Below are 56295 nucleotides of genomic sequence, written 5' to 3' on the forward strand. Positions count from 1 at the left end.
CGAGCAGCGACCGCACAGCTCGCATGGCTATAAGCCGCCGGCCACCATCCGGCGAAACTGGTCCCAACCCGATATCATCCCCGCTGAACTCACTGCCTGATTGGACACAAAGTTCGTACGCAGGTCAGGCACGCGGTGAGCGGCGCTTTGGCGCCGGCCGAATGCCGCCGGCTTGGGCAATTACTCGGCGTATCGAGGAATGCCTACGGCCCAACCATCGGGCGATCTGGTGCAGCGACTCCCCTTGCTGCCATCGCTCCCACAACTGGGTCTTCTCGCTATCCGTAATGTGCCGCCGAAGTCTGGGTGCCATGCAACACTCCTTCCGCTCGCGCGTCTATAGTGTGTTGCGTTGACCGGCTGAAGTCGCAACCCGAAGCGGACGCCTTTGGGAAGTCAGGAAAGCATGGTCGAACTGGGGTGGTATCGGGCAGGATGCCAGGGCCGAACGGGGCGATAGGGGGCGACATGCGAACGATTGAGGTCGATCAATTCGAGTTTGATGATCCTTCTACGGAGGAACATCTGGAGATTGCTGTCGCGGAACGGGGCAATTTTCCATTCCCTGACGTTGAGCGTTTTATGTCAGCCCGCTTAGAGTCCGTCGCTGGTGAAAGACCGCTTCTAGGTGATGTCATGGCATTTGGCGATGAGCTCGGCTACGGCTTGGTCCGGGGCTACTTGAAGCGATTTGCTGGCGTTGCGTTGCCCGATAGTTGTTCGTGGCCCACCTATGTTCTGGAGGATGGGCCTGACCGCTGGGAGATCGTCTTGTGCGCCCCGGACTCGTTTGTTCACTACGTCTGGCACACAACGGCCTAGAAACAGGAGAAGTAAATGTCTGCCTTCGACCCGAAACGGACCACAATCTGGGTCGCAGAGGACCATTGCGAGCAGCATTCATCATGCACAAGGAGGGAGTTCATGAAGGGATCGAGTTACGGGCTAATGGTAGTTGCGCTGGGTTGCGCCGTTGCAGCGACCGTTACTGCCGTCAGGGGACCGAATCATTTTCAAGACCATGGTGTCTTTGCCGCACTAGCAGCAGTTGTTCTGTCAGGAAAGTTGCTACTGGATTGGCGGCATCGCCGGTAAGGTCGGCTTCCGACCCATTGCTGACCTTTCGGAGGTGTCCGGATCGGGCAACGGCAGCAGGGTGATCAACACCAGCGCATTGTTCAGACCCTGCCGGAACGCTGATCAGCCATCTCTAGCGCCCGCATCCTCTCCTCGGTCAGTCGCGACGCATGTCGCGCTAGCAAGAAGCATCGTGAAGCAGATCGCTCGGGCTAGCGACTCGCTCGGGCTAGCGACGCCATGGCGGTGGGCGAGGGTGTACTTGCGAGGCCGATGTGGAGTGCGCGTGCAAGCACGGCTACTTCGTTGGGCGATATCGGGCGGCTATTTGCGTCGCTGGAAATACCCATGCTCATGTCGGTGGTTGCGTCTGCTGCGGGGTGGAAAGGGGATGCTTCCATCATTCATGGCCCCGGCGACGGAGGGAAGGGGCCCTGGTTAGACGCCGCTCCCATTCCTGCTGGACCGCGATGAGGCTCGGATGGATAGCCAGTGGGTGGTGCCGAACGGCTCTGCGTCCAAAGGAAAATACCAATCAGCAAGCTACCGAAGATCGGAACCAGCCATACCACCAGGATTTGCCCAAATTTTTGGCGCGGCGACAAGCCTTGATTACGTGCGATCAGCAAGCTCACGACGCAGTTCACCATCCCGTGGGCAATCAGTGCGTCATTCAGCCATTCGTTTCCGTTCACTCTGCCTCCATAGGACATCGTCCGCTTTCGATGGAAGCGGGCCTTTCCAGAATATCGCCTGTGGGACCAGGCCGCAGCGGGGTGCGCGCGCCCCTGCGACTGGGGCGATGGTGATGGTTGAATGCATGCGGCCGATGGGTGTTCCCCTTGGGTGGGCTTTGTTAGGCTGTCCCGTTGAGCATGGGGGAACTGCGGTGATCAACGTTGCCAACTGCTGGCGATGCCTGTTCGTTTTGACGACAGCGTTCCTTTTGACGGCGGTGTCCTGTGCTTCCATCGCTGCCCCGCTAGACCGCCCCGTACCGGCGTCGATCAAGGATTATTGGCATACCTCCTTTCGGCAGCAGGACGGTGCGCCGGCCAACATTTGGGGCATTGCGCAAACGCCGGATGGTTGGCTGTGGCTTGCGACGCCTTCGGGCTTGTATCGCTTTGACGGCGTCAATTTCGAAGCGTTCGACCTGCTTCCGGCAGGCGACCCGTCACCTCGTTCGGTCACCGCGCTCTATGTCAGCGAAAAAGGCGATCTTTGGGTGGTCTACGCGTGTGGCGCCCTCGCGGTTTGGCGCAACGGAGCGCCGCAAGGAAAGGTGCTCAGCAAGGGGCTTCCGCCGGGGCTGGCCATCGATGACATCTTCGAGCTTCCTTCCGGGCCGATGGTTGTCGTCGAGGATGGCAAGTATTTCGCCCTGGATGACGATCACTGGGTGCCGCGCGAGGCGTCCTTCATTGGCCTGAGCCCCGATCCGGATTACGAATGGGCGAGCTTTGGCGGCCAGCTATGGGCGGCCGCGCCCGATGGTCTCTACGTCTGGTCGATGGAGCGCGGTCGTTTTGTCCTGGCGGAGTCGCGAAAGTGGGCGGGCACCAACCTGATCTTCAGTCCCCACGGCGATCTCTGGCGGCGGACGTCCAAAGAGGGGATTTCCGTGCTGCGCCGCGCCGCGGATCTCGGGTTGCATCGGTTCGCGCCGATGAACGCCAGCAAGGCGAGTTTTGTCGACCGCCAGAACACGATCTGGACGGTGACATGTGGCGACATCGATGCGATCTGCCGCCAGGCGGGCGGCCTGGATAGGCAAGGCCCGATCCATAAAGAGGACATGGTGGCCGATAGTTTTGGCCCTGGCGATGGATTGGCACCGCCGATGACCGGCATGGAGGATCGCGACGGCAACGTTTGGTTTGGTACCAAGGCGGGCCTGGAGCGTTTCACCCCGCGCCCATTCACGGCGGTTCACTTTCCATCGCCCGTGCTGTATTTCGCCATGCTGCCGGACTCGGCGGGCGGCCTTTGGATGGGCAGCGCTTCCAATGCCTACGTCGATCGATGGTGGCGTATTGGTGGGCGGGATGCGCTGCCGATGGGTGATTTCGCCCATCCGGTAACGGCCGTCTATCGCGATTTGGACGGCACCGCCCTGCTGGGTTCTCAGCAGGGACTTTGGCGGTTCGATGGCGCTGCGTTCCAGGCCCAAGACATCCCCGCCTCGGCGAAGGAGGAGAAGCTGCAGGCGCTGGTTCGCGACGGGCAAGGGCGATTGTGGGCTTCGTATCGCAACCATCCGGTGTATGCCCGCATCGGCGACAGGTGGGTGGACAAGGGCAACCTCGCTTCGTTGCCGGACCTGGCCCCGGCCATCGCCCAGGTCGACGAGCGTGGGCGCGTATGGTTTGGTTACTTCAATAATCTGCTGAGCTTGGTCGATGGCGATCAGGTGCGCACCTTTGGCAGCAAGGATGGGTTGGATATCGGTACGACGACGGCGTTGGTCACCACGCCTCCCGTACTTGTCGGTGGCGAGCGCGGGTTGGCATTTTTCGACGGGACATCGTTTCGGCGCATCCGCGCGGCGCAACCGGATGTGCTTTCCGGCATCACCGGCTTGCTTCGCATGGCCGATGGCTCCGTATGGATCAATGGCAATGCGGGCGCGGTGCACATTCAAGAGAGCGATATCGACCGTGCCATCAAAGACCCTGCGTATAAGGCCGCCGCCCGCGTGTTCAGCAACGATGATGGCGTTGCGGGTGGCGCGCAGCAGGTGCGGCCGCTGCCCTCCCTGGTGCAGGGCAGCGATGGCCGCCTGTGGTTTGCCAGCTCCACGGGCTTGAGCTGGGTCGACCCCAAGACGCTCGACACCCCCAAGGCGCCGCCCGCGCTGTATATCCGCTCGGTGGTGGCGGGGAATACGGTGTACTCCCCGTCGCTACCCGTGAAACTGCCCGCGCGTACCCGTGACCTGACCATCAACTACACGGTGCTGGGCACGTCATCGCCGCGCCGGCAGGCCTTCCGTTACAAGATGGCGGGGCTCAATCAATCCTGGCAGGACGTGGGCCCCCGGCGTGAAGCGGTCTATAGCAATCTTGGGCCCGGCCACTACGAATTCGTGTTGCAAGCCGCCAACGAAGACGGCGTGTGGAACCTGCAAGGTACGTCGCTGGCCTTTGATATCGCCCCGGCGTTCTACGAGGCGTGGTGGTTCAAGGTGATTATCGTGGCCTGCGTGCTGCTCGGCGGCTGGCTGGCCTACGTGGCACGGCTTCGCTACATCAAGCAAAGCATTCGCGATCGCCTGAGTGCGCGCCACGCCGAGCGTGACCGCATCGCCCGCGACCTGCACGACACCCTGCTTCAAGCCATGCAGGGGCTCTTGCTGCGACTGCAGGTGTGGGCGATCCATCCCACCCTTGATGAGGGCCAGCGCAAGGAGGTGGATAGCTTCGCCCGTTATGCCCGCGACATGCTGGTCGACGGACGCAATCGCATTCTGCAGCTCCGTCGGGAAAGTGATAGCGGCGAAGGGCTGGAAGACCTTTTGAACGGCGCCATCATGGAGAGCGCCAGCGAAACGAGTGCCGCGATACGTCTCGTCGTGGAGGGCCCCTTGCGGGAGGTCGATGCCGAGGTGCTCCCCGATGTGGTGGATATCGCGCGCGAGGCCATTCGAAACGCGGCGCGTCACGCCCGGGCCGGTTCCATCCACGTGCACGTGGTTTTCAGCCCGAAGGCGCTGAAGGTGGCGGTTAGGGACGATGGCTGCGGCATTGACGAGGCATGCCTGCGAAGCGGCGGGCGGCCGGAGCATTGGGGGCTGCGGGGCATGAGGGAGCGTGCCAAGCGCATCTCCTCGTCGATCTCGGTGGGTCCCGGTGCGCAGGGCGGCACCCTGGTCGAGCTTGCGGTGCCTGCACGGCTGGCCTATGCGGGGTAGGGACGCTGGGCTGAACGCCCGGGCATGGCATGGGCGCGGCTTGCGCTGGCCCGAAACGGGGCGAGGCGGGCGCACTCCGGGCGGGGCGGCCTGCGCCCCGGCGCTCAGGGGTCGCTGAGCAGTTGCACCAGTGCCGCGCGGCGGCGGGCATTGAAGCGGCGCATGGCGGTCACCACGGCGCGCTCCTCGTTGGTGAGCGTCTGGTAGGCGGCGCCGGGTTCGCGCACCTTGCCGCTGCTGGGCAGGCGGCCCATGATCAGCCAGTCCAGGCTGCACTCCAGCTCCTCGGCGATCTCCAGCAGGCGGGGCATCTCCGGATAGGACTGCCCGTTCAACCATTGCCGGGCCGATTCCGTCGACACGCCAAACCGGGTCGCGACCGCGGCGCGACGCCTGCGGCCATTCGGTATGTCAGCGGCGTCGCAGGCCTGTTGCAGGCGGTCGGCAAAGCCGGAGCAGGGGTTGGCTGTTTCTTTGGTAGGCAAGTTAAACCTGGATTTGGTCAGCCCAATTGCCAAGTCATTCTTGGAATTTTACCGGGTAATTTTGCAGGTTTGACTTGTTTTACAGGAATTGGTTGTTTTGTCCCTCGCGACGCATGACGCGTCGGGCGGTGGCGCATGCCGCGCCGCCGCCACCACGAGGGAGAGACCGATTCATGATGGTTGATGCAATGCAACGGCCGCGTTGGCTATGGAGCGTGCTGATGGCGAGCGGGGGTGCGCTGGCCGCGATGCCGGCCAGCGCCTGGGCCACTCCGCAGGAGGCGGTGGCGGGCGAAACCACCGAACCCACCGAAGGGCAGGCCAGCAGGCAAGGGGAGGCCCGGCGCCTGGAGGCGGTCACCGTAACGGGCTCGCTGATCCCCCAGACCCAGGTGGAAACCGCCGCGCCTTTGATGGTGATCGATGCTGCCACGCTGCAGGCGCGCGGCTTTGCCACGGTGGCCGATGCGCTCAAGCAATCGTCCTATGCCAGCGGCAGCGTGCAGGGTTCACAGACCTCCGCGTCGTTCACCCAGGGCGCGGAGACCCTGAGCTTGTTCGGCATGCCGCCGGGGTTTACCAAGTACCTCATCGATGGCCGCCCGATGGGCAACTTCCCGGCGCTCTACAACGGCCGCGATGTGTTCAACAACTTGTCCGGCATCCCCATGCAACTGGTGGATCGCATCGAGATCCTGCCGGGCGCGCAATCGTCGCTGTACGGTTCGGATGCGATTGCCGGCGTGGTCAACGTGATCCTGAAGAAGCGCGTGGAGTCACCCACGCTGGATGCGCGCTACGGCTTCTATCAGGAGGGCGGTGGCATCAGTCGGCGCTTGAGCTTCAGCGATGGCTTTCAGCGCGGTCGGTTCAGCCTGATGGGCGGCGTGCAGTACGAAAACGTGGACCCCATCTGGGGCTACCAGCGGGCGCTCACCACGCGCATGAATCAGGACGGCACCAGCCCGCCGGTGGCCAGCCGCGATTACCTGCTGGTGAGCGGAACCACCGGTCGCTACATCAACGTGGATAAGGTCGATAGCAGCGCGTGCAGTCGCGTTACGGGCCAGTTCGCGGGCACCACGGCCTTGCAGACGCGGCCCGGCAACGGCAGCTATTGCGGCTCGTTCTACTCGCCCGGCTACCGCACGCTTGCCAACGGCAGCGAGAACGCCCAGCTCTACACGCATGCCACCTTCGACCAGGGCGAGCAGCTGAAGTGGTACGGCGACCTGCTCTACAACTACAACGACACGCGTTACACCTCCGGTTCCAATTACACCTGGTGGGGCAGCAGCACCAAGTACGGCTATTTCTACGATCCCAACCTGCGGGACTACGTGCAGGTCCAGCGCGCGTTCTCGCCCGAGGATATGGGCGGCTACGAGAATGCCATGAGCCGTTACATCGAAAACAGCTACATGCTCACGCTCGGTGCGCAGGGCCGCCTGGGGCAAAGCACCTGGGATTACGACCTGGGCTTCACCCATTCCGATGACCATCTGTTGCAGCAAGGCTTCGCCCGCTGGGCCGATGCCATCAACGGCTACTTTGAAGAGCACGTGCTCGGTCCGGACCTGGGGCCGGACCCGCGTGGCCGTGGCTACCGCAGCTTCGCCCCGAACTACGCCGCGTTCTACACGCCCATGTCGGTGGCCGATTTCCAGAGTTTTACCGGGCACACCAACAGCCGCAGCAAGACCTGGGACAACCTGCTGCGCGGGCAGCTCACCCAGCCGGCGCTATTTGCCTTGCCCGGCGGTGACGCCGGATTGGCCGTGGTGCTGGAAGGTGGCAACCAGGGCTGGGATTACCGACCCGATGCACGCCTGCTCGACGGCGGCGTGTGGGGCTCCACCGCGGTGCAGGGCGCGGGGCATCGCTCCCGCTATGCGGGCACCGCCGAGTTGCGTGCGCCGGTGCTCCAAACGCTGACATTGGACGCCTCCGCGCGCTACGACAACTACAAGGTGGCAGGTACGCATGTGGACAAGGCCACCTGGAATCTCGGCGCGGAATATCGCCCGCTGGATACCCTGCTGCTGCGCGGCAAGATCGGCACGGCCTTCAAGGCGCCCACCTTGTCCGATCAGTTCCAGGGCCTGAGCGGCTCCTACAGTTCGGCGGTGGACTACTACAACTGCGCGGTGCTGGGCTATCGCGGCAGCAACATCGATCGTTGTCCCAGCCGCTACGGCAACGCGCAGTACTTCGGCCAGCAGGCAGGCAACCCGGACCTCAAACCGATCCAGGCCAAGGCGTGGAGTTATGGCGTGGTGTGGTCGCCCGTGGCGCGCATGGCACTGAGCGTGGACTACCTGCACTGGAACGTGCGCGGCGAGGTGCAGACCCAGAGTGCGGACGATCTGCTCAACGAGGAGATGCTGTGCCGTCTTGGCGAACGCGATATCACCTCGGCCGCATGCCAGGCCGCGCTGGCCCAGATCACACGCGGCGCCAGCGTAACGGAGGACGGCACGCTCGGCACCATCAGCACGATCTATCGCGGCAAGATCAACGTGTCGCGACGGGTCATCGACGCGCTGGTGGCGGATTTCCACTACGGCTTTGCCCTGGGCGCGCTGGGCGACCTCACCTTGACCGCGTCCTACAGCGACATGCTCAAGCATCGCTACCAGGCGTATGCCGGCGACCCGATGGTGGATCGCCTGCGTGATCCCACCTGGAGCAGCGAGTTCAAGACGCGCACCAATGCCTCGGCCAACTGGCGGCGGGGCGATTGGGCCGCCACGCTCTATGTGAACCGCTTTGGCGAAAGCCCCAACTACCTGGCCACCATGAATGGCTACGACTATCCCGGTGCCGGTCGCCTGGCCCCGTGGATTCGCTACAACGCCAGCGTGTCCTATCAGCCCACGCCGGCGTTGCAGCTGGGCTTGCAGGTGAACAACCTGTTCGATGCCATGCCGCCGCGCGATACCAGCTACCCGGGTACCTCGGGCGCGCCCTACAACGCCTCCAACTTCGACGTGTTTGGACGGGCGTATTACCTGCAGGCGACGTATCGATTCGGCGCGCGTTCTTCCTGAGTATCACCACGTAACCCCTCGAGCCCATCGAGGGCGTTCCACACCGCGGTAACCTCCCATCCCTGAGCCCGGTCGTGGAACGTGCGGAGGACTGGATCCGCTAGGGCGGTGCGCGCCAGGTTCGCCTGGCGCGCATCCAGTCGCCTGGAGGGACCATCAGGGAATAATCTGCAGGCGTCGGCACGCCTCCAGAATCGCCTGGATCGCCAGGCCCGCCTGCAACACCGAAAACACCCAGCCGATCACCTGCAAGATAGGCACGCCAATTACCCGCATGATCGCACTGGCGGCCAGCATGCCCAGAAGGTTGAGCAGCATGATGCCGCCGATGGTGGCGAGCACGGCCTGCCGAAAAGCGTCATCGCCGGCACTGCGTGCGATAAAGAAAATAATGGCGACCACGGCGGCCGGCGTCACGATGGTGGGAATCACCAACGGCGACAAGGTGGGCTTGCCTGTCCAAGGCGGCCTGGCGCCATCGGGCAGGGACGAGGTCGGGCGCTCGGGCAGGCTCACCAGTTCCAGGTCGGTGATGGAACGCAGGGCCGTGGTGAACAGGATCAGGCCACCGGCGATCATCACCGCGTCAATGCCCACATGCCATTTGCTGAGGTTCTCGCTTGCGCTGAAGGCGATGAACAACACCAGCGCAAACGACATCACGAACGAACGGATCGCCAGGTGCAGCCGATACGAACGGCTACTGCCATACGTCAGCGCGTGAAACACCGGGATGGTCTTCAGCGGGCCCAGGGTGAGAAAGAAGATGGCAAAGACGTAAGCGTAGTCATTATTCATGGCGTGCTCCTCAAGACCTTCCGCCAGGCGTGCTGCCATCGGACGTGCAATGGGGCGAGGCCACGCGCAAGGCCTCGCCGGTTTCTTGAGTGGTGATGAGGGCGCCGTCAGCCGGTCATTTCGCGTCCGCCATCGTTGGCGATAAGGAAATCCGGCATGGAATAAGGCTGCTTGCGATCGGGCGGCAGCGCCGACTGGAATGGCTTGCCCTCGGTGCGGCGCAGGAAATCCGCGCGTGCCGCCTCGCGCAGTGAGGCGTCGGTGAGTACATCCAGCGCGGCGGCGGCAAGAATGCGCGAGGTATTCACGCACGAGCGCAAACCGATGCTCATGCCGTGCACAGCGGTAGCGACCAAGGTGTGCAAGGAAATGCCCAAGGGCAGGGTGACCATGGTGACGCCCGAGGTTGGCGTTTGCCACGACACGTCGCCCACGTCGGTAAAGCCACCCATGCGCGGTTCTGGCGGAATCGGTTGCACTTGCGCGGAAAGGCCGGCGGGCTCGACGCCGAACGCGGTTTGCAGGTCGCGCGCAAATTGCTGTTCCTGCGCTGTCCAGTCGGGAATACCTACGCGTTGCAGGTGCGCATGCACGCATTCGCCCAGGGGCGAGTTGGGCATCAGATCGTAAAGGCCAAAATAGAGTTCGACGTTGGCTTTGGTCTGCGTCGCCATGGCGGCGCCTTCGGCGATCTGGCGAATCCATTGCGAGGTCTTGTTCACATGCTCGCGATCGCAATCGCGCGAGTACAGCCATATCTGCGCACAGTCAGGCACCACGTTAGGCGCCACGCCGGCCATTTCGTACACGTAATGCACGCGCGCGGTGGGCTCCAGGTGCTCGCGCATGGCGTTGATGCCGTGCGCGAACAGCTCCGCCGCATGCACCGCGCTGCGGCCCAGCCAGGGCGTGTTGCCGGCGTGCGCGGTGACCCCGCGGAACTCCACCCGCATCTGATCGGTGGCGGTGGTGCGGATGCTGGCCACCATGCCGGTGTTGAACGGATGGGTATGGAAGCAGGCGTCGAGATCCGCGAACATTTTTTCGCGCGCCATGTAGACCTTGGCGCCCTCGGTTTCCTCGGCGGCGCAGCCATAGACGCGCAACGTGCCCGGCAACTTCTGCGCGGCCATCACCTGCTTCAGTGCCAGGGCCGCACCGAGCGATGACGCGCCGATAAGGTTGTGGCCGCAGCCATGGCCGTTGACGTTGCCATCCGCGCGCGGCTTCTTTTCGGTCACCGCTTCGTTGCCAAGGTTGGGCAGTGCGTCGTATTCGAGCAACAGGCCGACCTTGGGCGAGCCGCTGCCGTATTCCGCCACGAACGCCGTGGGAATGCCGGCGGCCGCGCGCGAGGTGATGGTGAAACCGTTTTGCTCCAGCAGGTTCAGCAGCGTCGCGGAGGATTGGGATTCCTTCATCGGCAGTTCCGAGAGGTTCCAGATGTCCATGGCGGCCTTCTCGATCACCGTCCGGTGCGCTTCCACGGCCTGGTCGATGGCGTTGTACAGCGTGGCTTGGTTCGACATGAGGGTAGCTCTGGTGGCGTGTTTGGAACGCTACAGCAAGGGCCTGCGATAGCTAGCGGTGCGTTCGCCGCGGCCACGCAAGGGAATGGCGTGTCCCTGCGTCGATGTCTGCCGCGCATGGCATCGGCATGGAAAGAAAGAAGGGAGGGCGGTGTGCCGCCATGCGTCGAACGGAAGGGCGGCCCGTAACGCGTGCCGCGTGGCCGCAGCGTACGGGCGGAAGCGGGAGTATGACCATGCCGTGCGCGACATCACGAAGACGCTCTCAGGGAGAGACGAACGGATGCGCGTCTTTCATCCTGGGTGCCACCGGAGCACCCGCCGATCCGCGCCATCGACGGTCACGATATCTGTTGGTTTGCGCACAGCCTTGGCTTGTGCTCGTCAATGGTCCGTGAAAGCAACGGCAGTCATCGTGGCGAGCCGGCAAGCCACTTTTACTTGCGCCACGCGCCACGCGGCGGATGCGGTCATCCGTGCGTATGGCACGCTTCGTGGCGACATGGCGTTGGCGATGCGTCGCAACGTTTTTCCTCGGTTTGCGGCGTGGCTGAGGCCGTGCCGACGGATGGTGCCTGCGGTGTGGGTCAGGCCGAGGTGCTGGGTGGCGTGCGTCGCCGTTCCTCCATGAGCGCTACCAGGTTGCCGTCCGGATCGTGCAGAAAGGCCAGCCACAAGGTGTGATCGGATAGCGCGGCGGTGACGCGCGGCTGGTGGGCGCCCTCGGCGCCGCGGTCGAGCAGGCTGCGATAGCTGGCGTCGATGTCGTGCACCTTCAGATACAGCACCGAGTTGCCGCCCACCGCCCCGGCGCCCTGCGGCGTGGTGAGCATCAGGCGGATGCCGCCGCAGTCGAGGAATGCCAACTGCAACGCGGGGCGAAACAGGAACGGCAGCTCCAGAATGTCCCGATAGAAGGCGAGCGCACGGTCCACATCGCTCACGGTGATGGCGATCTGGCCGATGCCGGTGACGGGCGAGGACATGGCGGCGCTCCGGGTGGGGAGACTGCCAGTCTAAGCCATTCGCGGGCATGGCCCGGCATCGGCCATACTTGGCGGATGATCGATCACGAGGACGTTGCCGCGCTGCTTGGCCCCGAGGGACCATTTGCCCGCGAGCTACCCAATTTCGCCCCGCGCGAAGCGCAGCAAAGCATGGCCAGCGCCGTGCAGCACGCCATCGCCGAGCGCGACACCTTGATTGCCGAGGCCGGCACCGGCACCGGCAAGACGTTCGCCTACCTGGTGCCGGCGCTGCTTTCGGGTGAGCGGGTGATCGTTTCCACCGGCACCAAGGCCTTGCAGGATCAGCTGTATTTTCGCGACTTGCCGCGTGTCAGCTCGGTGTTGGGGGCGCGCCTGAAAATGGCGCTGCTGAAAGGTCGTTCCAATTACCTGTGCCTGTATCGCCTGGACCAGACCGTGCGCGAAGGCATCAGCTTCGATCGCGCCCAGGCGTCGCAGCTGGCGGCGGTACGCGCATGGTCGGCGCGTACGCGTCGCGGCGACCGCATGGAGTTGGCCGAGGTGCCGGAGGAATCGCCGTTGTGGCCGCGCGTAACCTCCACGCCGGAAAACTGCCTGGGTGTGGAGTGCCCGTTCTACGACGACTGCCACGTGGTGAAGGCGCGCCGCGAAGCGCAGGAAGCCGATCTCGTGGTGGTCAACCATCACCTGCTGTTCGCCGACCTGGCGCTCAAGCAGGAGGGTTTTGGCGAGATCCTGCCGGGCGCGAGCGCCTTTGTTCTGGACGAAGCGCACCAGATTCCCGAACTGGCGGGGCAGTTCTTTTCGCAAAGCATCAGCGCGCGTCAGCTCAGCGATCTGGCGCAGGACAGCCTCACCGAATGCAACGGCGTTACCGGCGCCATCAGTCTCGTGTTGGAGCCGGCCGAAGCGGTGCAGGACGCCATCCGCAAGCTGCGCCTGGCGATGGATGCCTTGCCCGAGCGCGGCCCCTATCATCTGTTGGAAACCAGCGCCGCCATCGATGAGGCCGTGCACGAACTGCGCGAAGTGTTGGCGGCCTTTACCGACGTGCTCGCCTCGCAGGCGGATCGTTCGCGGGGCTTCAGCCTTGCGCACGAACGCGCCGCGCTGCTCAGCGAACGGCTGGACCGCATCGCCGAGCGCGAAGGCGAGCGCGATGTACGTTGGTACGAATTGTTCCCGCGGGGCTTTGCGCTGTATGCCACGCCGCTGGATCTCGCCGCGCCGCTGCGCGCCATGCGCGAACAGACGCAGGCGGCGTGGATCTATACCTCGGCTACTTTGTCGGTGGCGGGGAGTTTCGACCACTTTGCGCGCCAGCTCGGCCTGGACGATCCGCATACGCTGCACGTGGATAGCCCCTTCGACTACACCCGTCAGGCCTTGTGCTATCTGCCGGCGGGCTTGCCCGATCCGGCCGCGCGCGACTACACCGATCGCGTGCTGGACGCGGTGCTGCCCGTGCTGCACGCCTCGCATGGGCGCGCCTTCCTGTTGTTCACCTCGCATCGTGCCTTGCGTCGCGCCGCCGAGTTGCTGCGCGAACGCGTGCCCTGGCCGTTGTTCGTGCAGGGCAGTGCACCGCGCCATCGCCTGCTGGAAGAATTTCGTGCCAGTGGACATGGTGTGTTGCTGGGCGCGGCCAGCTTCTGGGAAGGCGTGGATGTGGCGGGCGAGGCGCTCAGCGTGGTGGTGATCGACAAGCTGCCGTTCGCTTCGCCCGACGATCCCGTGTTGCAGGCGCGGCTGGAGGCGCTGGAACAGGCCGGGATCAATCCCTTCATGGGCTGGCAGGTGCCCAGCGCGGTGATTGCGCTCAAGCAGGGCGCCGGGCGCCTGATCCGCGACGTACGCGATCGCGGCGTGCTGGTGCTGTGCGATCCGCGCCTCACCAGCAAGGGCTACGGGCGCCTGTTCCTGGGCAGCCTTCCGCCGATGCCGCGAACGCGCGAACTGGCGCCGGTGCAAGCCTTCTTCGCCGATGACCTGGCGGTATCCGCTTCGCCTTGACGGTGGCCGGCGCATACTGGGGCATCGACAACCCCCGATGAGGAGAGCGACATGGCCAAAGTCATTGGTGTAGGCGGCATCTTCTTCAAGTCACGCGACCCCAAGGCATTGGCCGAGTGGTACACCGAGCATCTGGGCTTACCCGTGGACAAATGGGGCGGGGCGCGTTTTGCGGAGGATGTTTCGCGACCCGGCTATACGTTGTGGTCGCCGTTCGCCGTCGACACCGCCTACTTCGGCGCCGGCTCCCAGTCCTACATGATCAATCTGCGCGTGGATGATCTCGACGCGCTGTTGTCGCAACTGCGCGCGGCTGGCGTGAATGTGGATGAGCGCGTGGACAAGAGCGAGTACGGGGCGTTCGGCTGGATCACCGACCCGGACGGCAACCGCGTCGAACTGTGGCAGCCGCCAGCGGCCTGATCGCCGTTTTGCCTTTAACGCGCCGCAGCGGGGCCCCCGGGCGCCCGCTGGCGGGCCGCGCATGGCGTTCTGATGGGGTACCCCAAGCACACGGTTGAGGTGGCCGGGGTGGCCACGCGGCCTGGCCGCGGGCTTGCATGCGATTCGCCGGCTCGCGGCGTTCACCCGTTATCATGGAGCGATCATGAATCTGCTCGCCATCGAAACCGCCACCGAAGCCTGCTCCGTCGCCCTGATCCATGGCGACCAGGTCATTGCCCGCAGCGAAATCGCTCCCAGACGCCACACCGAACTGGTGCTGCCCATGGCCGACGCCTTGTTGGCCGAGGCCGGCCTGAGCCGGCACGCGCTCGATGCCGTGGCGGTGGGGCGCGGCCCGGGAGCGTTCACCGGTGTGCGCCTGGGTATTTCGCTTGCCCAGGGTATGGCGCTGGCGCTGGATGTGCCGGTGATTACCGTGTCCTCGCTGGCCGCCCTGGCGCTGGAGGCGCCGGAGGACGACGAAGCCATTCTCGCCGTGATCGACGCGCGCATGGGCGAGGTTTATGCGGCCAGTTATCGCCGCGACGGTGATGGCGGGCTGGTGGCGTTGGATGAGGAGCGCGTGTGCACGCCCGAGGCGCTGCTGCTGCCCGAGGCGCCGCACTGGCATGTGGTCGGCAGCGGTTGGGCCACCTATGCCCAGGTATTGGGCGAACGCCTTACCGGCGCATTGCGCAGCGCCAGCGGCAACCGCTATCCGCAGGCCAGGCACGTGGCGGAGCTTGCCGCCATCGAGTTTGCCGCCGGGCGCGCCTCGGCCCCGGAGCACGCCTTGCCGGTGTATCTACGCGACAAGGTGGCCTTGACCCTGGTCGAGCAAGGCAAGGCCTGAAGCGCGCTCAAAGCTTGAACAGCGGCTGCAGCGTACGCGCCAGCCAACCCGAGAAACGCAGCGGCGCATCCGTCGCCGCCAGGCAGATGCACGGTACGCCAGGTGCCGTGATCGGCTGATGCTCCACATCGACGTCCAGGTCGGCGACATCGCCCGGCGCGAAATGGCCCAGCGAATCGTCGTAGGAGCCTTGCAGGATCATGGTCAACTCGTTGCCGCCGTGGCTGTGCATCGGCACGCTGCGGCCGGGCGCGGTGCGCAGCAGCATCAGGTGACTGTCCGCCACATCGTGGGCGCGGATGTGATGCACGCCCGGGCCGATCATGCGCCAGCGCAGCGTGCTGTAGCGATCGCCGAAATACGGGTGCAGTGCGGCGGGGAGCAGATCCGGGTCGTGCGCCGGGTGCGCCGTGGTCGGCATGCGAGCGGGCGCGGTTTCCGTGGCGCGCAGGCGCGCAAGCAGGCTGTCGCGTGTGCTGGCAGACAAGGGCGCGCCTTCCTGTTGCTTCATCAACTGGCCGCCGACGAGGTCGGCATCGCGCAGTTGTTCGCGGCAGGTGCGGCAAATGCTCAGGTGTGCGGACACCACCACCGCAAAGGCGGTGGGCAGGGCACCGGCGGAGTAGCCGATAAGGGTGGCGGTATCGAGGTGATGATGCGGTTTCATGGCGTACGTCCCAACCCCAGCTGCAACTTGGCGAATGCGCGTCGCAGCGTGGACTTGACCGAGCCCAGCGGCATGCCCAGTTCCTGGGCGATCTCACTGTGGCTCTTGGCTTCGAAATAAGACATGCGGATCAGGCGGGCCTGCGCCGCGGGCAAGGCATCGATGGCCTGACTCAGGCCGGCATGATCGGTGAACGACTCGGCACTGCTGCCGCCCTCTTCGGCGTGTTCGTGATCCAGCCAATCCAGGCCCTCCTGGATCGGCAACCAGCGCGGCTCGCCGCGCATGCTGTCGATGTAGAGGTTGCGCGCTACGCGGAACAGCCAGGTGGAAAGGCTGGCGCGCGCCGGGTCGAACAGGTCGGCCCGGCGCCATAGGCGCAGCATGGCCTCCTGTACCAGCTCCTCGGCTTGGGCCGCCGGCACGTTGAGGCCCAGCAGATAGCGTTGCAGGCGCGGGCCGAAATGGTCGTAGATGCGCATGAAGCCATCCATATCCCGGCGCGCGGCGACACAGGCCATCTGTTCGGCCCAGTAGCGTGCATCGTCGGCGGCTTGGCTGGCAGATGTGGACACGCGTCGCACTACCCCGAGGGGCGTCACCTTATGGGTTGCGGGATCAGGAGGCATCATAACCATGCTTCCACCCGCTGGCGCAGCATGGCCGGGTTTCCCACGCCAGGACGCGCCCGGGCCGTGACGTCGGGGAAAGCGGCAACATCGGGCGGATGGGCAGGGTCGGCATGGAAGTAGTCCGGTGGTCTTGGGCCTATACGCAAACCCGCGCCGTTTGGATGCATGGCCATGGTCTGGCAAGGACACGGCTAGGCCATGGCCTGCGCGGCCGGCTAAACCGTCGCTGAAACCGTCCTCTTGAAAGCCGGCGATGCCCCCTCATTTTTCCCGTCGCCAGTCGCTTCGGGGCTGGCTCGTCGCGCCGTGTGGCGCGACGCCTACATGTTGCTCATCAGAGGATATGGTTATGCGTACTGTTTTGGATCTTTCCCCGCTGCACCGCTCCAGCATCGGCTTCGATCGCGTGCTCGACCTGCTGGAGGCCGCATCCCGCACGCAGCCCGGCGACAACTGGCCGCCGTTCGATTCGGTGAAGCTCAGCGAAGACCGCTATCGCCTCACCATGGCCGTGGCCGGCTTCAGCCGCGAAGACATCAACATCACCGTGCAGGCCAACATGCTCACCGTCAGTGGCGAGCGCAAGGGCGAGCAGGAAGGTGAAGTGCTGCACCGTGGCATTGCCAATCGCCCCTTCAACCGTCATTTCGAGCTGGCCGAGCATATGCAGGTGACGGGTGCCAAGCTGGAGAACGGCTTGCTGGTGATCGAGCTCAAGCGCGAGGTTCCGGAGGCATACAAGCTGCGTCGCATCGAGATCGGTGGCGATGTCGCCGTATCGCCGTCGGTGAGCAGCATCCAGAGCCAGGCTGCCTGATCCACGGCAGCCCTCGCGGCGACGATAATTGGGTGTTGATCGAGGGTGACGGCTCCGCGCCGTCACCCTTTTTTAGGTCGGGACGATCCAATCGACGCGTTCCTGCGTACAAACACGTGGTGCTATGGCAGGAGTGCTCCCATGTGGCGACGTGTCTTACCGTGTTTGAGTGTGCTGGCGACCCTCGCGCCCATGGCGCATGCCCAGGCGTTGGCGAATACGCCGGTAGCTCAGCTCGATGTCCCGCGTTATCTCGGCCAATGGCATGAGATTGCGCACTTGCCGATGTTCTTCCAGCGCCAGTGCAAGGACACCATTACGGCCACCTACAGCGCACGCCCGGACGGCAGCATCACCGTGCACAACGCCTGCCGCACGCACGATGGCAGCATGGATAGCGCGGACGGGCAGGCGCGCCGCGTCGAGGGTTCCCCCGGCGCGTTGCAGGTGCGCTTTGCGCCGGCCTGGCTGGGTTGGTTGCCCTGGGTGTGGGCGGACTATTGGGTGATCGATCTGGACCCCGACTACCGCTGGGCGGTGGTGGGCAGCCCCAGTCGTCGCTACCTGTGGGTGCTGTCGCGCACGCCCGGCATGTCGCGCAGCCAGTTCGAGCAGCTGCGCGATCGTGCGGCGCGCCGTGGCTATCCGGTGGATAAGCTCGTTATCGCGGCGCCGCTGGAGTAGCTGTTGCCGACCATTGCTGTGGCACGCGGCGCAGCTTGCTGGTGTCGTAGCCCAGCGCGGCCACTCGCTGGGTCAGCGCGGCGTACTGGGCGTCGGAGATGGTCGGCGTGCGCGCCATGATCCATACGTAGTCGCGCTTATTGCGCGCGACGATGACGGTGCGATAGTCCGCGTCGAGCCACGCAATGATGTACTCCGCTTTGATCGGCCAGATGAACTGCATGCCCCATACGGCATTACCGCTGTCGTCTTGCACCGAGCCGGTAGCGTGCATGGTCTTGGGCTTTCCGTCCGGGGTGTCTTCGCGATAGCTGAACGTGGTTTGGATGCGCCCGTCGCCGCGCAGCGCATACGACTCCAGCGCATTGCATGCCCGGCGTTCGAAGCGCGAGGGAATGGACGCGATGACGTACCAATCGCCCATGTAGCGCTGCAGATCGACATGGGCGACGGGGGTGATCGGCGCCTGCGACGCCGCGCAGCCCGCGATGGGGCTGAGTGCGAGCAGGCTGGCTAGCAGCGGGCAGGCGAAGGCGCGCATGGGGGTCCTCCTCAGCTGGGACGCGCAAAGCGATAGTGAGCCACCAACCATTGTTGGCCGTTGGCGTAACCGAACAGTTCCGCGCACGACATCCAGAACATGCGCCAGCGCTGGAACCACAAGGCCGCCAGCGCCGGGCTGCCATAGGTGCGTGCAAGCACGGGGAAGATGGCCTCGCGCTGGTCATCCTGGCGGGCGAGCCACAGGTTGGCGGTGCGCTCGTAATGCGTGCCGTCCACCAGCCAGCGCTGTTCGATCGCCAGGTCGCGTTGGAAATGCAGCAGCGTGTCGGCGGCGGGCATCATGCCGCCGGTGAAAAAGTGCCGCCCCATCCAGTTGTCTTCGCCGTTTGTCTCAAAGGGATAGGCCGCATCGCGATGGGCGAAAATGTGCACGAACAGCTTGCCGCCGGGGCGCAACCAGCATGCAATGCGCGCCATCAGTTCCTCGTGATTGCGCACGTGCTCGAACATCTCCACCGATACGCAGCGGTCAAAGTGCTCGGCTGCCAGGTCGAGCTGGTTGACGTCGCAGGTGATGACCTTGACGTTGGGCAAACCCAGTCGCTCGCATTGCTGCATGATCCACTGCCGTTGCGAATGGGAGTTGGACACCGCCGTGATGCGTGAGCGCGGATAGCGATCGGCCAGCCATAACGTGAGCGATCCCCAGCCGCAGCCCAGTTCCAGAATGTCCTGGCCATCGCTGAGCTGGGCGCGCTGCGCGTACAGCTCCAGCATCGCCAACTCGGCATCGGCCAGCGATGTATCGGCGTGGGGGAAGTAACAGGAGGAATACTTCAGGCGCGGCCCCAGGCAGTGCTGGAAAAACTCGGTGGGTACTTCATAGTGCTGCGTGTTCGCCGCATCCGTTTCAATGGCGATGGGGCCGCGACGCAATTGGGCAATCCATTGCTGATGGCGCTCCTGCGCGGCATCCACGCCCCCGGCATGAATCTCGCGCAGGCGTTGCGTACACAGTTGGCGAATGCCGGCGCGCAGCAGCGCGTCCGGTACCAGTCCGCGCTCGGCCAGGCCTAGCAGTCCGGGAGCGGGGCGATCCGCCAGCAGTTCGGCGCGGTCGGTGAGTGCAGTGCTCATGGTGAGCTCCTTCAGGCCTTGGGAAACCAGGGAAACAGCATCGGGGTTCGGCGCTGGTAGTCGCGGTAGTCTTCGCCGCGCGTGCGCAGCGCTTGCGCTTCGGTGAACGGCACGCCGCTGATCCAACGCAGGAATACGTACATCACCAGCGGTCCGCTCCAGGTCAGCCACCACAGTGGCGAGCCCACGGCCAACGCCACGTAGGCGAACCAGTGCAACCATTCGAAGAAGTAGTTGGGGTGGCGCGAATAGCGCCACAGGCCCTGGCGACAGGTACGGCCGCGTTGCGAGGGGTCGGCACGGAATCGGGCCAGCTGGCGATCGGCCAAGGCTTCGCCGGCCACGCTGACACACCACAGGACCACGCCCAGGGCAATCCAGCCGGTGACGAACGGCTGCGGATTGGCCGCCACCGCCATGAAGGGGAGCGCAAACAGCAGCACCAGCGCGGCTTGCGCCAGGAAGAACGCGTAGAACTTCGGCTGGCTACCCTGCCAATGCTCGCGCAGTTGGCGATAGCGCCCATCCTCCGCTTCATGCCGCACGCGCCGCCACAGATGCACGGCCAGGCGCAGGGACCAGGCCGTGGCAAGCACCGCCAGCAAGGCACGCGGCAACGGCGCGCCGCGACCGGTGGTGACCATCAACAGCGCCGCGATGCCCAGACCCAGTGCCCACAGCACATCCACAATGCCTGCGTTGCGATGCCTGCGTTGCCACTGCCAGCCGGCGCTCATCACCACGATCATGATCAGCGCGAGCAAGCCCATTTGCAGTGCGTAGCTCATGCGTGCCGTGCCTCCATCCGTTGATGCCAGCGATCGGACAGCTGGCCGAGCAAGGGCAGCGCCAACGCCCAGCACAGCGCGATCCAGCCCAGGCCCAAGGCTTCGGGCGCATGGAATTGCACGGCCTGCCAACCGCGCGCCGCGGCCAGATACGCCATGGGCGCGCCCACGCCGCCCAGCAGCGCGGCCAGCCACGGGCGGTGGTGCAGGAACTTCAGCGAGCGATTGACGGTGGTGGCGAAGCACAGCCACAGCATGAGAATCCACCACGGTGCTCCGTGCGGTGGCGCGGCGGGCACGGGTGCGGCATAGCTCAGCCAACCGGTGCCGGCCGCCACGCCGTCCACCAGCACGCCGCACAACAGGGCCGCCAGCAGCAGGCGCAGCTCCAGCCCGCGCTCGTGGCTGGTGCCTACCTGCCAGATCACGAAGGCGAGCCCCGCGCCCAAGCCCAGCCACAAGTGGTCGCGGGCGGCGCCCCACACGAGCAGCAGCCAGGTGAGTTGATAGCCGACCAGGTTGCCCCAGACATTCATGCGGGGCGTGCCCCTTCGCGCGCGGTCCAGCGACTGGTGGCAGGTCGTGCACCCGGCCGCGCCAGCAACAGGTGCGATACGCCGATGGCGCGTTCCTCGAAGCCGCCTTCGCAATAAGCGAGGTAGAACTCCCACAGGCGCAGAAAGCGCTCGTCGAAACCTTGCACGCGCGCCTCGGGCAGACGCGACATGAAGCGTTCGCGCCACGCATGCAGGGTGCGCGCGTAGGACAGTCCGAAATCCTCCTGATGCACCAGCGCAAGATCGCTGGCGCGCGTCTTGGCGTCCAGCATGGCGCTGAGCGAGGGAATGAAGCTGCCGGGAAAGATGTGCCGCTTGATGAAATCCACCGACCGCACTGCCTGTGCGTAGCGGTGATCCTCGATGGTGATGGCTTGTACCAGGGCCATGCCGTCGGGCTTGAGCAACTGCGCGAGCTTGCCGAAATAGGTACCCATGTAACGCGCGCCGATGGCCTCGATCATTTCAATCGACACCAGGCGGTCGTACTGGCCCTCCAGATCGCGATAGTCGCGCTTGAGCAGCGTGATGCGGTGGCCCAGGGCCGCCTGCGCCACGCGACGCGAGGCCAGCGCGTACTGTTCTTCGGAAATGGTGGTGGTGGTGACGTGGCAGCCGTAGTAGCGCGCCGCGTGCAGTGCGAAGCCGCCCCAGCCGGTGCCGATTTCGATCACGCGCTGGCCGGGCTTGAGATCGAGCTTGCGGCAGATCACATCGAGCTTGCGCGCAGAGGCTGCGTCCAGGGTGTCATCCTCCTGCGCCCACAGCGCCGAGGAGTACATCAGGTCGTCGGACAGGAACAGGCGGAAGAATTCGTTGCCGAGGTCGTAATGGGCGGCGATATTGCGGCGGCTGCCCGCGCGCGTGTTTTCGCGCAAGGCATGCCACAAGCGCATCGCCGCGCCACCCAGTCGGGCGATGCCGGTTTCCATCTCATCGAGCAGGTCGCGGTTACGCACCAGCAGGCGCACCAGCGCGACGATATCGTCACAACGCCACAGGCCATCGCCATAGGCTTCGCCCGCGCCGACGCTGCCGTTGAGGGCGAGCATGCGATAGAAGCGCGGGTCGTCGATGCGCAGGTGCGGGTGGGGAGCGTCGGCGGGCGCGTGGGCATCGCCCACGGTGATGGTCTCCAGGCCATCGGTGATGGTGATGCGCCCATGCCGTAGCGCCTGCATAGCGGTCAGCAGGCGCTGGCGCAGCAGCTTGTCCCAGGTGCCGATGATAGGCATCGGTGTGCTGGACAGGCGGGGCTTGGCAAGCTCGGTCATGGGCGTTCTCCCAACGTCGGTGCATGCGGTTCGCGCGTCGCAGCCGAGCTGGCGCGTTTGCCGGGATGGTCGTAAACAGGCGTGCGCTTGAGCCATAGCCGCAGCGCTTGCCAATGAATGGCGCCGACGACTTGTGCGGTCATCAGCGGATAGCGCCACAGCACGCGTGCCAGGCTATGGCCATCGAGGGGGCGGCGTTGCAGCGACAGCGTGGCATCAAACTCGCTGTGCGCGTCGCGGCTCACTTTCATGTGCACGCGCAGGTCGTCGGCGGGCGCGGTGAAGCGCCAGTCGTAGGAGCGCTCCATCGCCATGAAGGGCGATACATGGAATTGCTTGTCGAACTGCCATGCGAAGGCGCGTCCGCGGCGCGTGGCAGCGTCGGTCTGCATCACGTAGGCGTGACGCTCGCCCCAGGGGGTGTTGGTGATCTCCGCCACGATGAAGTCCAGCGTCAGCCCATCCGGCGCAAAGCAGTAATAGAAGGTGACGGGGTTGAACACGTAACCGGCATAGCGTGGATGGGTGAGCATGCGGATCGGGCCGCGCGGCACCTCGCCGGTATCGCGTTGCACGCGCAGGCGCACGGCATCGGCCAGCGGCATGTCCATGGGGCCCAGGTAATCGCTGCGCCGCCACTCGGCCAGATTCGCGCGGCCGACCGACCACAGCCAGCGGTCGCGGAATACCTCGTCCAGCTCATCCAGGTCCAGATAGAGCTGTGCCATGCGATAGGTAAAGGCGTGCGGACGCGGTGCGTGGCGCCGATGCGTGACGCGGCCTTCGTACACGGCGCTGGCAAGGGCATTCATGCCGCTGCCTCCGTGGAGCGCGTGAACATTTCCGTCGTGGGCATGGCAACGTCGATCGCGCCAACGACTTCCATGGCGCTACGGATGCCGTCTTCGTGGAAGCCCCAGCCCCAGTAGGCGCCGGCGAACCAGGTGCGGCGTTGCCCCTGGATCTCCTGCTTTCGCGCCTGCGCGGCGACGGAGCCGGCGGTGTACACCGGGTGGTGGTAGCGCATGCGCCGCAGCACCTTGGCCGGATCGATCAGCTCGGTCTGGTTGAGCGACACGATGAAGGGCTCGGGTGATACCAGGTCCTGCAACAGGTTCATGCAATAGCTCACCGTACACAGCGCGCCGGGTGTCGCGGGCAAGTACGCGTTCCAGGCTGCCCACGCTTTGCGCTGGCGGGGCAATACCCGTGCGTCGGTATGGAGCACGGTGTCGTTGGCCTGATAGGGCATGGCACCGAGAATGTCGTGCTCACGGTCGCTGGCGTCGGCCAGCAGGGACAGCGCCTGGTCGCTATGACAGGCCAGTACCACATGATCGAACGACTCCGCGCCATGCGCGCTCATCACCTGCACCTGCGCGCCGGTGCGATGGATGGCATGCACCGGGCAACGCAGGCGTTCCTCGACCTGCCAGCGCGCGCGCATGGCTTGTATGTAAGTGGCCGAGCCGCCCCGCACCACGCGCCATTCCGGGCGGTCGGCGACTTGCAGCATTTGGTGGTTGGCCATGAACTGCACGAGGTAGCGCGCAGGGAAGTCCAGGATCTGCTGCGCGGGCGAGGACCACAGCGCCGACGCCATCGGCACCAAGTGCTCGTCGCGAAAGGTCGCGCCGTAGCGATGCCGTTCCAGGTATTGGCCCAGGCTGGGGCCCGGGCCGGGGTCGTTCAGCAGCGCGGGCGCTTCGCGGTAAAAGCGCAGCAGGTCGCGCACCATGCCCAGAAAGCGCGGCGACACCAGGTTGCGGCGTTGGCAGAACAGGGTATCGAGAGTGGTGGCGTTGTATTCCAGCCCGCTGGCCTCGCTGCGCACCGAGAAACTCATGGTGGTGGGTTGCGAGACCACGCCCAACTCCTCGAACAGGCGGGTGAGTAGTGGGTAATGCGCCGGGTTGTGCACGATAAAGCCGGTATCGACGCGATACAGCCGGCCACCCTGGGCGATGTCATGGGTATGGGTGTGACCGCCGAGGTAGTCGTTGGCCTCGAACAGGGTCACATGATGATGGCGCGAGAGATACCAGGCGCTGGCCAGCCCCGCGATGCCCGAGCCCACGATGGCGATGCGCACGCTCAGCCCTCCGCCTTGTGCAGCACCCAGGCCGGCACCGGCTTGAGATCCCATACCAGCCCCACGGCGCTCATCAGGCGCAGCGCGTACCAGGTGAGGTCGATCTCCCACCAGCGGAACCCCTGGCGGGCGGCACCGGGGTAGAAGTGATGGTTGTTGTGCCAACCTTCGCCGAAGGTAATCAGCGCCAGCCACACGTTGTTGCGGCTATCGTCGCGGGTGACAAACCGACGCCGGCCAAAGCGATGCGCCAGCGAGTTGATGGTGACCGTGGCGTGGAACAGCACCACCGTGGAGACAAAGAACCCCCACACCAGCATCTGTCCGCCGCTGGTGCCCCAGGAGGGCGCCAGCCAATGCAGCAGCACGCCCAGCCCATAGAGCGCCACCGCCAAGGCGACCGGCACGGCGATGTCGTAGCGGTCCAGCCAGCGCAGCTCGGGGTAGCGCACCAGATCGGGCACGCGTGACTCGTCGGTAAGGAAGGCGGCGGGGGTGAGGAACCAGCCGGCATGACTCCACAGGAAGCCATGCACGGTGGGGGAATGGGGATCTTGGGCGGTATCGGCGTAGCGGTGGTGATGCCGGTGGTGCGCGGCCCACCACAGCGGCCCGCGCTGCACGCAGGCGGCGCCGATCAGGGCAAAGACGAATTGCACGGTGCGCGAGGTGCGGAAGGCGCGATGCGAAAAATAGCGATGATAGAAGCCCGTCAGCGCGAACATGCGCAGCGCGTACAACGCTATGGCGGTGCTCAACGCCACGGTCGAAACCCCGACCCACAACACACCGATGCAAGCCAGGTGCATGGCGATGAAGGGACCCGCGCGCAGCCAGTCGATACGATCGGACCGGTCGTCCACGCCGCCGCCGGCGCGTGAATCGAACCACTGGCGAAGACTGGCCTTGCGGCGGCCATCGTGCTTGGCCTGCACGGTGGGCGGTACGTGGGTATTCATTTGCGAGTCCTCTGCGCCAGTCATCCATCTATACGCAGGCGATGGTGGTTTTGGATGCATGCTGCCATCAGCCCGGGCAACGGGCTGCCAATGGCGTGGACATGGCCATCGTGATCTCGGCCTGGCTGGGGGCCGGCTGTTCCCCGTCGCGTGGAAATTCGATGCGTACGCGTTGGGTGTGGCCGTCCGCGTCGCGGATGTTGCTGATGCCCTCAAAGCGCAGCAGGCGCTGGTCGCTGAGGGCGTAGACCAGGTCGACACTGGGCGCGAGCTTGCCCAGCCAGCCATCCAGGCTCATGCGCAAACGCTGTACCGCCTCGGCGCCGGTGTTGGGTACCGGGCGCAGGCGCAAAGGCAGCACACCCAATCGCGAGGGCATCACAAAGTCGGCACGCAAGCCATCCGGTTGCAGCAACTGGCGCCAATGTCCACGCACGTAGTCGTCAAAGCCCGCGTCGATCACCGTATCGGCGGGTGGGGTGAGCGTGGCGCTGTCCGGCGCCGCGCCGCGGTGGCGGCTGGCGTATATGTCCAATTGCCCGTTCGCCGTGCGCCGCACGCCCTCGCGATAGCCGTCACGCCCGTCTTCGAAGGTGAACTCCGGTGCCCAGGGCACATCCACGTAGCGCACCCATTTGCGCGCGAAAGCCGTGCCATCGCCGCAGCGATACAGCACCAGCCGCACGCGGGTGCCGCGATCGTCGAACAGCCAGTGCTCTTCGCGATAGCGCACGGCGTTTCCGTCGAGTGCATACGCCACCCCGATGTAATGCCGGTCCGTGGCATGGAGTGGCATCGCAGCAAGGCAAGCCAGCCCCAGCAGCAGGGCGATGGGTGCGCGGGCCCCGCGCGGGAGGCGTGTCGACGTGCGGCAGGGAAGGGGCATCGCAGGGCATCGCGCTGGGGGCTGGTGATGCCGATACGCGATTTGGCGCCATCTGGATTCCTTTCGTTCGCCGCGAGGGTTGGGTCGGCGGCCTGCGGGTTCTTGTAAACGTCCCGCGCGGAAGGGCATAGTCCCACGGCAGTACGACGATGTCGGGAGAAATCATGCGGGTCCGCCTGGAAGATGTAGCACGTGCGACGGGCGTCTCGCCGAAGACGGTTTCTCGTGTGCTCAACGAGGAGTCATCGGTCAAGGAATCCACCCGCCAGAAGGTGTTGGCGGCGATGGAGTCGATGAACTACCGCCCCAGCCCCGCGGCGCGCGGCCTGGCGGGCAGCCGCTCGTTCCTGGTGGCGATGCTGTACGACAACAACGACAACCCTGCCTCTACCTACCTGGCGGAAATCCAGGACGGTGTGCTGGATGCCTGCGATGCGCATCGCTTCAGCATGATGGCCTGCCCGCTGCGCATGCGCGGCAAGGACTTTATCCGTCGCGTGGATGCGCTGGTGCACGACCACCACATTGAAGGCGTGATCGTGACGCCGCCGCTCACCGACCACGCCCCGTTGTTGCAGCGCCTGCGCGAATTGGGCGTGCCGCACGCCAGTATTTCGCCGCAACACCGCCAGGGCGCGATCGGCGTATGCATGGACGAGCAGCAGGCGGCCAAGGCGCTGGTCACACACCTGATCGAGCAAGGGCACCGGCGTATTGGCCACATCCTGGGCATCGCCAACCACGGCGCAAGCCGGTGGCGTTTGGCCGGTTACAAGGACGCACTCACCGCCGCGGGCCTGCCGGTGGATCCGCAATACATCTTGCAGGGCGAGTTTTCGTTTGGCTCCGGTGTGCTGGCCGCGCGTCAGTTGTTTGACCTGCCGGAGCATCCCACGGCGATCTTCGCGGCCAATGACGACATGGCGGCGGGCGTGATGTGGGCCGCCAACGAGCGCGGCCTGAAAGTACCGCGTGATCTCTCGGTGTGCGGCTTTGACGACACGCCGCTGGCCACGCAGCTATGGCCGCCGCTCACCACGGTGCGTCAACCCAGCCGGGAAATGGGCAAGCTCGCCGCGCTGCAGTTGATGGATCACCTTCGCGGCCGTGGTCACGGCCTGTTGGTGCAGGTGCCCTACACGCTGCAGCTGCGCGAATCGACGGCCAAGGCGCCGTAGTCCAGCGTTGCCGTCGCCAGTGCTGACGACGGCATGTTTCCTTGCCCTTGCTACCACCGGTGTTGCGCCGGGCGCGGCGTTCACGCCTATCGAAAACCGTCATATTTTTATTTATCAGTAACTTGGGTGAATTTCGCGGTCTGCTGCGACGCAAATTGACAGCGCTGTCATTTCTGTCAGGCTGATTTGAACGGGCTCCGCAGGGGAGGCCGCCCTGCCATGGAGAGAGCCGTGCTGGCGTCTGTTCGTCGTTTGCGTTGTGCCCCGACTGTGCTGGCTGTGGTGCTGGCCGGCGTGCTGGGTGGTTCGTGCTGGGCCGCTTCGGCCACGGTCCATCCCGATCAGTGGCCGCGCGCCACCTGGCCCTTGCCCAGCGATGCCGCGCTGGAGCAGCGCGTCGCCGCCCTGATGGCAAAGATGAGCGTGGAGGAGAAGGTGGGCCAGCTGATTCAGGCCGACATCCTCAGCGTGACGCCCGACGATGTGCGCCACTATCACCTCGGTGCGATCCTCGCGGGCGGCAACTCCAAGCCCAAGGGAGCGCTTACCGCCACCGTGGCGCAGTGGCAGGCCCTGTCCGAGTCGTTCTATCGCGCGGCGATGGAGCCGCAGCCCGGCCATGCGGCGATTCCCCTGTTGTTCGGCATCGATGCGGTGCACGGACACAACAACGCGGTGGGCGCCACGCTGTTCCCGCAGAACTCCGCGCTGGGCGCGACGAATGATCCCGAACTGATTCGCCAGATCGGCGCGGCCACCGCGGCGGAGGTGCGCGCCACGGGTATCAACTGGAGTTTCGCGCCCACCCTGGCGGTGCCGCAGGATGTGCGCTGGGGGCGTTCCTACGAGGGCTACTCGCAAGACCCCAGGCGGGTGGCGGAGTATGCCGGCGCCATGGTGGAGGGCCTGCAAGGCAAAGTGGGCACGCCGCAGTTCCTGGACGGTGAGCATGTGGTGGCGTCGGCCAAGCACTTCCTCGGCGATGGCGGCACCGTGAACGGCAAGGACCAGGGCGATGCGCAGATCAGCGAGGCCGCGCTGCGTGATGTGCACGCCGCCGGCTATCCGCCCGCCATCGACGCGGGCGTGCAGACCGTGATGGCGTCGTTCTCCAGTTGGAATGGCCAGAAGATGCATGGCAACCATGCCTTGCTCACCGATGTGCTCAAGCAGCGCATGGATTTTCAGGGTTTTGTCGTTGGCGACTGGAATGCGCACGGGCAGATCGCCGGTTGCAGCAACGACGATTGCCCGGCCTCGTTCAATGCCGGCATGGATATGCTCATGGCGCCCGACAGTTGGCGTGGCCTTTACGAGCACACGCTGGCCGAGGTCAACGCAGGAACCATTCCGATGTCGCGCCTGGACGACGCGGTGGCGCGCATTCTGCGGGTGAAGTTCCGCGCCGGCCTGTTCGAGGCCGGCGCGCCATCCACGCAGCCCATCGTGCGCCACGCCGGTGATGTCGTGGGCAGCCCCGCGCATCGCGCTATCGCGCGTCGTGCCGTGCGCGAATCGCTGGTGCTGCTGAAGAACAACCATGGCGTGCTGCCATTGGATCCGCGCAAACACATTCTGGTGGCCGGCGACTCGGCCGACAGCGTGCCGCGCCAGAGCGGCGGCTGGACCCTGAACTGGCAGGGCACCGGGCTCAAGAGCAGTGATTTCCCCGGCGCACAGACCATTGGCGCGGGTATCGTGGAGCAGGTCACGGCGGCCGGCGGACATGCCGAGATCGAGGCCGAGGGCCACTACACCCGCAAGCCGGATGTCGCCGTGGTGGTGTTCGGCGAAGATCCCTACGCCGAGTTCCAGGGCGATCTGCCCAACCTGCTGTATCGACCGGGCGACGACCATGACCTTGCGCTCATCCGGCGCCTGCGCGCCGAGGGCATTCCGGTGGTGGCGGTGTTCCTGAGCGGTCGGCCGCTGTGGATGAATCGCGAGATCAATGCGGCCGATGCATTCGTGGCTGGCTGGTTGCCAGGCAGTGAAGGCGGCGGCGTGGCCGATGTATTGCTACGTACGCGGGACGGCCGCGTGGCCAACGACTTCCACGGCACGCTGGCCTATGCCTGGCCGAGCACGGCGGTCGTGGGGCAGGGCAGGCCGCAGTTCGCGCTGGGCTACGGTCTGCGTTACACGGATCACGCATCGCTGCCGCCCTTGCCGGAGAACTCCGGCATCCACGGCGAGCAGATTCCCGTGGGCAACTATCTGGAGCGCGGCAAGCCTGTGCACGGCTACGTGTTCACGCTGGTCGGCGCGCAAGGCCATGGCGTGCCCGCCGATGTATCGCGCGCCAGCACGCCGGACGGTGGGCTGAGCATGAGCGGTCTGGACTTCAAGGCCCAGGAAGACGCGCGCCAGTTCAGCTGGCGCGACGCTGGCGGCGAGCTTGCGGTGAACGCGCATGCGCCGTTGGATCTGGATCGCGAGACCAACGGCGATGTGCTGCTGGTAACCACGCTGCGCGTGGATGCCTTGCCCGCGCAGGATGCATGGATCGGCATGGGCTGCGGCACCGGCTGCCAAGGCCGGGTGGCCGTGGGCAAGCAACTGGCCACGCTCGGGGTGGGGTCGTGGGTGCGCGTGGGCGTGCCGTTGAAGTGCTTTCGCGCAGCGGGTGCGGATATGCATCGCATCGAGCAACCTTTTACGCTGGGGGCGGGCAAGGGCAGCACCTTGGCTATTGCGCGCGTGGCGCTGGGTACCGAGACGGATCAGGTCATCGAGTGCGCCAAGTAATCCAAGGCAACGCCGGAACGGTGTCCACGCCGGCCGTTGGTGAAGGCCCAGCACAGTGGGTGCGCGAAGCAGGCGCGAAGGGTGTACAGGGGCGAAGCCTGACGCAAATAGAGCGGGGCAGGCGGCAAGACGGCCATTTGCTGTGCACCAAAAAAGCGTAGGTACAAGGTGCCCGAAACGGCTGCAAGCCAGTCTGGGCAAGGGTTTGACGAGGTGGCGGGGGTGTGTTGCCACGCGTCAAGCTTCTGCGAAAAAACCGGTCTATGATCGCAAATGACAGCGCTGTCATATCTACCAATGACAGCGCTGTCATCGGGGTGAAGATCGACGGGTCGCCGCAGGGGGCGGTGACACACAACAATCCGAAAGATTCTTTAGAGGGGAAGTCTCATGAAGTTGCGCTATTCGGCGTTGTATATCGCGATGTCCCTGGTGCTCGCGCCAGGCGCTGCACTGGCGGCGGATCAGGATGCGACGCCGGCCAGTTCGTCTGCACAGAACGCCGCACCGCCGGTCGAGAAAAAGGTAAAGCAGCTCGATGCGATCCAGGTGAGCGCGACCAAGCGCGAGACACCGCTGCAGAAGACGCCGGTGGCCGTGAGCGCGATTACGCCCGATACGCTCGACAAAGAACGTGTGATGACCGTGCAGGACCTCACCAAGCTGGTGCCGGGCCTGCAGGGCACCAGTGAAGGCGATCACGGCGTGGTTACGCTGACTTTGCGCGGCATCGGCAACGACAGCGCCAAGACCGAATATGCGGACCCGGAAGTGGCGACCTTCGTAGACGGCGTATACGCGCCGCGCGCCGAAGCGGCTTCGGGCCTGCTGCTGGATATGGATGGCGTGGAAGTGCTGCGCGGTCCGCAGGGCACGCTGTGGGGGCGCAACTCCACAGCGGGCGCGATCAGTTTTCAGACGGCTAAGCCGGACATCAGCGCGGGCTTCTACGGCAATGCGCAGATGGAGGCGGGCAACTACAACCAGATCGGTGCGCGTGCCGCGTTCAACCTGCCGATCAGCAGCACGTTCGCCATGCGCGTGGCGGTGGTGCATGAGCAGCACGATGGTTACGTCGACTATCAGAACCCTTCCAGCGAATTGCCCAGCGTGGCGCAGCAGCAGGCGACGTATCTCGCCTCGGGTGGTGACCCGGCGAAGTTCCAGCCGATCAACGCGGACCAGTTCATCCATGGCGGCCAGAAGTACAGCGCGCAGGATCAGTCCGCCGCGCGCGTAAGCGCCCTGTGGCAGCCCAGCGATTCGTTCAAGTGGAACCTGTCGTACGAGTATTTCGTGGACCGTGGCACGCCCAACCTCAGCCTGATGCAGACGCCGCGCGCGGGGCAGGATTTCTGGTCCGCCCTGATCGACGTGGCGCCGTATCTGGACCGCACCTCCAAGACGGTGCGCAGTCGCATGGACTGGAACATCAACGACAGCATGCAGCTGAGCTACATCGCCGGTTACAACCGTTATTCGGGCAAGAGCGACTACGACCAGGACGTCGGCGTCAGCGTGCCTACCAGCTTCACCACGGGCGGTGTGTACCAGGACGACCGCACCAACTATTCCAACTATGAGAGCTGGAGCCAGGAAGTGGATCTGAAGTCCACCGGCCAGCAGACGTTCGACTGGATCGTGGGCGCGTACTACGCGTACGAAGACAACAACATCCGCTTCGATATCCCGATCATGAACGGTACCCAGTACGGTTCGGTGAACTGGCAGGGTTCCTTCATCCAGCCCAAGGAGACGGTGAAGTCGTCGGCGATCTTCGGCCAGTCCACGTGGCACATCTCCGACCACTGGCGCTTCACCGGCGGCGCGCGCTGGTCGCACGACAACAAGGCCAACGACGGTGGCGTCAACTGGGGCTGGGACGGCGACCCGAACGTGCCGCAGGTGCCGATCTCGCCGGGCGTGTATCCGGGCCCGTCGAACGGTTTTGCCGTGTCCACGTACAACACCGCCAGCTACAGCAAGAGCAAGGTGACCTGGCTGGCGCGCGTGGATACCGACGTGGGCGAGAACGGCTTGCTGTACGCCAGCGTGTCCACCGGCTACAAGTCGGGCGGCACGCAGGATGGTGGGGCGCTGTACAAGCCCGAGTCGCTGACCAACTACGAAATCGGCAGCAAGTTCTCTTTCCTCGATGGCCACATGACGTGGAACTCGGCCATCTACTACGAGGACTTCAAGAACTTCCAGCTGTCGGCGCCGATTACCTATCCGGATGGCAACCATGGCCTGGGTTTCTCCAACGTGGGTGGCAGCACCGAGGTACTGGGCATCGAATCGGAGCTGGCCTATCAGCAGAAGGACGATCGCTTCGACCTGATCTTCTCGGCGATTCCCAAGAAGAAACTGGGCACCCTGCCGTATGCGGGCAGCAACGATTACCAGGGCCTGCCGGCGTGTCCGCCAGCGTCCAACCTTTCCAGTTGCATGAACGTGACCGGCAACGATTTGCCGCACGCGCCCAACGTGTCGCTCACCGCCATCTACGAGCACGACTTTCACCTGGGCAACGGCGGTCGCCTCACGCCGCGGGTAAGCGCGCAGTACCAGAGTTCGCAATGGCTGAGCTATTTCAATCTTGGCGATGGCGATAAGCAGAAGGCGTATACGCGTGGCGATCTTTCGCTGCGTTACACCGAGCCGGGCGACAAGTGGTGGATCAACGCGTACGTGCAGAACGTGTCCGATGGCAAGGTGCGTACCAGCGCGGGTCGCTTCCAGATGGCGGATGGCTCGTTCCAGTATGTCTCGCAGTATCTGGCGCCGCGCACCTATGGCGTCCAGCTCGGCGTGTGGTTCTGATGGATGCCAGGGCGGTGCCCCATGTCACGCAGGCCGCCTCATGTTTGCCGTTCTGTGGGTGGCGCCGGGAAAGGCGTCGCCCTCCCTCCCCTTGAATGGCTTTTTGCCGGGTCCGCGTGGGGCGGCCCGGCAGTTCTTTCTTGCCTTGCCGCGCCACCGCTCGCGCATACTGCGCCGATCGGGTGGCTGACCTGGGGGACTCCATGGCCTTGTTGAAGAAAGTGCTGATCGTGGGTGGCGGCACTGCTGGTTGGCTGGCGGCGTGCTATCTCGCCAAGGCCTTGAACGCGCGGGACCCGCGCAGCGTGCAGGTGCACCTGGTGGAGTCGAGCAACATCGGCTTGCTGGGCGTGGGCGAGGCTACGTTCCCTAGCATTCGCGGCACGCTTGCGGCGATTGGCCTGGACGAGCGCCGCTTTCTGGTAGGCGCCACGGCGACCTACAAGCAGGGGATTCATTACCGGCACTGGGTGCGTCCACCGGGTACGCCGGGCGCCGATCATTTCTTTCATCCGTTCAGTGTGCCGAGCCAGCGCCCGGGCGGCCCCGAACTGTTGCCGTACTGGCTGCTGGGTGCCGCGCCAGAGGGCATGCCTTTCGCCGATGCGGTGACCATGCAGAGCTTGTTGGTGGATCACTATCGCGGCCCGCGGCGCGCGACCGATCCCGACTACCAGGGGCCGATGAATCACGCGTTCCATTTCGACGCGGCGCATTTCGCGCGGGTGTTGGCCGAGCATGGGCAGGAAACGCTGGGCGTGCATCGTCACCTGGCTACCGTGGAGCGTACCGAGCTGGATGAGCACGGCGCCATTGCCCGTGTGATCACCACCGAGCTGGGCCCGCTGACGGCGGACCTGTATGTGGATTGCACGGGTTTGCGGGGTGCCTTGATTGGCGGGGTGATGCAGTCGCCGTTCCGCAGTCGTCGCGACGTACTGTTCGCCGATCGCGCGGTGGCCATGCAGGTGCCGTACGAGCACGCGGATACACCGATTCCTTCCTACACTATTTCCACCGCGCAGGAGGCCGGCTGGATCTGGGATATCGGTCTGCAAAAGCGGCGCGGCGTGGGTTATGTCTATTCCTCCCGCCATACGGACACCGAGCGCGCCGAGCAGGTGTTTCGCAGCTATCTTGGCCCGGCCGCCGAGGGTCTCAAGGCGATGCATATCAAGTTCGAAACCGGCTACCGCCCCGAGCACTGGCGCAAGAACTGCGTGGCGGTGGGCCTGGCCGGCGGTTTCGTCGAGCCGTTGGAGTCGACGGGCATTGCACTGATTGAGCTGGCCACCTATCTGCTCACCCATCTGTTGCCCGGCGATACCGACGACATGGAACGCGCGGCACGCCACTTCAACGAGATGATGGTGGCGCGCTATGACCGCATCATCGACTTCATCAAGATGCACTACTGCCTGAGCCAGCGGCGCGATTCGCCGTTTTGGATCGACAACGCCGATCCGGCGAGCATTCCGCAGACCTTGCAGGACAAGCTGGCTTTGTGGAAACAGCGTCCGCCGCATCGGCTGGATTTCGTCAGCGACCTGGAAATGTTCATGGTGTCGAGCTGGCAGTACGTGCTGTACGGCATGGAGTTCAAGACCGATCTGAGCCACAGCCGCAGTGCTTATCCGCGTTTCGACGAGGCGCGCCAGGAATTCGCGATGATCCAGCAGGTTGCCGCGCGTGCGCTGAACGACCTGCCCGATCACCGGGCCCTGGTGGAGCAGCTGTGTGCCGAACATGAGCGGCGCGTGGAACGGGAGCGTGGCACGGCGGCGTAAGGGCGCCGCGCTGGAAGCAAGGGGCGCTTAGCCAGCCTTGGCTCGGCGCCTGGCGGCGGGCTTGCGAGCGCCGAGCTGCGTCTTGTAGGACTGCATGATGGCCTGCAACAGGCCGGGAAAGCGCTGGGCGATTTCCTCGCACCGGGTGCTGTTGAGCATTTCCACGCCGCGTCGCTCGCTGCGGATCAGGCCCGCCTCGCGCAGTGCGCGAAAGTGCTGGGACAACGTGGATTTGGGAATGCTGCGGTCTTCCATCTGCAGGAAGGCCGAGCAGCTGTTGGCGGCATCCGCGCAGGCCAGTTGCGCATAGATGGCTGCCCGCACAGGATCGGACAATGCGTGGAGGATGCCTTCCACGGTGATGTCGTCGATCGAGGGGTGGGTCAGGGGGCGCATGTTTTAATTTTACCAGCTCTTGAAAACTAGTTCATAAGTTCGTATGTTGCGAACTATGGGAGTTAATGGCTCCCAGGCTCCATCCCTCTCCCAACAGGAACTGTCATGAGCAAGCTCAAAGGTAAAGTGGCTGTGGTTACCGGCGCCTCCAAGGGTATTGGCGCGGCCATCGCCAAGTCGCTGGCCGCTGAAGGGGCCGCCGTGGTGGTCAATTACGCTTCCAGCAAGGCCGGTGCGGACGCCGTGGTAGCGGAAATCGAAAAGGCCGGCGGCAAGGCCGTGGCCGTGGGCGGCGACGTCTCCAAGGCGGCCGACGCCAAGACGATTGCCGACGCCGCCGTGCAGCATTTTGGCCGTCTGGACGTGCTGGTGAACAATTCCGGCGTGTACGAGTTCGGTGCGCTGGACAACATCACCGAGGAGCACTTCCACAAGCAGTTCAACGTGAACGTGCTGGGTCTGCTGCTGGTGACCCAGGCGGCCGCGCGCCACATGAACGATGGCGGCAGCATCATCAACATCAGCTCGCTGGTGTCGCGCATCGTGCCGCCGGAAAGCGCCGTCTACACCGGCACCAAGGGCGCGGTGGATGCGATTACGGGTGTGCTTGCGCGCGAACTGGGTCCGCGCAAGATCCGCGTCAACGCCGTGAACCCGGGCATGGTGGAAACCGAAGGCACGCATGCCGCCGGTTTCATCGGTTCGGACTTCCACGCCCATGCCGCCGCGCAGACGCCGCTGGGTCGCATCGGCCAGCCGCAGGACATTGCTTCGATCGTCAGCTTCCTGGCCTCGGATGATTCGTTCTGGCTGACCGGCGAACTGCTCTACGCGGGCGGTGGCATGCGCTAAGCCGGGGCATGCATATGGACGCGTCTCCCACGCGGGGGCGCGTCGCATGCACTGGCTTGACGGAACGGGGTGGATGATGGGTGCCACGGGTGGCCGCGCTTGCGGCCCAGTCCAGCGTGGAGTCGTCGCCATGTCCGACATGCCGATGGAGCGGGGCGTGGTGACGCTTCGCTCCGCTTACAACGTGGCGCATACGGTGGAGCGGCTTACGCAGCTGCTGAGCGAGCATGGCGTGAGGATTTTTGCGCACATCGACTTCAGTGGCGACGCGGCCGCGGCCGGTCTGACGCTATTGCCCGAACAGATGCTGATCTTCGGTAATCCGCGCGCCGGCACCCCCTTGATGCAGGTCGAGCCGGAAGTCGGACTGGATCTTCCTTTGAAGGTACTGGTGTGGGAGGACGATCGGGGTGCTACCTGGATCGCCTACACCACGGCCGACTACGTCGTCAGCCGACATGGATTGCCGCGCGCCATGGGCACCGCGTTGGAAGGGGCGTTGCGGCTGATCGAGCCACTGGCCCGCTAAGCGCGGCGGTCAGCTTGTGCCTTCGATCACTTCCACCTGCGCGATCCAGTGGTGTTGCCGGCGCGCCAGGCGGGTGGCGGCATCCTCCTCGCCGAAGCTGACCGGTTGCGGCCGCAGCATCGACGCATCGACGTTCTCGAAGGTGTGCACGTTGACCACGGCGTAGCGCTGTCCTTCAACGTCGCTGAGCACCACCGGCACCACGCCACAGGTGGAACACACCAGGAACTGTGCCGTGCCTGTGCCAAAGCGATAGCGCGACACGTGCAAGGGCTCGGCCAGTGTTACCCGCAAGCGGGCCGTCGGGTGGGCCGTCCAAACGGCGCCGTGCTTCTGGCAGAACGTGCAATCGCAGGCGCGCGCGGGAATTGCGCCTGGCGTGGGAAATCCATCGAGGGCGAAGGCGATGTTGCCGCAATGGCAGCGGCCCTGGATCTGCATGCGCTGGCTCCCTTGGGTGAGATGGACAGCTTAGCGTTAAGAAAAAGCCCCGCTTCAAACGAAGCGGGGCCAGGGAGCAGGAGCGCAGGGGCGCGCGGCCTTACAGTTGCCCGATGACCAGTTGCACCAGCAGGCTGCTTACCGATACCGCGGCCCATACACCCAGGCCGAGCAAGATGGGGCGCGCGCCGGTGGCGGCCATTTTGCGCAGGTTGGCGGAGAGGCCAATGGCGGTCAGCGCCACGATGATGAGGAACTCCGCCGCCACGTGCAGGGCCGGCTGGATCGCCACCGGCACCAGGCCCGCCGTGCGCACGGCCGACGCCACCAGGAACCACAGGATGAACCAGGGGAAGATGCGGCGCAGGCTGAAGTCGCTGGCGCCTTGTTTCTTCTGTTTCCATGCGGTGGCCAGGGCCAGCACGAGGCAGATCGGGATGATCAGCGTGGCGCGGGTGAGCTTGACGATGGTGGCGTAGTCGCCGGCTTCTTTGCTGAAGCTGTAGCCCGCCGCCACCACCGAGGAGGTGTCGTTGATGGCGGTGCCTGCCCACAGGCCAAAGCCCAGGTCCGACAGGTGCAACAGGTGGCCAAGCAAGGGGAACAGCAGCACGGCGACCAGGTTGAACAGGAAGATGGTGGAGATGGCGAACGCGGTGTCGTGCTCGTCCGGCTTGATGATGGGCGTGACCGCGGCAATGGCCGAGCCGCCGCAGATGGCGGTGCCCACGCCGATCAGTATCTTCAGCTTGTCGTGCACGTTGAGCAGGCGGCCCAGGCCCCAGGCGGCGAGAAACGCCACGGTCATCGTTACCAGGGTTACCGACAGGGATTCCAGGCCGGTCTTGGCCACCTGATTGAGGCTCAGGCCAAAGCCGAGCGCGATGATCGACCATTGCAGCACCTGCTTGCCGGCGAACTGGATGCCGGGGGTATAGGTGCCACCCGGCGCCAGTGTGTTGCGCACCAGGATGCCCAGGACGATGCCGAACACCGGGCCGCCGATCAGCGGCAGGACGTGGCCGAGCAGCCATGCCACCAGGGCGATGCCTGTGGCCATCAACAGGCCGGGCAGGCGTTGGGAAAGGGTGGGGGCGGCAAGGCCGGCGGTGGTGGCGTTCATGGCGTTCTCCAGAATGGTGGCCATTGTCCGCCCGCCTTCACATCAATAAAACTTTGAATTTCTGATTCATGTAATAAGATTTGCTGATGATTAATGTCAGCCCGCGCCAGCTCGAGGTGTTTGTGCAGATCGCGCGCCTCGGCAGCGTGCGCGCAGCCGCCGAGGCGCTGCATCTCACCCAGCCGGCAGCCAGCATGGCGCTGGCGGAGATGGAGCGGCAGCTGGACGCGCCGGTGTTCGCGCGCGAGCGCGGTCGGCTTCGCCTCAATACGCGTGGGCGCGAATTGCTGCCGTTGGCGCAGGAGCTGCTGGAGCGCTACGCCGAGTTCGGCCGCGTCGGCGCAGGCGGCGTTGAATCACTCGGCGGCGAGTTGCGCGTCGGCGCGAGCAATACGGTTGGCAATTACCGCGTTGGCGAGCTGCTGGGGGATTTCGTGCGCGCGCATCCGCACGTGTCGGTGCGCCTGCGGGTATCCAATACCGCGGAGATCGTGGCCGCCATGCTCGATCATGCGCTGGAGTTGGGTTGCGTGGAGGGGCCGGTAGCGCACCCCTCGCTGGAGCTGCGCCCGTGGCGTGACGATGCACTGGTGGTGTGCGCGCCCGTTGACCATCCGCTGGCGCGCAAGCGGCGCCTTCAGCCGAGCGATTTTGCCGGCGCACGGTGGGTGTTGCGCGAGCCGGGTTCGGCCACGCGGAGTTTGAGTGAGCGCGCGCTGTCGCATTTGCCGCCGGGGGAGACCGTGCTGGAACTGGATCAAGCCGAGGCGATCAAGCAGGCGGTGATCGCTGGGCTCGGCATTGCCTGCCTACCCCAGGTGGCGGTGATCGATGCGGTGGCCAGCGGGCGCCTGAAGGTGCTCAAGACGCCGTTCCTGGATCTACAACGCACGCTGTCGTTGGTGTTGCATCGCCAGCGCTATCGCGGTGCGTTGATCGAGGCATTCCTGGCGCTGGCCGGTGGCAAGGCGTCGCCGGTAGGCACTAGCAGGTAATTTGCGCCAACAACGCTTCGGCTTCCTCGTGCGTGCGTGAGCGGAGCAGACGGGGCGCTGCGGCGCGCAGTACGGAGCGATCCAGCGCGGCGATGCGGTCGCGCACGTGCAGCAGCTGGCTGGGGTGCATGCTGAATTCGTTGAGCCCCAGCGCCAGCAGCAGCGAGGTGAAGTTGATGTCGCCACCGATTTCGCCGCACAGGCTCACGGACTTCTTGGCCCGCCGGCCTTCGCCAATCACATAGGAGAGCAGGCGCAGCAGGGCGGGCTGCAGCGGGTTGTAGATGTTGTCCAGCGCGTCATTGCTACGATCGGCGGCGAGTACGTACTGGGCCAGGTCGTTGGTGCCGATGGCAAGGAAGTCGGCGTGCTCCAACAGTGCGCGCACGTTGATGGCGGCGGCGGGCACTTCGATCATCGCACCCAGCGCCAGTTTCTCCGGCAGGTCCACGTTCTCGCGCTTGAGTTCCTGCCGCGCCAGCTTGAACAGCGTGCGCACGGCAATCAGTTCGTCCGGCTGGGTCACCATGGGCACCAGCACGCGCACCGGGCCGTAGCAGGCGGCGCGAAGGATGGCGCGGATCTGCGTGGTGAACACGGCGGGGTAACGCAACGAGAGGCGCACGCCGCGCACGCCGAGGGCGGGGTTGTCCTCTCCGCGCAATACCAGGCCGGCGGCATCGGCTTTGTCCGCGCCCAGGTCCAGCGTGCGGATAGTGACTGGCAGGCCGCCCATGCCCAGCACCAGGTCGCGGTAGGCGATGAACTGCTCATCTTCCGTGGGCAGGCCCTTCTGGCGCAGGAACAGGAATTCCGTGCGGTACAGGCCCACGCCGTCGGCGCCGCGTGCACGCGCCATGGCGATGTCCGGCGGCATCTCGGCATTGGCGAGCAGGCGAATGTCCGCGCCGTCACTGGTGCGCGTGGGGGCGTTGGCCAGCGTAGCGAGGCGTCGGCCTTCCTGGGCGGCTTCGCGTTGCCAGGTGCGGTAACGGGCCAGATCCTGCGCGGTGGGATGTACCACCGCCTCGCCCCGTTCGGAGTCGAGCAGGATCAGGTCGTCGTCGTGAATGGAGGAGAGTGCATCGCGAACGCCCACCAGCATCGGCAGATCGAGGCTGCGCGCCAGGATGGCGCTGTGCGAATAGGCACTGCCCGAGCTGGCCACTACGCCCAGCAGGCCGCTGCCGGCCAGGTGCGCCATGTCGGCCGGGGCGATGGTGTCGGCGATCAGGATTTCGCCCACGCGGGCGGCCAGCTTGCGTTCCTCCCGGCTTGTCTGGCGTTGCAGGGCGGAAATAACGCGGTTGATGACCTGGTCGACGTCTTCCTTGCGCGAACGCAGGTAGGGGTCGTCCATGGCTTCGAACACGGCAGCGAGGCGATCGCGCTGCTTCTTCAGCGCGGCGCCCGGGCGGTAGTGGCCGATGCGCACCAGGTCGTCCAGGCCGCGCAGCAATTCGGGATCGTCGAGCAGCAGGCTGTGCGCGTCGATGAACTCGTTGACCTCGCGGGCCAGGGCGCCGTGCAGTTTGCCGCGCAGTTCGCGCAGCTCTTGACGGGCGGTTTCCAGCGCGCGGTGCAGCAGTGCCAGTTCGGCATCCACTTCGTCCTCCGCCAGGGGGCGGGTATCGACGTGGTAGCGGCTGGGCTGGACCAGGCGTGCGCGTCCCAGGGCCATGCCCTTGGCGGCGGTGGTGCCTGGAAGTACGTGTCTCATGCCTGCCCTCCGTGGCGCGATGCTGGAGCGTACGAGCCTGGATCGTGGCGTCCGGCCACATTGGCTGCGCGCCCCAGCGGGGAAAGATGGCACGGCGTGATCTGCTGGGCCGTGAACACGGCCTCAAGGTTCCACGCTCGGGCGATCATATTTCCCACTCAGGTTCCTTCGTCGAACTTGCGATCGAACAGGGCGACCACGGCATGCAGGGCGGATTCCTCGTCCGGACCCTCGGCGCGCACGGTCAGCGGCGTGCCGATGCCCGCTGCAAGCATCATGACGCCCATGATGCTCTGTGCGTTGACTTCGCGACCCTTGCTTATCAGCCACACCGTGGACTTGAAGCTCTGCACCAGCTGCACGAGCTTGGCCGAGGCGCGGGCGTGCAGGCCCAGTTTGTTGGAAACGACTATCTCTTGTTCAAGCATGATCGATGAAGATTCCCCCGCGGCCACCGGTGGCGGCAATTTCCGCCAGTTCGTCCAGTGGTTTCTCCGCATAGTTAAGTACACGCAGCAGCATCGGCAGGTTCAAGCCCGATACGCAGCGCAGCCGAACGCCGAGCGCACTCAGCGATAATCCGATGTTGCAGGGGGTGGCGCCGTACAGGTCGGCCAGCACCAGCACGCCATCGCCCTGGTCCAGCGCTCGCGCGTGCTTGGCCGTGAGCGTACGCATGACGTCCGGGTCGGCTTCGGGCGGCACTTCGACGGCTTCCACGCGCAAGGGCAGCTTGGGCAGCACATGGTGCGCGGCCGAGATCAGCGCCTGGCCAACCGCCTCATGCGTCATCAACAGCACGCCGACGCTCATGACGGCTCGCCAACCCGGTGGGGGATCATGGAAAACATGGCGATCACTCAAGTTCGCGGTGGAAGGTAAGCACGCCCTTGCGTAGCGCGCGGAAATGGGTAGCCAGCTTTTCGACCAGGTACACCGAGCGGTGCCGACCGCCGGTACAGCCAATAGCGATGGTGACATAGCTGCGGTCGTCGGCCTCGAAACGCGGCAGCCACGCATCGAGCCAGCGCTGGGTGTCGGCCAGATACTCGGCGACCAGTGGCTGCTCGTCCAGGTAGTCGCGCACGGGCGCGTCCTTGCCGGACAACGGGCGCAGTCGCGGGTCCCAGTGGGGGTTGGGCAGGCAGCGCGCATCGAACACGAAGTCCGAATCCAGCGGCAGGCCGCGGCGGAACGCGAAAGACTGGAACATCAGGGTGAGCCCCTCGGTTGCCTCGGCATAGCCGGTAGCGACCAGTCGGCGCAGCTGGTGCACGTTCATGTCGCTGGAGTCGATCACCTTGTCGGCGATGGCGGCCAGCGGGCGCAGCACCCGGCGCTCTTCCATAATGGCGTCGGCCAGCGACAGGCCGGCGCTGGACAGGGGATGGCGGCGGCGCGTTTCCGAGTAGCGCTTGATCAGCACGTCGTCGCGGCAATCCAGGAAGATCAGATGCGCGTGCACGCCGGCGGACGCCAGCTCCGAGAGCATGGCGGGCATGCGCTGCAGGTCTTCCTCGCGGTTGCGCACGTCCACGCCGACGGCGATGTTGCGGCGTTTGCCTTCGATGCCGCGGCTTACCGCCGCCACCAACTGCGGCAGCAGCGAGGTAGGCAGGTTATCGACGCAGTAGAACTCCAGGTCTTCCAGTGCGCGCAGGGCTACCGTTTTGCCACCGCCCGACATGCCGGTGAGCACGACCAGGTGGATGGCGTCAGGTTGATGGATATCGGATCCGAGTATCGTCTGGCTCATGGTTCACCACGGCGGCAGCCGGCGCATCTGGTGCGCCTGGCGGTCGATGAAGGTTTGGGCAGGGTCGATGCCCTTGCTCTTGAGGACGTGATTGCGCACCGCCGCTTCCACCAGCACGGCAAGGTTGCGGCCGGGCGCCACCGGAATGGTTATCATCGGCACGGGTACTTCGAAGATCTCGCGATGGCCGATGTCGCCGGTGAGGCGGGTGAGGCCGTCGGTGTCTTCGCCTTCACGCAGCGGTTTGAGGTGCACCACCAGGCGAAGATACTTGGATGGCTTCACGGCCGTGTGGCCGAACATCTCGCGCACGTTGAGCACGCCCAGCCCGCGCACTTCGAGCAGATCCTGCAGGAGTTCGGGGCAGGTGCCGTCGATAACGTCCGGCGCGATCAGGGTGAATTCGGTGGCGTCATCGGCAACCAGGCGATGGCCGCGGCTGATCAGTTCCAGCGCCAATTCGCTCTTGCCCGAGCCCGATTCGCCGGTAATCAGCACGCCAATGGAGAACACTTCCAGGAACACGCCATGCAGCGTGACCTTGGGTGCCAGGATGCGCGCCAGGTGGTACTGCATCCAGGTGAGCAGTTCGTGGCCGCGCTTGGAACTGATCCACAGCGGGGTGTTGGTTTCCTCCGCTACTTCGCGCAGATCCGCGGGGATGGGCTGGTCCTTGGTCACGATCATCGCTACCGGCTGGTAGGCGGCGATTTTGTTGATCGCCTCCCAACGCTGGCGCGAATCCAGGCTGTCGAGGAAGTTCAACTCCTCGGTACCGATGATCTGAATCTTGTTGGGATAGATGACGTTGAGGTAGCCGATCAGCGACGGACGTCGCGTGGTGGTGGCCGCCTGCTCCAGTACGCGCGACTCGCCGCGCATGCCGGAAACCCAGCGCAGCGCCATGCGCTCGTGGACACCATCGTAGAGTTGTCGGGCGGTGAGCCGGTCCAAGCCATATCCTTTGCGCCGCGGGAGTAGGGGCACGCAGGGCCCGGCGGCTACAGGGATATTGTGCCAGTTCGCACCGGCGGACGCCTTGCATGGGGACGATGGGGGGAACGGCCCGCCCGTGGGGACGGGCGGGCCGGAGGCGTCAGCCGTATTGGCGCTCGTCGCGCACGGCGCGCTGATGCTTGTCGGAGACCTTCTCGCGGTGCTTGCGCAGTTGGGCCACCAGCTTGTCGAACAAGACGTCGATGGAGACGTACATATCGCTCTCATTGGCCTCGGCATGCAGGGTGGCGCCGGTCACGCCGAGCGTGCCTTCCGCGCGCTGCTGCAGTTTGTCCACCGATAGCACGACGCTGAGGCTGAGAATGCGGTCGTCGAGGCGGGTGAGGCGGTCAAGCCGGCTGTTTACGTGATCGCGAAGGGCCGGGGTGACTTCAATCTGCTGACCGCTGAGCTGAACTTGCATGTTGCGCCTCCTCTGGTACTTGCCGCGGACGCGGCTGGGGTCGATGCGCCGGCTGCTTAGGTCGTGGCCGACACACCTTTTTTAAGTCCGGGGATATCCGATGGGTTTCCGGCCTCCTCACCAAGTCGGGATAGTCACTATGCGCTCGTCGGTTGGGTTTCGCGTTATGCGGACCTTCACGCGTTGGACATGACAGGTTTCCCTTCGGATCGACTTCACTACGAATATGGAGACGACTTTTGCGTCGCCAAGTTCCCGAGACGCTTTGCCGCGGTCGGCGTGAGCGGACTCAGCCGGCGCGCTGCCGCTCACTGGAGCTGGGGATGCGCATGGCTTCACGGTACTTGGCAACCGTGCGGCGAGCAACCTGGATGCCCTTGCGATGGAGCTCTTCGGCGATAGCCTGATCGGACAGCGGCTTGCGCGCATCCTCGGCGTCCACCAGCTTGCGCAGCATGGCCTGGATCGCGGTCGCCGAGGCGCTGCCACCATCTTCGGTGGACACGCCGCTGGAGAAGAAGTGCTTGAGTTCGAACGTGCCGCGCGGGGTATGGATGTACTTGCGAGTAGTTACACGTGAAATGGTCGACTCGTGCATGCCTACTTCTTCGGCAACCTCGCGCAGCACCAGCGGGTGCATGGCTTCGGGACCATAGTCGAGGAAGGCGCTTTGGCGGCGTACGATGGCTTCAGCCACCTTGAGCAAGGTTTCCGCGCGCGATTCCAGGCTCTTGATGAGCCAGCGTGCTTCCTGCAACTGGCCACGCATCCAGCTGGCATCGCTGCCGCGCGCCTGGGCGATCAGGCCGCAGTAATGCTGGTTCAGGCCCAGCCGAGGCTGGCAGTCGGGGTTGAGGCTGACGCGCCAGCGTCCATTATCCTTGCGCGCATACACGTCTGGCGCCACGTATTCGACGGGCGTCACGTCCAGTGCCGCACCAGGGCGCGGATCCAGGCTGCGGATCAGTACGGCCGCGGCGGTGGTTTCATCCTCGCTCGCCTTGAGCTTGCGCGCCAGGCGAGAGATATCGTTGCGGGCGAGCAGCTCCAGCTCCGCATCGACAATGCGCAGGGCGAGTTCGCGTTGAGGCAGCTCGGGATCGAATTGTTCCAACTGCACGCGCAGACAGTCGCGCAGATCCACGCTGGCGACGCCGGTGGGGTCGAAGCGTTGCAGCAGGCGTCGCACGTGCTCGATGTCGGTGGCGCTGGCCTTGAGGTCGGCGGGCACGGCGGCGAGCAGCGACTCCATGTTTTCGGTGAGATAACCGTCAGGATTGAGCGCGTCGATCAGCACCGTGGCAATCGTGCGCTCGCGCACGCTCATATGGGTGAGGTTGAGCTGCCACAGCAGGTGTTCCTGCAGTGTTTCGGGCGCCGCGCTTTGCGGTTCGAAGCCGTCTTCGTCGCCGCTTGCGCTGTTGCGCGACGCGCCGCTGCCGCCAGAGAAATCGATGGGATCTTCGGCTGCGCCGCCGCTGTCGCTCCAGTCGGAGGCTTCGCCATCGTCGGCGCTATCGCTGCTGCTGGCGCTGCTGGTGTTGGGCGGCGGCAGCTCGATGTTTTCGTGATCCTCGCCGTCAACGGCTTCCGGATTGTCTTCGGAGAACTCCAGCAATGGATTGCTTTCGGCGATCTGGCGCAGCTCCGCTTCCAGCTCAAGCTGAGACAATTGCAGCAAGCGAATAGCCTGCTGCAATTGCGGCGTCAGCGTGAGCTGTTGGTTGAGTCGAAACTGCAGTCCGGGTTTCATGCCAGCGAAATCAATAAGTAGGCGAAGAACATCCTAACCCCTCGCAGGTTGGGGCGGCCATAGAGCCGTTCGCACATTGACGTATCCCGTACGGTGGAGAGTCCTACACTCAACGGAGCGTAGCCAGTGATCCGTATAATCGGGTGCGCCAAGCTACCGCCCAGCTTGCGCGAGGCTGGCGGACGTCCAAAAACTGAGCTTACAGGCGGAACTCGCGCCCCAGATAGACCTCGCGCACCTTCTCGTCGGCAAGAATGTGCGCGGGTGTGCCGCGCGACAGTACTTCGCCATCGTTGAGGATGTAGGCGCGGTCGCAGATGCCCAGGGTTTCGCGCACATTATGATCGGTGATCAGCACGCCGATGCCGCGCTCCTTGAGATGGCGCACGATGCGTTGGATTTCACCCACCGAGATCGGGTCCACGCCCGCGAACGGTTCGTCCAGCAGCATGTAGCGCGGATGCGCGGCCAGCGCGCGGGCAATTTCCACGCGGCGACGCTCGCCACCGGAAAGGCTGATGCCCTTCTGGTCGGCGATGTGCGAGATCTTCAGTTCGTCCAGCAGGCTTTCCAGCTCGTTGGTGCGACGCTTTTCGTCCCAGCCTTCGCGTAGCTCCAGCACCGCCATGATGTTGTCCGCCACGCTGAGGCGACGGAACACCGAAGCTTCTTGCGGCAGATAGCCGATGCCCAGCTTGGCGCGCAGGTGCATGGGCAGGCCGGTGATGTCCTGCTTGTCGAGCTTGATGACGCCGGCATCGGCCTCGATCAGGCCCACCACCATATAGAAGCAGGTGGTTTTGCCGGCACCATTGGGGCCGAGCAGGCCCACCACTTCACCCTCACGGATGGAGAACGCGAAGTCGCGCACGACCTGGCGCGACTTGAAGCTTTTTTGCAGCCCTTCAGCGGAAAGCATCGATCAGTGGCCCTCGGCCGGCTTGGTGGCGGGCTGCTGCGGCGCCGGGGTGGCGGCCGGCTTGGGCGGGGTAGCCGCCGGAGCGCCAGGCTTCTGCTTGGGCAGAATCACGCCATGTACCAGGCCATCGCCGCCGGCTTCGCCGGTAATCAGCGCCGTCTGGGTGTTGTAGGTGAGCTTGTCGCCGTGGAACTCGCCGCGACCCTGCTGGCGCACCACGGCATTGCCGGTAAGCACGGCGATGCCGTTGATGTTGTCGTAGTCGAGCTGGGCGGCGTCGCCCTGCATCAGGTTGCCGGCGTCGTCCAGCTGTTCGATGTGCGCCGGCTTGCCGTTCACCACGGCGCGCGATACCTGGCTGTCGCCATCCAGGTAGAGCTTGGCGATGTCGCCGGTGAGCTTCATGGTGCCCTGCGTGGCCACCACGCTGCCGGTGAGCGTGGTGATGGTGTTGGGCGCGTTGAAGCCGTCCATGGACTTGGACGAGAAGTTCATCGGCTGGTTGCGGTCATCCTGCTTGGCCAGCGCCGGCTGCAGGATGAGCAGCCCCAGGCACAGCAGCCCGAGGTGCAGCTTGAGACTTCTTGGGGCGCGGCGGAAACGAGCCGGTGACTTCATCGAGCAGCTCCAGATGATTGGTATTGAGGTTGGCACGCATGCCGACCCCGTTAAGTGTACGGGCGCCTTGCGTCATATGCGCTGGGGCGTCGGTGACCATGCGGTTTTCCTTGGGCCAGGCGGTCACTTCGGACGTGTGCATTTCGGCCGCGTCGGTGTCCCCGAACGCGGCGCGGTGCATGTACACCGGCCCTTGCAGCTTGAGCAGGGTACCGCTCTTGTCCACCCAGGCGTAGAGCGAATCCCCCAGCCACGGCGGTACGCCGGCCTGGTTGGAGGGCAGTTCGAACTTGGGCGTGTTGATATAGAGCGATTCGTCGTTTTCGCGACGCTCCAGGTGCGGGGCGACCATGCTGAAGCTGGGCAGGCCGTCCACGCCGTAGGACCACAGCCGGAAATTGGTCAATGTGTAACCGGAGCGGGGCGGGCCTACGAAGTCGCTGACCTTGGGGGCCGGGGCCAGCCACCAATACAGCATCTGGGCGCCACCGGTCGCCAGGCCGACCAGCACGATCGCTACCGGAATGCCCCGGTCGCGCAGATAGGACCGCAAGCTCACAGCCAGCGCTCCCGCTCGGCGTCGGTGCGGCCTTGAGCGTGCAGGATGAGGTCGGCGATCTCGCGCGCGGCACCAAGGCCGCCGCCGAGACGGGTCTGCCAGTGCGACTGTTCCTTCACCCAGGGATGCGCGTTGGCCACGGCGACGGCGAGACCAACCCTGCGCATTGGGCGCAGGTCGGGTAGATCGTCGCCGACAAAGGCCACCTGATCCGGCGTAAGTGCCAGGGCTTCCAGCAACTGCTCCAGGCAGGCGCCCTTGTCGCCCTGGCCCTGGTAGACATGGGCGATGTCCAGCTCTTCCGCGCGCAACGCCACCGGGTGGCTGATGCGGGCGGACATGATGGCGACCTGCACACCATTGGCCATGAGCAACTTGAGGCCCAGGCCGTCGTGTACGTGGAACACCTTGGTTTCGTGGCCGTCTTCGGCGTACCACAGGCGGCCGTCGGTCAGCGTGCCGTCCACGTCGAACACGACGAGGCGAATCTTGGCGGCACGGGCGAGTACGTCAGTGGGGATATCAGCCAGATACATGGATGCGTTCGGCAAAGGGGCAGGGGGACGATACCGTCCAACGCCGGGCGAGCCGGTTGGTGGACGCGTTCAGTGATAGCAGCCGAGCCTTTCGATCAGACCACACGGGCGCGGAGCAGATCGTGAATGTTCAGCGCGCCCACCACTTGCTGCTGGTCGTTGACCACCAGCAAGGCGTGGATCTGGTGCTTTTCCATCAGCTGCGCGGCTTCGATGGCGAGCTTGTCCGCGCCGATGGTTTTGGGGCCTCGGGTCATGAGTTCGGCCACGGTGGCGCCGCGCAGGTCCACGCCATCGTCGTCCAGGGCGCGGCGCAGGTCACCGTCGGTGAACACGCCGAGCAGGCGCCGGTCGGCGTCGATCACCGCCGTCATGCCCAGGTGCTTGCGGGTCATTTCCATCAGCGCCTGGGTAAGGGTGGCGTTGGGCGCCACCGCCGGAATGCCTTCGCCGGTATGCATGACGTCGCTGATATGCAGCAACAGGCGGCGGCCCAGGCTGCCTGCCGGATGCGAGCGGGCGAAATCTTCGGAGGTAAAGCCGCGTGCTTCCAGCAGGGCGATGGCGAGGGCGTCGCCCATGACCAGCGCTGCGGTGGTGCTGGCCGTGGGGGCCAGGCCCAGCGGGCAGGCTTCGGCGGCGATGCTGGCGTCCAGGTGCACCTCGGCCTGATCGGCCAGCGAGGAACGGGCGTTGCCGGTAATGGCGATCAGCGGAATGCCCTGGCGCTTGATCACCGGCAGGATGAACAGCACTTCGTCGGTTTCGCCGGAGTTGGACAGCGCCAGCACCACATCCTGCGGCAGGATCATGCCGAGGTCGCCGTGGCTGGCTTCGCCCGGATGGACGAAGAAGGCCGGCGTGCCGGTGGAGGCGAGGGTGGCGGCGATCTTGCGGCCGACGTGGCCGGACTTGCCCATGCCGGTGACCACGACGCGTCCGGCGCAGCCCATGATGAGGCGGCAGGCTTCCACGAACTCGGGCCCGATACGGGGTTCGAGCGCGCGAATGGCGGCCGCCTCGGTGGCGATCACGGTGCGCGCGCTGCGCACGATGGCGTCGGCGTTGATCGCGTGCTGGCTTGCTGGGGCGACGTGGGCGTTCATGCGTCCTCGGGGTCGGTGCCGGCATTCCGTCACCGCTCCATCGCGGCGCTGGTCAGAAATGTCGCAATAAATCATTGGGTTGTGCGGTGGTGGTGGCGCCTGTTTCGGGCGGCCGTCAACGCGTGTCGTTTCTGCGACAGAGGTTTTCCATTAACATGGCATATTCGCATTTTAACGTCATAGTCGGTGCCCTTGGGCCTGGGATGTCTCCAGTCCAGGGCGTCGACCGACCCCTGTTAGTGGAAAAACCATGGACGCTGCCACCATCCAGGCAATGATTGAACAAGGCCTGCCCGGTGCGCAGGCTGCCGTGAGCGGTGACGACGGCGTGCACTTCGAGGCTGAAGTGGTGGCTGAGCAGTTCGCGGGCAAGCTCCCGCTGGCGCGGCATCGCCTGGTTTACGCCGCGCTGGGGGATCTCATGGGTGGTGCGATCCATGCACTCGCTCTGAAAACCCTGACCCCGCAGGAAGCCGCCGCGCGCCGTTGAGGGCTGCGCAGCGACTTCCACGCATTATTCGCAAGGACTTTTGATGGCCAAGATCCTGATCAGTGGCGGCGAGCCGCTCCACGGTGAGGTAGGTATTTCGGGCGCCAAGAACGCCGTGTTGCCGATCCTCGCTTCCTGCCTGCTGGCCGACGAGCCGGTGGCGATCAGCAACGTGCCGCACCTGCACGATGTGACCACCTTCATCGAGCTGTTGGGCCAGATGGGCACCCAGCTGGTGCTGGACGATCGCATGAAGATGCACATCGATCCGCGCTCCACCGACAAGTACTTCGCGCCGTATGACCTGGTACGCACCATGCGTGCGTCGATCCTGGTGCTGGGCCCGCTGGTGGCTCGCTTCGGCGAGGCGGAAGTGTCGTTGCCGGGCGGCTGCGCCATCGGCTCGCGTCCGGTGGATCAGCACATTCGCGGCCTGCAGGCGCTGGGCGCCGACGTGGTCGTGGAGAACGGCTACATCAAGGCCAAGGCCAAGCGCCTCAAGGGTGCGCGCATCGCGATGGACATGGTCACCGTCACCGGTACCGAGAACATCATGATGGCTGCTGCGCTGGCGCAGGGCACCACCATCATCGAGAACGCCGCGCAGGAACCGGAAGTGGTCGATCTGGCGCACTGCCTGATCGCCATGGGCGCGCAGATCGAAGGCGTCGGCACCTCCACGCTCACCATTCACGGTGTAGAGCGCCTGCACGGCGCCGAATACGAAGTGCTGCCCGACCGTATCGAAACCGGCACTTTCCTGGTCGGCGCGGCCATGACCGGCGGCAAGGTGCGTGCGCGCAACGCGCGTGCCGATACGCTCGACGCCGTGCTGGCCAAGCTGGAAGAGGCTGGCGCGCATATTTCCACCGGTGCCGACTGGATCGAGCTGGACATGCGCGGTCGCCGCCCCAAGGCGGTAAATATCACCACGGCGCCGTATCCGGCGTTTCCCACCGACATGCAGGCGCAGTTCACCGCGCTCAATTGCGTGGCCGAGGGCGTGGGCGTAATCACCGAGACGGTGTTCGAGAATCGCTTCATGCATGCGCTGGAACTGCAGCGCCTGGGCGCGGACATTCGCCTGGAAGGGAATACCGCGATCATCAAGGGTGTGGAAAAGATGAGCGGTGCGCCGATCATGGCCACCGACCTGCGCGCATCGGCATGTCTGGTGCTGGCCGGCCTGGTGGCCGAGGGCGACACCATCGTCGATCGCGTTTACCACATCGATCGCGGCTACGAGAACATCGAGGAAAAGCTGGGCGTGCTCGGCGCGAAGATTCGCCGCCTGCCGTCCTGACCGACGGCTTTCATCGCCCAGGAAAGAGGCCGCGCAAGCGGCCTTTTTCGTCAGCGGAATCCCTTCGTTCTCAACGGTTCGTTATCGAGGGGACCGCGGGCATCCAGTGACTTTTCTTTGGCGTCGGTCAGCAATTGGGCGGCGAAGATTTACCTGCTTGCGCCGAACGCAACGCATACGCGGTGAAGCGCTTCTCGCCAACGGTTGCCTTAGTTGCCGTTCTTGTAGCTCACCAGCTGCAACTCCAGGTTGCCGCCATCGCTCTGCGCCAGCTTTACGGGCACCGGGTACTTTTGCGGGGCATACCATGCGCTGAAAGCATTATCGTCGCCACTGCGAACCACGCGCTCGGTCTGGAAGCTGCCTGCCGGTACCTTCACGGTGTCCTTGCCGGCGACCTTGAACTCCTGCGTTTCCACGTTGTGCTTGACCGCAACAGGCAGTGCCACGCTCTGCTTTCCGGCACGCAAGGCCAGCCCGATGGCGTAGGGCGTGGTGTTGCGATCCACCATGCCAGGCGCGCTTTGATAGCTCATGGGGCCCTTGCCTTCATTTACGGTGACCTGGCCGGTGGTCCAGTTCACGTCGGTATGGCGCTGCTTGCTCTTGATCGCCGCGTCCATGCGGTAGTCGTAGCTGACGGTTTCCGGCGTGTTGTTGTTCCAGCGAAAGCGCGTGGTTTCGCTGGAGTTGGCGCCCAGGGCGGCGGCAATTCCTGCCGTGCCGCGCGTCTGGTTGCGGTATTCCCACTGGCCATCGCTGCTGGCCTTTAGCGTGACCACGGCTTCGCCGATGACCTGACCACCCTGGGAAACCTGGTAGGTGGCGGTGAAGGGCGCCGGGCTGGTGCCCGCCAGCGCTGCGGTGGCGGAGAGGGCCAGCGTGAGGCCGGCGAGGGTGGTGCGGAAGGCGTTGAGTGAGGTCATGAGGACCGCAGTCTACGCGTTGAGGCTGAATGACTTGTAGAGGCGCGTGCGGGCGTTCAGTCAACCAAATCGTCGTTGCGCAGTTGCAGCGGTGCGCTCAGGGCGCGTCCGTCCAGTTCCACCCGGTCGGGCGGCGCCAGGGTAAGACGATGTGCCGCCATCAGGCGCAGCACGGCCGGTAGCAACTGGTGCTCGTAGCCGAGCAGGCGCTGGGCGAGCTGGTGCTCGTCATCGCCGGGGCGGATGTCGATGCGAGCCTGGGCAATCACCGGGCCGCCATCCAGCTCGGCGGTAACGAAATGCACGCTGGCGCCATGTTCGGTATCGCCGGCTTCCAGGGCGCGACGGTGCGTATGCAAGCCGCGATACTTGGGCAGCAGGGAGGGGTGGATGTTGATCATCCGGCCCACCCACGGCTTGAGTGCCTCGCCGTCGATGATGCGCATGAAGCCGGCCAGCACCAGCACGTCGGCGCCGCTGGCGTCGAGTTGGCGGAACAGCTCCAGGTCGTAATCCAGGCGGTTGGCAAAGCCCTTGGGGCTCAGCGTGAAGCTGGGAATGGCGGCGTCCGCGGCCAGTTGCAGCGCGCCCGCATGGGCCTTGTCACTGCCGACCAACACGAAATCGACCGGCAGCGCGCCCGCGTCGCGGGCGGCGATCAAAGCCTGCAGGTTGCTACCGCGCCCGGAGGCGAGCACGGCCACACGAAGACGCGGATTCGACACGGGCTTAGCCGATGTGTACGCGCTCGTCGCCCTGGGCGGGCACGATTTCGCCGATCACCGAGCTGGCCAGGCCATGCTTGGCCAGCAGCGCCGATGCACCGGCCACGGCGTCACGCGAAAGGATCACGGTGAAGCCCACGCCGCAATTGAAGGTGCGCCACATTTCCTCGCGGGCCACGTTGCCTTCGCGCATCAGCCAGTCAAAGACGGGCGGCAGCACGATGGCGGCGGCGTCGAGCTGGATGCCCAAGCCATCGGGCACCACGCGGATGATGTTTTCCTTCAGGCCGCCACCGGTGATGTGGGCCATGCCATGCACCGGCTGGTTCTTCAGCAGGTCCAGCATCGGCTTGACGTAGATGGTGGTCGGCGCCATCAGGGCATCGGCCAGCGTGACGCCGCCAAGGTCCAGATCCAGCGGGCGACCGGCGCGATCGAGAATCTTGCGGACCAGCGAGTAGCCATTGGAGTGCGGGCCGGAGGAGGCCACGCCCAGAATCACGTCGCCGGCCACGATGTGGTCGCCGCTGAGCAACTGCGACTTTTCTACGGCGCCCACGGTAAAACCGGCCAGATCGTATTCGCCCGGCGGATACATATCGGGCATTTCGGCCGTTTCACCGCCGATCAGCGCGCAGCCGGCCAGCTCGCAGCCCTTGGCGATGCCGCCGACCACGGCCACGGTGGTGTCCACGTCCAGCTTGCCGGTGGCGAAGTAGTCGAGGAAGAACAGCGGCTCGGCGCCCTGTACCAGCACGTCGTTGACGCACATGCCCACCAGGTCGATGCCGATGGTGTCATGGCGACCCAACTGCTGGGCCAGCTTGAGCTTGGTGCCTACGCCGTCGGTGCCCGAGACCAGCACGGGCTCCTTGTAGCGGCCGGCCAGGTCGAACAGACCGCCAAAGCCGCCCAGCCCGCCCATCACTTCGGGACGGAAGGTGCGCTTGACCAAGGGCTTGATGCGTTCGACCACGGCATTGCCTGCGTCGATATCGACACCGGCGGAGCGGTAGGTGAGGGCGTCGGACATGGGGTGCAACCCGGCGAGAAGAAACGACAAAGTGTAGCAGCGTAGGGGGCGGCCTGCCTGTCGCGGGCGGGGTCGGATGGTTCAAAGGCGGGCACGTTCGATGGACGCTGCCGGCGGGATTGGGCAGACTTTCCGCGTTCCCCTCCGGATCCGCCTCCCCATGCGCCTGTCACGCCTCCTGCTCATCTGTTTCATGCTGGGCTTTGCCCCGCTGCTGTCCGTGCATGCCCAGGGGCAGGTGTCGCCCTACATGGTGGTGGTGTCGGTGGCCGACACCAGCGACAGTGCCCGCAACAACGCCTTTGGCGACGCCCTGGCCCAGGTGCTGGCTCGCACCGCAGGCGGTCAGGATCTAAGCAGCAAGCCTGGTTATGGCGACGCCCTCAAGGGCGCCTCGGGCATCGTGCAGCAGTTCCAGTACCAGCGCGCCGCCACCGGTCTCAGCTTGCAGGTCACCTTTGACCAGGCGGCGGTGCAGCGCCTGGTGACCCAGTTGGGCGTGGCCGCCGCCGGTCCGCGCCCCCCGGTGCTGCTGATCGTGCGCGACGAGGACGGCAGCGTGCTGACGCGCGACACCCTGGCCACCATGACCCAGGCCATCACCGCACGCGGCTACAGCGCCGTGCTGGCGGACCCGGCCAAGGTCGGCGATACGCCCAGCCTCACCAGTGCCGAGCCCGATCAGCTCGCCGCGCTGGCCCGTCAGTACAAGACCGGCCTGATCCTGCTGGGCCAGGTGCATGGAACCAGCGCGGACTGGGCCTTGTTTTCCGGTGGTCCGCAGCAGCGCTGGACAACCAATGGCGGCAATGTGGGCGCCGCCCTGGTCGAGGCCGGCAATAGCCTGGGCGATCGCCTGGGCAAGCAGCTCAACGTGATTGGCTCGGCTACGGTCGACGGCAAGATGTGGGTATCCCAGGTCAATTCCGCGCAGGATTACGCCAACCTGCTCGCGGCGCTGCGGGCTGATCCGTCCGTGCGACAGGTGAGCACGCTCAGTGCGCAGGGTGACGGCATGCTGCTTGCCATCAAGGCCAGCCTGCCGATGGACGCGCTTTCGGCCAATCTCGCCGCGGGTGGCCGCCTGTTGCGTGGCGATGCGCACACCGGTGCGGACGCCAGCCTGCGCTGGGTGCACTGACGATTCGTGGCGCGCGGCGTATCGCCAGCGTGCTGTGCTGGCGATGCCCCAGCGCATCGGTCACACTGGCCCACCCACCCGATGAGCCATGCCGATGACACATGACAGCTCTCGCCGCTGGCAGATGATCGCGATCACTGCAGCCATTTTCTATGTGTTCTGGCTGCTGGCCCCGGTGCTGATGCCCTTCGTGTTCGCCGCCATGCTGGCCTATCTGGGCGATCCGCTGGCCGACCGGCTGCAGCGGCTGGGGATGGGGCGCACGCTGGCCGTGAGCATCGTGTTCATCGTGCTGTTGCTGGTCAGCGTCGGCGCATTGCTGCTGCTGATTCCGTTGATTTCGCGCCAAGTGGATAACCTGGTGCAGAACCTGCCGCGCTACGTGGATTGGGCTCGCAACACCGCGCTCCCCTGGCTGCAGACCAAGTTGCACCTGGATCCGGGGGCCTTCGATACCGATCGCTTGGTGGAGCAGCTCAAGGCGCACCTGGGCTCGGTCGGTGACGCGGCCTCTGCGTTGCTGGGCAAGATTTCCCGCTCCAGCCTTGGCGTGATCGCCTGGCTCACCAACTTGGTGCTGATCCCGGTGGTGGCCTTTTACCTGCTGCGCGACTGGGATCGGCTGGTGGCCTGGATCGACGGTATCCTGCCGCGTTCGGTGGAGCCCACCGTGGCCCATCTGGCGCGCGAGGCCGACAGCGTGCTTGGCGCCTTTGTGCGTGGGCAGCTCGCGGTGATGCTGGCGCTGGGCATCTTCTACGGCGCCGCGTTGACCATCATGGGGCTGTCGGTGGGGCCGCTGATCGGCATGGTCGCCGGTCTGCTCAGCTTTGTGCCCTATCTGGGCTTTATCGTGGGCTTTGGCTCCGCGCTGATCGCGGCCCTGGTGCAGTACGGCGATTGGACCCACATCCTTATCGTGGTGGGTATTTTCACCGTGGGCCAGCTGCTGGAAGGCTATGTGCTGGTGCCGCGGCTGGTCGGTGAGAAGATCGGCCTGCATCCGGTGGCGGTAATTTTTGCCGTGCTGGCAGGCGGTTACCTGTTTGGCTTCCTCGGCATCCTGCTCGCGTTGCCGGCGGCCTCGGTGATTTTGGTGCTGTTGAGGTACCTTACGGAGCGCTACCGCCAGAGTGAGCTGTATACCGAGGAGGGCGCCGGAGATCCGGTGCTGGCCGAAGTGGACGTTATCGTCGATACGCCCGAAGGCTCGGTGGAAACCAGAACCATTGTCGGTGGCCACGACGCCAAGAAGGATGCAGTACCCCCT

General features: G+C 65.1%; 53 protein-coding genes (1 of these 53 only partly in view). 19 read left to right on the forward strand and 34 right to left on the reverse strand.

Going from position 1 to position 56295, the window contains the following annotated elements; genetic code table 11:
- Positions 1–124: 124 nt before the first annotated feature.
- Positions 125–313 (reverse strand): helix-turn-helix domain-containing protein, encoded by a 189-nt coding sequence (locus JHD67_RS07625; RefSeq protein ID WP_199098575.1) that lies wholly within the window; start codon positions 311–313, stop codon positions 125–127.
- A gap of 155 nt (positions 314–468) precedes the next feature.
- Here JHD67_RS07625 and JHD67_RS07630 point away from each other — a divergent pair, with 155 nt between their 5' ends.
- Both JHD67_RS07630 and JHD67_RS22870 read left to right on the forward strand, forming a co-directional pair.
- Positions 469–822, forward strand: a complete 354-nt coding sequence (locus JHD67_RS07630; protein ID WP_199098576.1) for a hypothetical protein — start codon at positions 469–471, stop codon at positions 820–822.
- Between the two features lie 1144 nt (positions 823–1966).
- Positions 1967–4990 carry a sensor histidine kinase gene (locus JHD67_RS22870; protein WP_199098578.1) on the forward strand — a complete coding sequence of 1008 codons (3024 nt, stop codon included), beginning with the start codon at positions 1967–1969 and terminating at the stop codon, positions 4988–4990.
- Positions 4991–5094: 104 nt separating this feature from the next.
- On the opposite strand, the gene JHD67_RS07645 is transcribed toward JHD67_RS22870, so the two are convergent.
- The gene (locus JHD67_RS07645; protein WP_199098579.1) at positions 5095–5475 is read right to left on the reverse strand and encodes a helix-turn-helix transcriptional regulator; all 381 of its coding nucleotides are present in this window, start codon (positions 5473–5475) and stop codon (positions 5095–5097) included.
- Positions 5476–5648: 173 nt separating this feature from the next.
- Here JHD67_RS07645 and JHD67_RS07650 point away from each other — a divergent pair, with 173 nt between their 5' ends.
- Complete coding sequence (locus tag JHD67_RS07650; protein WP_233171720.1) at positions 5649–8525, forward strand: TonB-dependent receptor; 2877 nt, start codon at positions 5649–5651, stop codon at positions 8523–8525.
- A gap of 156 nt (positions 8526–8681) precedes the next feature.
- Here JHD67_RS07650 and JHD67_RS07655 read toward each other — a convergent pair whose 3' ends face one another.
- From JHD67_RS07655 to JHD67_RS07665, 3 genes are all read right to left on the reverse strand, one after another.
- Positions 8682–9323 carry a MarC family protein gene (locus tag JHD67_RS07655; protein WP_199098580.1) on the reverse strand — a complete coding sequence of 214 codons (642 nt, stop codon included), beginning with the start codon at positions 9321–9323 and terminating at the stop codon, positions 8682–8684.
- Between the two features lie 107 nt (positions 9324–9430).
- Positions 9431–10852 (reverse strand): amidohydrolase, encoded by a 1422-nt coding sequence (locus JHD67_RS07660; RefSeq protein WP_199098581.1) that lies wholly within the window; start codon positions 10850–10852, stop codon positions 9431–9433.
- A 587-nt stretch (positions 10853–11439) separates the two neighbouring features.
- Positions 11440–11838 (reverse strand): VOC family protein, encoded by a 399-nt coding sequence (locus tag JHD67_RS07665; RefSeq protein WP_199098582.1) that lies wholly within the window; start codon positions 11836–11838, stop codon positions 11440–11442.
- Positions 11839–11913: 75 nt separating this feature from the next.
- Here JHD67_RS07665 and JHD67_RS07670 point away from each other — a divergent pair, with 75 nt between their 5' ends.
- The 3 genes from JHD67_RS07670 to tsaB all read left to right on the forward strand — a co-directional run bounded on the left by JHD67_RS07670 (position 11914) and on the right by tsaB (position 15151).
- Entirely contained in the window at positions 11914–13854 is a 1941-nt protein-coding gene (locus tag JHD67_RS07670; RefSeq protein ID WP_199098583.1) for an ATP-dependent DNA helicase, read from the forward strand.
- A 51-nt stretch (positions 13855–13905) separates the two neighbouring features.
- On the forward strand, positions 13906–14277 hold the full coding sequence (locus JHD67_RS07675) for a VOC family protein (RefSeq protein WP_199098584.1): 372 nt from the start codon (positions 13906–13908) through the stop codon (positions 14275–14277).
- Positions 14278–14461: 184 nt separating this feature from the next.
- The gene (tsaB, locus tag JHD67_RS07680) at positions 14462–15151 is read left to right on the forward strand and encodes a tRNA (adenosine(37)-N6)-threonylcarbamoyltransferase complex dimerization subunit type 1 TsaB (RefSeq protein WP_199098585.1); all 690 of its coding nucleotides are present in this window, start codon (positions 14462–14464) and stop codon (positions 15149–15151) included.
- 7 nt (positions 15152–15158) lie between these two features.
- Here the strand turns inward: tsaB and JHD67_RS07685 are convergent, their stop codons facing one another.
- A complete protein-coding gene (locus JHD67_RS07685; RefSeq protein WP_199098586.1) occupies positions 15159–15818 on the reverse strand; it encodes a ChrR family anti-sigma-E factor in 660 nt (219 codons plus the stop codon).
- A complete protein-coding gene (locus JHD67_RS07690; protein ID WP_199098641.1) occupies positions 15815–16447 on the reverse strand; it encodes a sigma-70 family RNA polymerase sigma factor in 633 nt (210 codons plus the stop codon). The genes JHD67_RS07685 and JHD67_RS07690 overlap by 4 nt, the downstream gene beginning before the upstream one ends.
- Before the next feature lie 352 nt (positions 16448–16799).
- Here JHD67_RS07690 and JHD67_RS07695 point away from each other — a divergent pair, with 352 nt between their 5' ends.
- Positions 16800–17267 (forward strand): Hsp20 family protein, encoded by a 468-nt coding sequence (locus JHD67_RS07695; RefSeq protein ID WP_199098587.1) that lies wholly within the window; start codon positions 16800–16802, stop codon positions 17265–17267.
- A 192-nt stretch (positions 17268–17459) separates the two neighbouring features.
- The gene (locus tag JHD67_RS07700) at positions 17460–17951 is read left to right on the forward strand and encodes a lipocalin family protein (RefSeq protein WP_233171723.1); all 492 of its coding nucleotides are present in this window, start codon (positions 17460–17462) and stop codon (positions 17949–17951) included.
- Here the strand turns inward: JHD67_RS07700 and JHD67_RS07705 are convergent.
- The 9 genes from JHD67_RS07705 to JHD67_RS07745 all read right to left on the reverse strand — a co-directional run bounded on the left by JHD67_RS07705 (position 17929) and on the right by JHD67_RS07745 (position 25995).
- On the reverse strand, positions 17929–18492 hold the full coding sequence (locus JHD67_RS07705) for a lipocalin family protein (RefSeq protein WP_199098589.1): 564 nt from the start codon (positions 18490–18492) through the stop codon (positions 17929–17931). The two genes, JHD67_RS07700 and JHD67_RS07705, sit on opposite strands and share 23 nt — an antisense overlap.
- 11 nt (positions 18493–18503) lie before the next feature.
- The gene (locus tag JHD67_RS07710) at positions 18504–19592 is read right to left on the reverse strand and encodes a class I SAM-dependent methyltransferase (RefSeq protein WP_199098590.1); all 1089 of its coding nucleotides are present in this window, start codon (positions 19590–19592) and stop codon (positions 18504–18506) included.
- 11 nt (positions 19593–19603) lie between these two features.
- Positions 19604–20380, reverse strand: a complete 777-nt coding sequence (locus JHD67_RS07715; protein ID WP_199098591.1) for a DUF1295 domain-containing protein — start codon at positions 20378–20380, stop codon at positions 19604–19606.
- On the reverse strand, positions 20377–20916 hold the full coding sequence (locus JHD67_RS07720) for a DUF2878 domain-containing protein (protein WP_199098592.1): 540 nt from the start codon (positions 20914–20916) through the stop codon (positions 20377–20379). Before JHD67_RS07720 ends, JHD67_RS07715 begins: the two co-directional genes overlap by 4 nt.
- Entirely contained in the window at positions 20913–22172 is a 1260-nt protein-coding gene (locus JHD67_RS07725; protein ID WP_233171724.1) for a cyclopropane-fatty-acyl-phospholipid synthase family protein, read from the reverse strand. Before JHD67_RS07725 ends, JHD67_RS07720 begins: the two co-directional genes overlap by 4 nt.
- 35 nt (positions 22173–22207) lie before the next feature.
- Entirely contained in the window at positions 22208–23023 is an 816-nt protein-coding gene (locus tag JHD67_RS07730) for a DUF1365 domain-containing protein (RefSeq protein WP_199098594.1), read from the reverse strand.
- Positions 23020–24309, reverse strand: coding sequence for an FAD-dependent oxidoreductase (locus JHD67_RS07735; RefSeq protein WP_199098642.1), 1290 nt, complete (start codon positions 24307–24309; stop codon positions 23020–23022). The genes JHD67_RS07730 and JHD67_RS07735 overlap by 4 nt, the downstream gene beginning before the upstream one ends.
- Positions 24306–25262, reverse strand: a complete 957-nt coding sequence (locus JHD67_RS07740; RefSeq protein ID WP_199098595.1) for an acyl-CoA desaturase — start codon at positions 25260–25262, stop codon at positions 24306–24308. The genes JHD67_RS07735 and JHD67_RS07740 overlap by 4 nt, the downstream gene beginning before the upstream one ends.
- Before the next feature lie 67 nt (positions 25263–25329).
- Positions 25330–25995 (reverse strand): hypothetical protein, encoded by a 666-nt coding sequence (locus tag JHD67_RS07745; protein WP_199098596.1) that lies wholly within the window; start codon positions 25993–25995, stop codon positions 25330–25332.
- A 317-nt stretch (positions 25996–26312) separates the two neighbouring features.
- On the opposite strand from JHD67_RS07745, the gene JHD67_RS07750 reads away from it, so the two are divergent.
- The 4 genes from JHD67_RS07750 (at position 26313) to JHD67_RS07765 (ending at position 34684) form a co-directional block, all read left to right on the forward strand.
- Positions 26313–27326, forward strand: a complete 1014-nt coding sequence (locus JHD67_RS07750; protein ID WP_199098597.1) for a LacI family DNA-binding transcriptional regulator — start codon at positions 26313–26315, stop codon at positions 27324–27326.
- 294 nt (positions 27327–27620) lie between these two features.
- Positions 27621–30074 (forward strand): glycoside hydrolase family 3 N-terminal domain-containing protein, encoded by a 2454-nt coding sequence (locus tag JHD67_RS07755; RefSeq protein ID WP_343214338.1) that lies wholly within the window; start codon positions 27621–27623, stop codon positions 30072–30074.
- A 390-nt stretch (positions 30075–30464) separates the two neighbouring features.
- Entirely contained in the window at positions 30465–32897 is a 2433-nt protein-coding gene (locus JHD67_RS07760) for a TonB-dependent receptor (protein ID WP_199098599.1), read from the forward strand.
- Between the two features lie 203 nt (positions 32898–33100).
- Positions 33101–34684 carry a tryptophan halogenase family protein gene (locus JHD67_RS07765; RefSeq protein WP_199098600.1) on the forward strand — a complete coding sequence of 528 codons (1584 nt, stop codon included), beginning with the start codon at positions 33101–33103 and terminating at the stop codon, positions 34682–34684.
- A 27-nt stretch (positions 34685–34711) separates the two neighbouring features.
- Here the strand turns inward: JHD67_RS07765 and JHD67_RS07770 are convergent, their stop codons facing one another.
- Positions 34712–35080, reverse strand: a complete 369-nt coding sequence (locus JHD67_RS07770) for a helix-turn-helix domain-containing protein (protein WP_199098601.1) — start codon at positions 35078–35080, stop codon at positions 34712–34714.
- A 105-nt stretch (positions 35081–35185) separates the two neighbouring features.
- Here JHD67_RS07770 and JHD67_RS07775 point away from each other — a divergent pair, with 105 nt between their 5' ends.
- A complete protein-coding gene (locus tag JHD67_RS07775) occupies positions 35186–35932 on the forward strand; it encodes a glucose 1-dehydrogenase (RefSeq protein WP_199098602.1) in 747 nt (248 codons plus the stop codon).
- Between the two features lie 130 nt (positions 35933–36062).
- Positions 36063–36461 carry a DUF302 domain-containing protein gene (locus tag JHD67_RS07780; protein ID WP_233171721.1) on the forward strand — a complete coding sequence of 133 codons (399 nt, stop codon included), beginning with the start codon at positions 36063–36065 and terminating at the stop codon, positions 36459–36461.
- 9 nt (positions 36462–36470) lie between these two features.
- Here JHD67_RS07780 and JHD67_RS07785 read toward each other — a convergent pair whose 3' ends face one another.
- Together JHD67_RS07785 and JHD67_RS07790 are read right to left on the reverse strand one after the other, a co-directional pair.
- Positions 36471–36902, reverse strand: a complete 432-nt coding sequence (locus JHD67_RS07785; protein ID WP_199098603.1) for a hypothetical protein — start codon at positions 36900–36902, stop codon at positions 36471–36473.
- A 100-nt stretch (positions 36903–37002) separates the two neighbouring features.
- Positions 37003–38025: a putative sulfate exporter family transporter gene (locus JHD67_RS07790; RefSeq protein ID WP_199098644.1), complete on the reverse strand. Its 1023-nt coding sequence runs from the start codon at positions 38023–38025 to the stop codon at positions 37003–37005.
- Positions 38026–38111: 86 nt separating this feature from the next.
- Between JHD67_RS07790 and JHD67_RS07795 the strand changes: the two genes are divergently transcribed.
- Positions 38112–39020: a LysR family transcriptional regulator gene (locus tag JHD67_RS07795; protein WP_199098604.1), complete on the forward strand. Its 909-nt coding sequence runs from the start codon at positions 38112–38114 to the stop codon at positions 39018–39020.
- On the opposite strand, the gene ptsP is transcribed toward JHD67_RS07795, so the two are convergent.
- The 12 genes from ptsP to JHD67_RS07855 all read right to left on the reverse strand — a co-directional run bounded on the left by ptsP (position 39010) and on the right by JHD67_RS07855 (position 49407).
- Positions 39010–40740 carry a phosphoenolpyruvate--protein phosphotransferase gene (gene ptsP / locus JHD67_RS07800; RefSeq protein ID WP_199098605.1) on the reverse strand — a complete coding sequence of 577 codons (1731 nt, stop codon included), beginning with the start codon at positions 40738–40740 and terminating at the stop codon, positions 39010–39012. The genes JHD67_RS07795 and ptsP overlap by 11 nt on opposite strands.
- Before the next feature lie 158 nt (positions 40741–40898).
- A complete protein-coding gene (locus JHD67_RS07805; RefSeq protein ID WP_199098606.1) occupies positions 40899–41168 on the reverse strand; it encodes an HPr family phosphocarrier protein in 270 nt (89 codons plus the stop codon).
- A complete protein-coding gene (locus tag JHD67_RS07810; protein WP_199098607.1) occupies positions 41161–41553 on the reverse strand; it encodes a PTS fructose IIA subunit family protein in 393 nt (130 codons plus the stop codon). Before JHD67_RS07810 ends, JHD67_RS07805 begins: the two co-directional genes overlap by 8 nt.
- Positions 41554–41596: 43 nt before the next feature.
- Entirely contained in the window at positions 41597–42496 is a 900-nt protein-coding gene (rapZ, locus tag JHD67_RS07815; protein ID WP_199098608.1) for an RNase adapter RapZ, read from the reverse strand.
- Positions 42497–42499: 3 nt separating this feature from the next.
- On the reverse strand, positions 42500–43450 hold the full coding sequence (gene hprK / locus JHD67_RS07820; protein ID WP_199098609.1) for an HPr(Ser) kinase/phosphatase: 951 nt from the start codon (positions 43448–43450) through the stop codon (positions 42500–42502).
- A 142-nt stretch (positions 43451–43592) separates the two neighbouring features.
- Complete coding sequence (gene raiA, locus JHD67_RS07825; RefSeq protein WP_199098610.1) at positions 43593–43916, reverse strand: ribosome-associated translation inhibitor RaiA; 324 nt, start codon at positions 43914–43916, stop codon at positions 43593–43595.
- Between the two features lie 289 nt (positions 43917–44205).
- Positions 44206–45669, reverse strand: a complete 1464-nt coding sequence (locus JHD67_RS07830) for an RNA polymerase factor sigma-54 (RefSeq protein ID WP_199098611.1) — start codon at positions 45667–45669, stop codon at positions 44206–44208.
- 199 nt (positions 45670–45868) lie between these two features.
- A complete protein-coding gene (gene lptB / locus JHD67_RS07835; RefSeq protein WP_199098612.1) occupies positions 45869–46588 on the reverse strand; it encodes an LPS export ABC transporter ATP-binding protein in 720 nt (239 codons plus the stop codon).
- A gap of 3 nt (positions 46589–46591) precedes the next feature.
- Positions 46592–47206, reverse strand: coding sequence for a lipopolysaccharide transport periplasmic protein LptA (gene lptA, locus JHD67_RS07840; RefSeq protein ID WP_199098613.1), 615 nt, complete (start codon positions 47204–47206; stop codon positions 46592–46594).
- Positions 47097–47765 carry an LPS export ABC transporter periplasmic protein LptC gene (lptC, locus tag JHD67_RS07845; protein ID WP_199098614.1) on the reverse strand — a complete coding sequence of 223 codons (669 nt, stop codon included), beginning with the start codon at positions 47763–47765 and terminating at the stop codon, positions 47097–47099. The genes lptA and lptC overlap by 110 nt, the downstream gene beginning before the upstream one ends.
- Entirely contained in the window at positions 47762–48301 is a 540-nt protein-coding gene (locus JHD67_RS07850; protein WP_199098615.1) for an HAD-IIIA family hydrolase, read from the reverse strand. Before JHD67_RS07850 ends, lptC begins: the two co-directional genes overlap by 4 nt.
- A gap of 95 nt (positions 48302–48396) precedes the next feature.
- Complete coding sequence (locus JHD67_RS07855; RefSeq protein ID WP_199098616.1) at positions 48397–49407, reverse strand: KpsF/GutQ family sugar-phosphate isomerase; 1011 nt, start codon at positions 49405–49407, stop codon at positions 48397–48399.
- Positions 49408–49657: 250 nt separating this feature from the next.
- Here JHD67_RS07855 and JHD67_RS07860 point away from each other — a divergent pair, with 250 nt between their 5' ends.
- Positions 49658–49897 (forward strand): BolA/IbaG family iron-sulfur metabolism protein, encoded by a 240-nt coding sequence (locus tag JHD67_RS07860; protein ID WP_199098617.1) that lies wholly within the window; start codon positions 49658–49660, stop codon positions 49895–49897.
- Between the two features lie 43 nt (positions 49898–49940).
- Complete coding sequence (murA, locus tag JHD67_RS07865) at positions 49941–51200, forward strand: UDP-N-acetylglucosamine 1-carboxyvinyltransferase (RefSeq protein WP_199098618.1); 1260 nt, start codon at positions 49941–49943, stop codon at positions 51198–51200.
- 209 nt (positions 51201–51409) lie between these two features.
- Here murA and JHD67_RS07870 read toward each other — a convergent pair whose 3' ends face one another.
- The 3 genes from JHD67_RS07870 to purM are packed head-to-tail and all read right to left on the reverse strand — an operon-like array spanning position 51410 to position 53884.
- On the reverse strand, positions 51410–52126 hold the full coding sequence (locus JHD67_RS07870) for a DUF3108 domain-containing protein (RefSeq protein WP_199098619.1): 717 nt from the start codon (positions 52124–52126) through the stop codon (positions 51410–51412).
- A 56-nt stretch (positions 52127–52182) separates the two neighbouring features.
- The gene (gene purN / locus JHD67_RS07875; protein WP_199098620.1) at positions 52183–52851 is read right to left on the reverse strand and encodes a phosphoribosylglycinamide formyltransferase; all 669 of its coding nucleotides are present in this window, start codon (positions 52849–52851) and stop codon (positions 52183–52185) included.
- A 4-nt stretch (positions 52852–52855) separates the two neighbouring features.
- A complete protein-coding gene (purM, locus tag JHD67_RS07880; RefSeq protein WP_199098621.1) occupies positions 52856–53884 on the reverse strand; it encodes a phosphoribosylformylglycinamidine cyclo-ligase in 1029 nt (342 codons plus the stop codon).
- A gap of 160 nt (positions 53885–54044) precedes the next feature.
- Between purM and JHD67_RS07885 the strand changes: the two genes are divergently transcribed.
- Complete coding sequence (locus tag JHD67_RS07885; RefSeq protein WP_199098622.1) at positions 54045–55025, forward strand: DUF2066 domain-containing protein; 981 nt, start codon at positions 54045–54047, stop codon at positions 55023–55025.
- Positions 55026–55119: 94 nt separating this feature from the next.
- A protein-coding gene (locus tag JHD67_RS07890) for an AI-2E family transporter (protein ID WP_199098645.1) crosses the window boundary here: on the forward strand, positions 55120–56295 show its 5' portion. It continues 6 nt past the right edge of the window; only the first 1176 of its 1182 coding nucleotides appear in the window; its start codon is at positions 55120–55122; its stop codon lies off the right edge, out of view.

The sequence above is a fragment of the Dyella sp. ASV21 genome, assembly GCF_016428975.1.
Classification (GTDB): domain Bacteria; phylum Pseudomonadota; class Gammaproteobacteria; order Xanthomonadales; family Rhodanobacteraceae; genus Dyella.

Bases quoted from the DNA above. Each gene is read 5' to 3' on its own strand.
- JHD67_RS07625 (WP_199098575.1), bottom strand. From the start codon at position 313: ATGGCACCCAGACTTCGGCGGCACATTACGGATAGCGAGAAGACCCAG.
- JHD67_RS07630 (WP_199098576.1), top strand. From the start codon at position 469: ATGCGAACGATTGAGGTCGATCAATTCGAGTTTGATGATCCTTCTACG.
- JHD67_RS07650 (WP_233171720.1), top strand. From the start codon at position 5,649: ATGATGGTTGATGCAATGCAACGGCCGCGTTGGCTATGGAGCGTGCTG.
- JHD67_RS07655 (WP_199098580.1), bottom strand. From the start codon at position 9,323: ATGAATAATGACTACGCTTACGTCTTTGCCATCTTCTTTCTCACCCTG.
- JHD67_RS07660 (WP_199098581.1), bottom strand. From the start codon at position 10,852: ATGTCGAACCAAGCCACGCTGTACAACGCCATCGACCAGGCCGTGGAA.
- JHD67_RS07665 (WP_199098582.1), bottom strand. From the start codon at position 11,838: ATGTCCTCGCCCGTCACCGGCATCGGCCAGATCGCCATCACCGTGAGC.
- JHD67_RS07670 (WP_199098583.1), top strand. From the start codon at position 11,914: ATGATCGATCACGAGGACGTTGCCGCGCTGCTTGGCCCCGAGGGACCA.
- JHD67_RS07675 (WP_199098584.1), top strand. From the start codon at position 13,906: ATGGCCAAAGTCATTGGTGTAGGCGGCATCTTCTTCAAGTCACGCGAC.
- tsaB (WP_199098585.1), top strand. From the start codon at position 14,462: ATGAATCTGCTCGCCATCGAAACCGCCACCGAAGCCTGCTCCGTCGCC.
- JHD67_RS07685 (WP_199098586.1), bottom strand. From the start codon at position 15,818: ATGAAACCGCATCATCACCTCGATACCGCCACCCTTATCGGCTACTCC.
- JHD67_RS07690 (WP_199098641.1), bottom strand. From the start codon at position 16,447: ATGCCTCCTGATCCCGCAACCCATAAGGTGACGCCCCTCGGGGTAGTG.
- JHD67_RS07695 (WP_199098587.1), top strand. From the start codon at position 16,800: ATGCGTACTGTTTTGGATCTTTCCCCGCTGCACCGCTCCAGCATCGGC.
- JHD67_RS07700 (WP_233171723.1), top strand. From the start codon at position 17,460: ATGGCGCATGCCCAGGCGTTGGCGAATACGCCGGTAGCTCAGCTCGAT.
- JHD67_RS07705 (WP_199098589.1), bottom strand. From the start codon at position 18,492: ATGCGCGCCTTCGCCTGCCCGCTGCTAGCCAGCCTGCTCGCACTCAGC.
- JHD67_RS07710 (WP_199098590.1), bottom strand. From the start codon at position 19,592: ATGAGCACTGCACTCACCGACCGCGCCGAACTGCTGGCGGATCGCCCC.
- JHD67_RS07715 (WP_199098591.1), bottom strand. From the start codon at position 20,380: ATGAGCTACGCACTGCAAATGGGCTTGCTCGCGCTGATCATGATCGTG.
- JHD67_RS07720 (WP_199098592.1), bottom strand. From the start codon at position 20,916: ATGAATGTCTGGGGCAACCTGGTCGGCTATCAACTCACCTGGCTGCTG.
- JHD67_RS07725 (WP_233171724.1), bottom strand. From the start codon at position 22,172: ATGCCTATCATCGGCACCTGGGACAAGCTGCTGCGCCAGCGCCTGCTG.
- JHD67_RS07730 (WP_199098594.1), bottom strand. From the start codon at position 23,023: ATGAATGCCCTTGCCAGCGCCGTGTACGAAGGCCGCGTCACGCATCGG.
- JHD67_RS07740 (WP_199098595.1), bottom strand. From the start codon at position 25,262: ATGAATACCCACGTACCGCCCACCGTGCAGGCCAAGCACGATGGCCGC.
- JHD67_RS07750 (WP_199098597.1), top strand. From the start codon at position 26,313: ATGCGGGTCCGCCTGGAAGATGTAGCACGTGCGACGGGCGTCTCGCCG.
- JHD67_RS07760 (WP_199098599.1), top strand. From the start codon at position 30,465: ATGAAGTTGCGCTATTCGGCGTTGTATATCGCGATGTCCCTGGTGCTC.
- JHD67_RS07765 (WP_199098600.1), top strand. From the start codon at position 33,101: ATGGCCTTGTTGAAGAAAGTGCTGATCGTGGGTGGCGGCACTGCTGGT.
- JHD67_RS07770 (WP_199098601.1), bottom strand. From the start codon at position 35,080: ATGCGCCCCCTGACCCACCCCTCGATCGACGACATCACCGTGGAAGGC.
- JHD67_RS07775 (WP_199098602.1), top strand. From the start codon at position 35,186: ATGAGCAAGCTCAAAGGTAAAGTGGCTGTGGTTACCGGCGCCTCCAAG.
- JHD67_RS07780 (WP_233171721.1), top strand. From the start codon at position 36,063: ATGTCCGACATGCCGATGGAGCGGGGCGTGGTGACGCTTCGCTCCGCT.
- JHD67_RS07785 (WP_199098603.1), bottom strand. From the start codon at position 36,902: ATGCAGATCCAGGGCCGCTGCCATTGCGGCAACATCGCCTTCGCCCTC.
- JHD67_RS07790 (WP_199098644.1), bottom strand. From the start codon at position 38,025: ATGAACGCCACCACCGCCGGCCTTGCCGCCCCCACCCTTTCCCAACGC.
- JHD67_RS07795 (WP_199098604.1), top strand. From the start codon at position 38,112: ATGATTAATGTCAGCCCGCGCCAGCTCGAGGTGTTTGTGCAGATCGCG.
- ptsP (WP_199098605.1), bottom strand. From the start codon at position 40,740: ATGAGACACGTACTTCCAGGCACCACCGCCGCCAAGGGCATGGCCCTG.
- JHD67_RS07805 (WP_199098606.1), bottom strand. From the start codon at position 41,168: ATGCTTGAACAAGAGATAGTCGTTTCCAACAAACTGGGCCTGCACGCC.
- JHD67_RS07810 (WP_199098607.1), bottom strand. From the start codon at position 41,553: ATGAGCGTCGGCGTGCTGTTGATGACGCATGAGGCGGTTGGCCAGGCG.
- rapZ (WP_199098608.1), bottom strand. From the start codon at position 42,496: ATGAGCCAGACGATACTCGGATCCGATATCCATCAACCTGACGCCATC.
- raiA (WP_199098610.1), bottom strand. From the start codon at position 43,916: ATGCAAGTTCAGCTCAGCGGTCAGCAGATTGAAGTCACCCCGGCCCTT.
- JHD67_RS07830 (WP_199098611.1), bottom strand. From the start codon at position 45,669: ATGAAACCCGGACTGCAGTTTCGACTCAACCAACAGCTCACGCTGACG.
- lptB (WP_199098612.1), bottom strand. From the start codon at position 46,588: ATGCTTTCCGCTGAAGGGCTGCAAAAAAGCTTCAAGTCGCGCCAGGTC.
- lptA (WP_199098613.1), bottom strand. From the start codon at position 47,206: ATGAAGTCACCGGCTCGTTTCCGCCGCGCCCCAAGAAGTCTCAAGCTG.
- JHD67_RS07850 (WP_199098615.1), bottom strand. From the start codon at position 48,301: ATGTATCTGGCTGATATCCCCACTGACGTACTCGCCCGTGCCGCCAAG.
- JHD67_RS07855 (WP_199098616.1), bottom strand. From the start codon at position 49,407: ATGAACGCCCACGTCGCCCCAGCAAGCCAGCACGCGATCAACGCCGAC.
- JHD67_RS07860 (WP_199098617.1), top strand. From the start codon at position 49,658: ATGGACGCTGCCACCATCCAGGCAATGATTGAACAAGGCCTGCCCGGT.
- murA (WP_199098618.1), top strand. From the start codon at position 49,941: ATGGCCAAGATCCTGATCAGTGGCGGCGAGCCGCTCCACGGTGAGGTA.
- JHD67_RS07870 (WP_199098619.1), bottom strand. From the start codon at position 52,126: ATGACCTCACTCAACGCCTTCCGCACCACCCTCGCCGGCCTCACGCTG.
- purM (WP_199098621.1), bottom strand. From the start codon at position 53,884: ATGTCCGACGCCCTCACCTACCGCTCCGCCGGTGTCGATATCGACGCA.
- JHD67_RS07885 (WP_199098622.1), top strand. From the start codon at position 54,045: ATGCGCCTGTCACGCCTCCTGCTCATCTGTTTCATGCTGGGCTTTGCC.